This window comes from Rhodococcus sp. P4_F3_2 (assembly GCF_056401335.1).
Genome location: NZ_JBFUJN010000005.1, coordinates 115,344 through 172,343, shown reverse-complemented (window position 1 = coordinate 172,343; position 57,000 = coordinate 115,344). Strand labels below are relative to the sequence as shown.

At 62.8% G+C, this 57,000-nt stretch carries 54 protein-coding genes (2 of these 54 running past the window's edge); 27 read left to right on the top strand and 27 right to left on the bottom strand.

Annotation, left to right across the window (positions count from 1 at the left end; translation table 11 throughout):
* On the bottom strand, window positions 1–134 hold the 5' portion of the coding sequence (locus AC1DWA_RS07150) for a hypothetical protein (RefSeq protein WP_060938715.1). It extends 46 nt beyond the left edge of the window; only the first 134 of its 180 coding nucleotides appear in the window; it begins with the start codon at window positions 132–134; the stop codon falls past the left edge of the window.
* Window position 135: 1 nt separating this feature from the next.
* Between AC1DWA_RS07150 and AC1DWA_RS07145 the strand changes: the two genes are divergently transcribed.
* Genes AC1DWA_RS07145 through AC1DWA_RS07130 form a run of 4 tightly spaced genes read left to right on the top strand, consistent with a single transcriptional unit; the run spans window position 136 to window position 7,115 of the window.
* Entirely contained in the window at window positions 136–771 is a 636-nt protein-coding gene (locus tag AC1DWA_RS07145) for a TetR/AcrR family transcriptional regulator (protein ID WP_019746323.1), read from the top strand.
* Window positions 772–796: 25 nt separating this feature from the next.
* The gene (locus AC1DWA_RS07140) at window positions 797–2,494 is read left to right on the top strand and encodes an AMP-binding protein (RefSeq protein ID WP_477846193.1); all 1,698 of its coding nucleotides are present in this window, start codon (window positions 797–799) and stop codon (window positions 2,492–2,494) included.
* The gene (locus AC1DWA_RS07135) at window positions 2,491–5,688 is read left to right on the top strand and encodes an acetyl-CoA carboxylase family protein (protein ID WP_477846192.1); all 3,198 of its coding nucleotides are present in this window, start codon (window positions 2,491–2,493) and stop codon (window positions 5,686–5,688) included. Before AC1DWA_RS07140 ends, AC1DWA_RS07135 begins: the two co-directional genes overlap by 4 nt.
* A 56-nt stretch (window positions 5,689–5,744) precedes the next feature.
* A complete protein-coding gene (locus AC1DWA_RS07130; RefSeq protein WP_477846191.1) occupies window positions 5,745–7,115 on the top strand; it encodes a sulfatase family protein in 1,371 nt (456 codons plus the stop codon).
* On the opposite strand, the gene cysC is transcribed toward AC1DWA_RS07130, so the two are convergent.
* From cysC to AC1DWA_RS07090, 8 genes are all read right to left on the bottom strand, one after another.
* Window positions 7,112–8,992 (bottom strand): adenylyl-sulfate kinase, encoded by a 1,881-nt coding sequence (gene cysC, locus AC1DWA_RS07125; protein ID WP_021342384.1) that lies wholly within the window; start codon window positions 8,990–8,992, stop codon window positions 7,112–7,114. The two genes, AC1DWA_RS07130 and cysC, sit on opposite strands and share 4 nt — an antisense overlap.
* Complete coding sequence (gene cysD / locus AC1DWA_RS07120) at window positions 8,992–9,906, bottom strand: sulfate adenylyltransferase subunit CysD (RefSeq protein WP_029254158.1); 915 nt, start codon at window positions 9,904–9,906, stop codon at window positions 8,992–8,994. Before cysD ends, cysC begins: the two co-directional genes overlap by 1 nt.
* The gene (gene stf0 / locus AC1DWA_RS07115; protein ID WP_477846190.1) at window positions 9,903–10,712 is read right to left on the bottom strand and encodes a trehalose 2-sulfotransferase; all 810 of its coding nucleotides are present in this window, start codon (window positions 10,710–10,712) and stop codon (window positions 9,903–9,905) included. Before stf0 ends, cysD begins: the two co-directional genes overlap by 4 nt.
* A 122-nt stretch (window positions 10,713–10,834) precedes the next feature.
* The gene (locus AC1DWA_RS07110) at window positions 10,835–11,776 is read right to left on the bottom strand and encodes a copper resistance D family protein (protein WP_069146704.1); all 942 of its coding nucleotides are present in this window, start codon (window positions 11,774–11,776) and stop codon (window positions 10,835–10,837) included.
* 4 nt (window positions 11,777–11,780) lie between these two features.
* A complete protein-coding gene (locus AC1DWA_RS07105) occupies window positions 11,781–12,299 on the bottom strand; it encodes a copper resistance CopC family protein (RefSeq protein WP_029254160.1) in 519 nt (172 codons plus the stop codon).
* On the bottom strand, window positions 12,299–12,967 hold the full coding sequence (locus AC1DWA_RS07100) for a YcnI family copper-binding membrane protein (protein ID WP_020905708.1): 669 nt from the start codon (window positions 12,965–12,967) through the stop codon (window positions 12,299–12,301). The genes AC1DWA_RS07105 and AC1DWA_RS07100 overlap by 1 nt, the downstream gene beginning before the upstream one ends.
* Before the next feature lie 52 nt (window positions 12,968–13,019).
* Window positions 13,020–13,535 carry a hypothetical protein gene (locus AC1DWA_RS07095; RefSeq protein WP_019746333.1) on the bottom strand — a complete coding sequence of 172 codons (516 nt, stop codon included), beginning with the start codon at window positions 13,533–13,535 and terminating at the stop codon, window positions 13,020–13,022.
* A gap of 14 nt (window positions 13,536–13,549) precedes the next feature.
* Entirely contained in the window at window positions 13,550–14,203 is a 654-nt protein-coding gene (locus AC1DWA_RS07090; RefSeq protein ID WP_003944178.1) for a DUF6474 family protein, read from the bottom strand.
* A gap of 124 nt (window positions 14,204–14,327) precedes the next feature.
* On the opposite strand from AC1DWA_RS07090, the gene AC1DWA_RS07085 reads away from it, so the two are divergent.
* Both AC1DWA_RS07085 and AC1DWA_RS07080 read left to right on the top strand, forming a co-directional pair.
* Complete coding sequence (locus AC1DWA_RS07085) at window positions 14,328–15,884, top strand: TM0106 family RecB-like putative nuclease (RefSeq protein ID WP_029537352.1); 1,557 nt, start codon at window positions 14,328–14,330, stop codon at window positions 15,882–15,884.
* 138 nt (window positions 15,885–16,022) lie between these two features.
* Complete coding sequence (locus tag AC1DWA_RS07080) at window positions 16,023–18,407, top strand: putative bifunctional diguanylate cyclase/phosphodiesterase (RefSeq protein WP_477916544.1); 2,385 nt, start codon at window positions 16,023–16,025, stop codon at window positions 18,405–18,407.
* Here AC1DWA_RS07080 and AC1DWA_RS07075 read toward each other — a convergent pair.
* The gene (locus AC1DWA_RS07075) at window positions 18,355–19,122 is read right to left on the bottom strand and encodes an SDR family NAD(P)-dependent oxidoreductase (RefSeq protein WP_020905712.1); all 768 of its coding nucleotides are present in this window, start codon (window positions 19,120–19,122) and stop codon (window positions 18,355–18,357) included. The genes AC1DWA_RS07080 and AC1DWA_RS07075 overlap by 53 nt on opposite strands.
* A 158-nt stretch (window positions 19,123–19,280) precedes the next feature.
* Between AC1DWA_RS07075 and AC1DWA_RS07070 the strand changes: the two genes are divergently transcribed.
* From AC1DWA_RS07070 to AC1DWA_RS07060, 3 genes are read left to right on the top strand one after another with little or no spacing between them, the layout of a single operon-like run.
* Complete coding sequence (locus AC1DWA_RS07070) at window positions 19,281–19,871, top strand: hypothetical protein (RefSeq protein ID WP_070796739.1); 591 nt, start codon at window positions 19,281–19,283, stop codon at window positions 19,869–19,871.
* Window positions 19,864–20,514: a DUF6308 family protein gene (locus AC1DWA_RS07065; protein ID WP_477846188.1), complete on the top strand. Its 651-nt coding sequence runs from the start codon at window positions 19,864–19,866 to the stop codon at window positions 20,512–20,514. The genes AC1DWA_RS07070 and AC1DWA_RS07065 overlap by 8 nt, the downstream gene beginning before the upstream one ends.
* 35 nt (window positions 20,515–20,549) lie before the next feature.
* Complete coding sequence (locus AC1DWA_RS07060) at window positions 20,550–22,007, top strand: HNH endonuclease signature motif containing protein (RefSeq protein WP_355330820.1); 1,458 nt, start codon at window positions 20,550–20,552, stop codon at window positions 22,005–22,007.
* On the opposite strand, the gene AC1DWA_RS07055 is transcribed toward AC1DWA_RS07060, so the two are convergent.
* A complete protein-coding gene (locus AC1DWA_RS07055; protein WP_355330817.1) occupies window positions 21,985–22,536 on the bottom strand; it encodes a GNAT family N-acetyltransferase in 552 nt (183 codons plus the stop codon). The two genes, AC1DWA_RS07060 and AC1DWA_RS07055, sit on opposite strands and share 23 nt — an antisense overlap.
* Window positions 22,533–23,216: a TetR/AcrR family transcriptional regulator gene (locus tag AC1DWA_RS07050; RefSeq protein ID WP_080909309.1), complete on the bottom strand. Its 684-nt coding sequence runs from the start codon at window positions 23,214–23,216 to the stop codon at window positions 22,533–22,535. Before AC1DWA_RS07050 ends, AC1DWA_RS07055 begins: the two co-directional genes overlap by 4 nt.
* Window positions 23,217–23,318: 102 nt before the next feature.
* Between AC1DWA_RS07050 and AC1DWA_RS07045 the strand changes: the two genes are divergently transcribed.
* Genes AC1DWA_RS07045 through AC1DWA_RS07025 form a run of 5 tightly spaced genes read left to right on the top strand, consistent with a single transcriptional unit; the run spans window position 23,319 to window position 28,977 of the window.
* Window positions 23,319–24,509 (top strand): lipid-transfer protein, encoded by a 1,191-nt coding sequence (locus AC1DWA_RS07045; RefSeq protein ID WP_007735955.1) that lies wholly within the window; start codon window positions 23,319–23,321, stop codon window positions 24,507–24,509.
* A gap of 42 nt (window positions 24,510–24,551) precedes the next feature.
* The gene (locus AC1DWA_RS07040; protein WP_355330814.1) at window positions 24,552–24,983 is read left to right on the top strand and encodes a type II toxin-antitoxin system Rv0910 family toxin; all 432 of its coding nucleotides are present in this window, start codon (window positions 24,552–24,554) and stop codon (window positions 24,981–24,983) included.
* A 7-nt stretch (window positions 24,984–24,990) separates the two neighbouring features.
* Entirely contained in the window at window positions 24,991–25,866 is an 876-nt protein-coding gene (locus tag AC1DWA_RS07035; RefSeq protein ID WP_021342394.1) for a MaoC/PaaZ C-terminal domain-containing protein, read from the top strand.
* Window positions 25,867–25,907: 41 nt separating this feature from the next.
* Window positions 25,908–26,774: an SDR family oxidoreductase gene (locus AC1DWA_RS07030; protein WP_007735961.1), complete on the top strand. Its 867-nt coding sequence runs from the start codon at window positions 25,908–25,910 to the stop codon at window positions 26,772–26,774.
* A gap of 4 nt (window positions 26,775–26,778) precedes the next feature.
* Window positions 26,779–28,977 (top strand): acyl-CoA dehydrogenase, encoded by a 2,199-nt coding sequence (locus AC1DWA_RS07025; protein WP_477846187.1) that lies wholly within the window; start codon window positions 26,779–26,781, stop codon window positions 28,975–28,977.
* 19 nt (window positions 28,978–28,996) lie between these two features.
* Here AC1DWA_RS07025 and AC1DWA_RS07020 read toward each other — a convergent pair whose 3' ends face one another.
* The 6 genes from AC1DWA_RS07020 to AC1DWA_RS06995 all read right to left on the bottom strand — a co-directional run bounded on the left by AC1DWA_RS07020 (window position 28,997) and on the right by AC1DWA_RS06995 (window position 34,223).
* Window positions 28,997–30,409, bottom strand: coding sequence for an amidase (locus AC1DWA_RS07020; RefSeq protein WP_477846186.1), 1,413 nt, complete (start codon window positions 30,407–30,409; stop codon window positions 28,997–28,999).
* Window positions 30,410–30,499: 90 nt separating this feature from the next.
* A complete protein-coding gene (locus AC1DWA_RS07015; protein ID WP_181447567.1) occupies window positions 30,500–30,658 on the bottom strand; it encodes a hypothetical protein in 159 nt (52 codons plus the stop codon).
* 144 nt (window positions 30,659–30,802) lie between these two features.
* A complete protein-coding gene (locus AC1DWA_RS07010; protein ID WP_477846185.1) occupies window positions 30,803–31,453 on the bottom strand; it encodes a sterol desaturase family protein in 651 nt (216 codons plus the stop codon).
* Window positions 31,450–32,172 carry a FadR/GntR family transcriptional regulator gene (locus AC1DWA_RS07005; RefSeq protein ID WP_477846184.1) on the bottom strand — a complete coding sequence of 241 codons (723 nt, stop codon included), beginning with the start codon at window positions 32,170–32,172 and terminating at the stop codon, window positions 31,450–31,452. The genes AC1DWA_RS07010 and AC1DWA_RS07005 overlap by 4 nt, the downstream gene beginning before the upstream one ends.
* A 54-nt stretch (window positions 32,173–32,226) precedes the next feature.
* Window positions 32,227–33,198: a TroA family protein gene (locus tag AC1DWA_RS07000; RefSeq protein ID WP_029254172.1), complete on the bottom strand. Its 972-nt coding sequence runs from the start codon at window positions 33,196–33,198 to the stop codon at window positions 32,227–32,229.
* Window positions 33,199–33,251: 53 nt separating this feature from the next.
* On the bottom strand, window positions 33,252–34,223 hold the full coding sequence (locus AC1DWA_RS06995; RefSeq protein ID WP_477916542.1) for a helix-turn-helix domain-containing protein: 972 nt from the start codon (window positions 34,221–34,223) through the stop codon (window positions 33,252–33,254).
* Between the two features lie 71 nt (window positions 34,224–34,294).
* On the opposite strand from AC1DWA_RS06995, the gene AC1DWA_RS06990 reads away from it, so the two are divergent.
* Complete coding sequence (locus tag AC1DWA_RS06990; RefSeq protein ID WP_477846182.1) at window positions 34,295–35,308, top strand: ABC transporter substrate-binding protein; 1,014 nt, start codon at window positions 34,295–34,297, stop codon at window positions 35,306–35,308.
* 12 nt (window positions 35,309–35,320) lie between these two features.
* Here the strand turns inward: AC1DWA_RS06990 and AC1DWA_RS06985 are convergent, their stop codons facing one another.
* From AC1DWA_RS06985 to AC1DWA_RS06975, 3 genes are read right to left on the bottom strand one after another with little or no spacing between them, the layout of a single operon-like run.
* Window positions 35,321–36,772: an amidase gene (locus AC1DWA_RS06985; protein ID WP_477846181.1), complete on the bottom strand. Its 1,452-nt coding sequence runs from the start codon at window positions 36,770–36,772 to the stop codon at window positions 35,321–35,323.
* A gap of 33 nt (window positions 36,773–36,805) precedes the next feature.
* Window positions 36,806–38,068, bottom strand: coding sequence for an amidohydrolase (locus tag AC1DWA_RS06980; RefSeq protein WP_477846180.1), 1,263 nt, complete (start codon window positions 38,066–38,068; stop codon window positions 36,806–36,808).
* A 27-nt stretch (window positions 38,069–38,095) separates the two neighbouring features.
* Complete coding sequence (locus AC1DWA_RS06975; RefSeq protein ID WP_020968083.1) at window positions 38,096–39,304, bottom strand: MFS transporter; 1,209 nt, start codon at window positions 39,302–39,304, stop codon at window positions 38,096–38,098.
* A 99-nt stretch (window positions 39,305–39,403) separates the two neighbouring features.
* On the opposite strand from AC1DWA_RS06975, the gene AC1DWA_RS06970 reads away from it, so the two are divergent.
* Window positions 39,404–40,423: an Lrp/AsnC family transcriptional regulator gene (locus AC1DWA_RS06970; protein ID WP_477916540.1), complete on the top strand. Its 1,020-nt coding sequence runs from the start codon at window positions 39,404–39,406 to the stop codon at window positions 40,421–40,423.
* A 3-nt stretch (window positions 40,424–40,426) separates the two neighbouring features.
* On the opposite strand, the gene AC1DWA_RS06965 is transcribed toward AC1DWA_RS06970, so the two are convergent.
* Both AC1DWA_RS06965 and AC1DWA_RS06960 read right to left on the bottom strand, forming a co-directional pair.
* Window positions 40,427–41,140 (bottom strand): TMEM165/GDT1 family protein, encoded by a 714-nt coding sequence (locus AC1DWA_RS06965; protein WP_019746358.1) that lies wholly within the window; start codon window positions 41,138–41,140, stop codon window positions 40,427–40,429.
* Between the two features lie 292 nt (window positions 41,141–41,432).
* Complete coding sequence (locus tag AC1DWA_RS06960; RefSeq protein ID WP_019746359.1) at window positions 41,433–41,960, bottom strand: hypothetical protein; 528 nt, start codon at window positions 41,958–41,960, stop codon at window positions 41,433–41,435.
* 165 nt (window positions 41,961–42,125) lie between these two features.
* Here AC1DWA_RS06960 and AC1DWA_RS06955 point away from each other — a divergent pair, with 165 nt between their 5' ends.
* The 4 genes from AC1DWA_RS06955 to AC1DWA_RS06940 all read left to right on the top strand — a co-directional run bounded on the left by AC1DWA_RS06955 (window position 42,126) and on the right by AC1DWA_RS06940 (window position 46,796).
* The gene (locus AC1DWA_RS06955; RefSeq protein ID WP_019746360.1) at window positions 42,126–43,475 is read left to right on the top strand and encodes a DUF1254 domain-containing protein; all 1,350 of its coding nucleotides are present in this window, start codon (window positions 42,126–42,128) and stop codon (window positions 43,473–43,475) included.
* A 156-nt stretch (window positions 43,476–43,631) separates the two neighbouring features.
* Window positions 43,632–44,204 (top strand): HdeD family acid-resistance protein, encoded by a 573-nt coding sequence (locus AC1DWA_RS06950; protein ID WP_019746361.1) that lies wholly within the window; start codon window positions 43,632–43,634, stop codon window positions 44,202–44,204.
* Window positions 44,194–45,342: an AI-2E family transporter gene (locus AC1DWA_RS06945; RefSeq protein WP_019746362.1), complete on the top strand. Its 1,149-nt coding sequence runs from the start codon at window positions 44,194–44,196 to the stop codon at window positions 45,340–45,342. Before AC1DWA_RS06950 ends, AC1DWA_RS06945 begins: the two co-directional genes overlap by 11 nt.
* A 44-nt stretch (window positions 45,343–45,386) precedes the next feature.
* Window positions 45,387–46,796, top strand: a complete 1,410-nt coding sequence (locus AC1DWA_RS06940) for a YhgE/Pip domain-containing protein (RefSeq protein WP_477916538.1) — start codon at window positions 45,387–45,389, stop codon at window positions 46,794–46,796.
* On the opposite strand, the gene AC1DWA_RS06935 is transcribed toward AC1DWA_RS06940, so the two are convergent.
* Window positions 46,729–47,352: a superoxide dismutase gene (locus AC1DWA_RS06935; protein WP_003944189.1), complete on the bottom strand. Its 624-nt coding sequence runs from the start codon at window positions 47,350–47,352 to the stop codon at window positions 46,729–46,731. The two genes, AC1DWA_RS06940 and AC1DWA_RS06935, sit on opposite strands and share 68 nt — an antisense overlap.
* 260 nt (window positions 47,353–47,612) lie before the next feature.
* Between AC1DWA_RS06935 and AC1DWA_RS06930 the strand changes: the two genes are divergently transcribed.
* From AC1DWA_RS06930 to AC1DWA_RS06920, 3 genes are all read left to right on the top strand, one after another.
* Window positions 47,613–48,791: an acyltransferase family protein gene (locus AC1DWA_RS06930; protein ID WP_020968085.1), complete on the top strand. Its 1,179-nt coding sequence runs from the start codon at window positions 47,613–47,615 to the stop codon at window positions 48,789–48,791.
* Window positions 48,730–49,443 (top strand): peptide-methionine (S)-S-oxide reductase MsrA, encoded by a 714-nt coding sequence (gene msrA / locus AC1DWA_RS06925; RefSeq protein WP_020905733.1) that lies wholly within the window; start codon window positions 48,730–48,732, stop codon window positions 49,441–49,443. Before AC1DWA_RS06930 ends, msrA begins: the two co-directional genes overlap by 62 nt.
* Window positions 49,444–49,554: 111 nt before the next feature.
* Complete coding sequence (locus tag AC1DWA_RS06920) at window positions 49,555–50,151, top strand: Rv1733c family protein (protein WP_223257952.1); 597 nt, start codon at window positions 49,555–49,557, stop codon at window positions 50,149–50,151.
* 15 nt (window positions 50,152–50,166) lie between these two features.
* Here the strand turns inward: AC1DWA_RS06920 and AC1DWA_RS06915 are convergent, their stop codons facing one another.
* Both AC1DWA_RS06915 and AC1DWA_RS06910 read right to left on the bottom strand, forming a co-directional pair.
* The gene (locus tag AC1DWA_RS06915; protein WP_070384785.1) at window positions 50,167–51,096 is read right to left on the bottom strand and encodes an LLM class F420-dependent oxidoreductase; all 930 of its coding nucleotides are present in this window, start codon (window positions 51,094–51,096) and stop codon (window positions 50,167–50,169) included.
* A 16-nt stretch (window positions 51,097–51,112) separates the two neighbouring features.
* Entirely contained in the window at window positions 51,113–52,894 is a 1,782-nt protein-coding gene (locus tag AC1DWA_RS06910) for a hypothetical protein (protein WP_020905736.1), read from the bottom strand.
* Window positions 52,895–53,309: 415 nt separating this feature from the next.
* Here AC1DWA_RS06910 and AC1DWA_RS06905 point away from each other — a divergent pair, with 415 nt between their 5' ends.
* From AC1DWA_RS06905 to AC1DWA_RS06890, 4 genes are read left to right on the top strand one after another with little or no spacing between them, the layout of a single operon-like run.
* Entirely contained in the window at window positions 53,310–54,269 is a 960-nt protein-coding gene (locus AC1DWA_RS06905; RefSeq protein ID WP_477846178.1) for a DUF4328 domain-containing protein, read from the top strand.
* Window positions 54,266–55,030, top strand: coding sequence for a glycerophosphodiester phosphodiesterase (locus tag AC1DWA_RS06900; RefSeq protein WP_019746370.1), 765 nt, complete (start codon window positions 54,266–54,268; stop codon window positions 55,028–55,030). The genes AC1DWA_RS06905 and AC1DWA_RS06900 overlap by 4 nt, the downstream gene beginning before the upstream one ends.
* Window positions 55,031–55,041: 11 nt before the next feature.
* Window positions 55,042–55,956, top strand: coding sequence for a DUF5926 family protein (locus AC1DWA_RS06895; RefSeq protein ID WP_024487903.1), 915 nt, complete (start codon window positions 55,042–55,044; stop codon window positions 55,954–55,956).
* Window positions 55,957–56,009: 53 nt separating this feature from the next.
* Window positions 56,010–56,828 carry an alpha/beta fold hydrolase gene (locus AC1DWA_RS06890; RefSeq protein ID WP_020905739.1) on the top strand — a complete coding sequence of 273 codons (819 nt, stop codon included), beginning with the start codon at window positions 56,010–56,012 and terminating at the stop codon, window positions 56,826–56,828.
* Here AC1DWA_RS06890 and AC1DWA_RS06885 read toward each other — a convergent pair.
* A protein-coding gene (locus AC1DWA_RS06885; RefSeq protein WP_024487904.1) for a ferritin crosses the window boundary here: on the bottom strand, window positions 56,825–57,000 show its 3' portion. Its footprint extends 370 nt past the window's final position; 176 of the gene's 546 nt are visible here — the last part of the coding sequence; the start codon falls outside the window, past its right edge; the stop codon is at window positions 56,825–56,827. The two genes, AC1DWA_RS06890 and AC1DWA_RS06885, sit on opposite strands and share 4 nt — an antisense overlap.

Sequence of the window (57,000 nt, the reverse complement as noted above, 5' to 3'; positions counted from 1 at the left end):
GGGCCGACCATGTCGCCGGCCCCACGGGTGATCCGGGAGACGATTTTCTTCTCGCCCATCTTCGCGACTGAGCCGACGAGAACGGCGGCGAGGATGCCGCAATTCTTGACATTGACGTCAACGTCAACACACACTGTGACGGTGACCACCAGCGAAACGCAGGAGCGAGCGCGGACAGCCCGCAAGCTCGGGGACGGTCCACGTCGGGCCGGCCTGCTCGACACCGCTGCTCTCTGTTTCGGCGAACTCGGATACGACGCCGTGACCGTCGAGACAATCACCACCAGGGCTGATGTGTCCCGAGCGACCTTCTACGCGTACTTCTCGTCGAAGGACGAGGTCTTCCGCGCCGTCGCCGAAATGATGTGCCGACGGTTTCTCGACGCCCAGCACATGGAGGGGCCAGCGGCCGAGGATCTACGCGAAGTTCTCAGAACGACCACGTCGGCGTTCATCACGGCCGTGTACACCTACGGGGACCTGCTCGCGGTGATCGAGCACCGGGCGCGGGTGGATTCCGAGGTCGAGCGCAGTTGGTCAGCAGTTCGCGAAAAGCTCGTGAGCCGCTACGTACGCTTCGTCGAACGTATTCGACAGGTTCACGATGTAGATCCCTGCGTTTCGCCCCCGGTGCTCGTTCAGATGATCTCGGACGCACAGATGGCCGGTGGAGCACGACTGAGTAAGGCGAGTGTCGAAGAGCAGAACCAGTTCATTGCAGATATGACGACGATGTCCGAACGGTTGATCGGGTTCGAAGAGTCGAAATAGATTTCTTTTACGAATGGAGTGATCGGTGGCAGAACAAGACTTGCTCGAAGCGGCTCTGGCGGAAATCTCTGCGCTGCAGCAGGCGCATTGGCCCGCCGGGATTCCCCGCTCCGTCGAGTATCCGCTCGAAGGCGGGGGACTTGTCGACTACTTGCGGCATTGGGCGCTCGAGCGGCCGGATACTCCCGCAATCGTCTTTTACGGCCGCGTCATCACGTACGCCGAGTACGACGAGCTTTCGGATCGTTTTGCCGGATGGCTGCTTTCACTCGGAGTCGAACGAGGTGATCGTGTCGGCGTTCACCTGGTCAACTGCCCGCAGTTCCACATCGCGATGCTCGGCATTCTCAAGGTCGGTGCGGTTCACGTGCCCATCAATCCGCTCTTCCGTGAACACGAATTGATTCACGAACTCAACGATGCCGGCGTCAAGGTCCTACTGACGCAGAACACTTTCTCGAAGCTGGTGAAGAAGGTTCGCTCACAGACTTCACTCGAACACGTCGCGAAGACCGCAGTATCGGACATGCTGACTGCGATCCCCACCGTCGAACTGCCCTTCGAGGTCGACGATCCGCGCCTGAGCGACTGGCAGTCGATCATCACCAGTGAGCGGGCGACTCCCGTTGCCACCGAACTCGATTCCCTCGCCGCCCTGAACTACACGGGCGGAACGACGGGAATGCCCAAGGGCTGTGAGCACACTCAGCGCCACATGGTTTACACCGCGGCCACCGCGACGCTTGCCGGTGGTGACCAGGTGGGCGCCAATCCGCCGGTATCCCTGGTGTTTCTGCCGATCTTCTGGATCGCGGGTGAGGACTTCGGCATTCTGGTTCCGCTCGTCAACGGCGGAACCGTTGTCCTGCTGAATCGTTGGGATGCGGAGACCACGCTCGACGCGGTCGAGACCTACGGTGTGACCTCGCTGGTCGGAACCGTCGACAATTACGTCGAACTGATGGACACATCAGGGTTCTCGGAGCGAAATCTCTCGACACTCCAGAACGCCATGGCAGTCTCGTTTGTTCTCAAACTCGATCCGGCCACGCGCCAGCGGTGGCGCGAGGCTACCGGCGGTGTTCTGCGCGAAGCGAGCTACGGCATGACCGAAACCCACACCGCGGACACGATCACTCTCGGTTTCCAGGACGGCGACTACGACCTGAAAAGCGAGCCGGTGTTCTGCGGAATTCCGGTGCCCGGTACCGACGTTCTGATCGTCGATCACGACGGAAGGCCGGTTCCCGTCGGTGAGCACGGACAGATCATCGTGCGCAGTCCGTCGATCCTTTCCGCGTACTACCGCAACGAGGCTGCCACCGCCGACGCCATCCGTGACGGCTGGTTGCAGACCGGCGATGTCGGAAAGTTCAGTGAGCGTGGTGGTTTGCACTACCTGGCGCGAAACAAGGAAATGATCAAGACCAACGGCATGAGTGTTTTCCCCTCCGAGGTGGAAGCGCTGCTGATGCTGCATCCCGCGATCGAAAAGGCTGCGGTGGTACCGAAACCGGACCAGGACAAGGGGCAGGTGGCTTTTGCGTTTGTCCAGCTGGTCGAGGGTTCCGACACCGCGGCCGATGAGATCGTCTCGTGGGCCAAGGAGAACATGGCTACGTACAAGGTGCCCGAAGTGGAAGTGCTCGAGGCGCTTCCGATGACTGCAACAGGAAAGGTGCGCAAGGGCGATCTGTTCGAGCGCACTCAGGGGGAAAAGTGAGACTGCTGATTGCGAACCGCGGCGAAATCGCGCTGCGGATCATTCGAACTGCCCGTGAACTCGGGATCGAAACGGTGTCGGTTTACGCCGAGGACGACGCGTCCAGTCCGCACGTCGCGGCGGCCACGGAGTCGGTGCCGCTCGGAGCTTCGGGCGCATCCGCGTATCTCGATCAGAGCGCACTGCTGAAGATCGCGGCCGAAACGGGCGCCACGCACGTGCACCCGGGCTACGGATTCCTCAGTGAGAATGCCGAATTCGCGCAGGCGTGTACCGAGGCGGGCATCGTCTTCGTCGGCCCGGACGCCCAGGTTCTCCGGACTTTCGGCGACAAGGCCAGCGCCCGCACTGCGGCGGTCGACTCCGGTGTACCGGTCCTGCCGTCGACATCGGCGAACGCCGACCTCGACGAGGTACGTGAATTCTTCGAGCGCAACTCCCGCGGCATCATGATCAAGGCGCTCAGCGGCGGCGGTGGCCGCGGCATGCGCGTGGTGCGCGACCCGAAAGCGCTCGACGACGCGTACCGTGTGTGTGCGGCCGAAGCCCAGTCGGGATTCGGCAGTTCGGCACTGTTCGCCGAGGTACTCAGTGAGCACGCTCGGCACATCGAAGTGCAGATCGTGGCGGCGCCGGGGCAAGGCGGAACCCACGCGCTCGCTCTGGGTGACCGTGATTGCAGCGTCCAACGTCGGCATCAGAAGTTGATCGAGGTTGCGCCCGCGCAGGGGCTGTCGGGGGCCCTGCGCGAGCGTCTTCACGCTGCGGCCGCAAGGCTGTGCGCCGAGGTCGGCTATCGAGGCATCGCGACGGTCGAGTTCCTGGTCGAGGAACGCGGATTCGTCTTCCTCGAAGTCAATCCACGAATTCAGGTGGAGCACACGGTGACCGAAGAGGTCACCGGAATCGACCTCGTCGCCGTGCAACTCGCTATCGCGGACGGGGTTCAGTTCGAGGACCTGGACCTGCCAACCGGAATTACCGCCGTCGAGAAGGTATCGGAGACAGTCGGATCCGTGGCGTCGGCGTCGGGGATCGCGATACAGGCCCGCGTCAACATGGAAACCATGACGCCGGACGGCAATGCGCTACCGTCCTCCGGCACGCTCGACAACTTCACTCCTCCGGGCGGACCCGGCGTGCGAGTGGACACCTTCGGTACGGTCGGACTCTCGCCGAGTGCGCGTTACGATTCGCTGTTGGCGAAGGTCGTCACCCACACGCGTCGATCGGATTTTCCTGCCGCTGTGCGCAAGTCGACTGCTGCTTTGAGTGAGTTCACCATCGACGGCGTGGCGACCAACCTCGAATTCCTGCAGGCAATACTGTCGGACAAGGACTTCCGCAACGGCCTGGTCGACGTCGACTGGTTGGGTTCTCGATTGGCGGACCTCGTTCCCGAAGCGGGCCCACAAGCTCCCTCCGCGAGTGTGGACGTGGCGCCGGACGAGGACGTGGTCCGTGCACAGATGGCGGGAATCGTCGTCGAACTTGCCGCAGTCGGTGACGGCGTCCATGCGGGTGGCCAGGTCGCCGTCCTCGAAGCGATGAAAATGCAGCATGTTCTCTCGGCGCCCGGTGACCTCGAAGTGGTCCGGGTCCTGTCGTCACCGGGGAGATCGGTGAGTGCGGGCGAACCGTTGCTCGTCGTCCGTAGCGCAAGCGCGGGATCGAAGCTCGCCGAGGTCGACGAGGTGGACCTCGACGACGTACGTCCCGATCTGGCGGAGATCATCGCTCGCCACGAGGTGACCCTGGACGCGGCGCGGCCCGCGGCAGTGGCCAAGCGCCACAAGCTGGGGCGGCGGACTGCTCGCGAGAACGTCTACGACCTGGTCGACGACGACAGCCTGGTCGAGTACGGCGCTCTCGCACTGGCTGCGCAGCGCAGTCGGCGAAGCGAGGAAGACTTGATCGCCAACACTCCTGCTGACGGTCTGATCGGCGGAGTAGCGACCATCAGCGGCGGCGAGAGCGTCGTGATCTCGTACGACTACTCGGTGCTCGCCGGTACCCAGGGCATGCGCAATCACGCCAAGACCGACCGCCTGCTCGAGATCGCCGATCGCAAGCGAGTTCCGGTAGTGCTGTTCGCGGAAGGCGGCGGTGGTCGCCCCGGTGACACCGATGCAGGGGCAGGAGCGGGCCTGGAACTGGGAACCTTCCGTGCCATGGCGGCGCTGAGCGGCCGCGTACCCATGGTCGCTGTCGTGTCCGGCCGCTGCTTCGCGGGCAACGCGGCCCTGGCCGGCGCCTGCGACGTACTGATCGCGACGCCCGACGCCAACATCGGCATGGGCGGCCCTGCCATGGTCGAGGGCGGCGGGCTCGGAAACTTCCGCCCCGAGGACATCGGCCCCATCGACGTGCAGCGCCGTAACGGCGTCGTACACCTGGTGGCTGACGACGACGCTCATGCGGTGGCGCTGGCCAAGCAGTACCTCGGTTATTTCCAGGGTGCGAGCGGAGAGTGGACGGCTCCGGATCCGCGGCTCTCCCGGCACGTGGTCCCGGAGAATCGCCTGCGCTCGTACGACGTTCGTGGAGCGATCGAGGCGATCGCGGACGTCGACAGCGTCCTGGAACTGCGTCGAGATTACGGTCGCGGTGTAGTGACGGCACTCGTTCGTGTCGAAGGAGTTCCGTACGGTGTGCTGGCGAACAGCAGCGAGCATCTCGGCGGAGCGATAGACGCGGAAGCCTCCGACAAGGCTTCGGATTTCCTGGAACTGCTCGAAGCGCACCGCATCCCTCTGGTGACCCTCTGCGACACACCGGGATTCATGGTGGGCCCGGACTCGGAGGAGGAGGCGACGGTCCGAAGGTTCGGCAGATTCTTCGTTGCCGGTGCTCGCCTCACGGTGCCGTTCGGAACGATCATCCTGCGCAAGGGCTACGGGTTGGGCGCCATGGCGATGGCCGGTGGTTCCTTCCACGCACCCGAGTTCACGGTGGCGTGGCCGACCGGCGAGATCGGGCCGATGGGTCTGGAAGGTGCCGTGCGCCTCGGTTTCCGTAAGGAACTCGAATCCGTCGAAGACCCGGAGGCTCGGGAAACTCTGTTCGGTCAGTTCGTGGAACTGGCCTACGCACAGGGCAAGGCGCTGATGGCGGCGACCACGTTCGAACTGGACGATGTCATCGATCCCGCCGACACCCGCGCCTGGATCAGGCAGCTCGGCAGAAACAGTTGAGATCCTGCTGATTCGAGCTGTTGCCGCACGTGGGCAGGGCAACTAGCCTTGCCCACGTGTCGGCTGCGCGAGATAACGTCCTGATCATTCATTGGCACGACCTGGGCCGACACCTCGCGAGTTACGGTGTCGCCGGGGTCAACAGCCCCAACCTGGACCGGCTGGCGGCAGAGGGCATCCGGTTCACCGACGCACACGCGACGGCGCCGCTGTGCTCACCTTCGCGCGGTTCTCTCTTCTCGGGCAGGTATCCGCACAACAACGGTCTGATCGGGTTGGCGCACCACGGCTGGGAGTACCACGCTGAGGTGCAGACGCTTCCGCAGATCCTCTCCGACAAYGGTTGGTACACCTCGCTCTTCGGCATGCAGCACGAGACTGCGTACCCGAAGCGACTTGGCTATCACGAGTACGACGTCACGAACTCGTTCTGCGACTACGTGGTTCCGCGTGCCCAGAACTGGCTACGACGTTTCCCGCCCGAGCCTTTCCTTCTCACCACGGGGTTCTTCGAAACGCATCGGCCGTACCCGGCCGATCGCTATACCCCGGCGGACACCGCAGCGCTGGAGGTGCCCGGATATCTTCCCGACGTGCCGCAGGTACGCGAGGACCTGGCCGAATTCCACGGCAGCGTAGAGGTAGCCGACGCCGCGGTGGGTGATCTGCTCGGGACGCTCGAGGAAGAGGGGCTCGACGAGAACACGTGGGTCTTCTTCCTCACCGATCACGGCGCCGCGTTCCCACGTGCCAAGTCGACGCTCTACGCACCGGGCACCGGGATTGCGTTGATCGCTCGGCCTCCGGCTCGGTATCGCAGTGGCGGAAAGGAATACGAGACACTGTTCAGCGGTGTGGATCTTGTTCCGACCATTCTCGATCTCCTCGGTATCGATGTCCCCACCGAGGTGGAAGGGCGCTCGCACGCCGATGTCCTCGTCGATCGTGGAACCGAGCCGTCCGAACCTGTCCGAACCTCCTTGTTCACGGAGAAGACCTTTCACGACAGTTTCGATCCCATTCGCGCGGTGCGCACCAAGGACTACAGCTACATCGAGAACTACGCCGTCCGCCCCGCTCTGGATCTACCGCTCGACATCGAGGACAGTCTTTCCGGAAAGGCGCTCGGCACCGAGCATCTGGCGGTACGCGCACCCCGGGAGCTGTACGACCTCCGTGCCGACCCCGACGAGAAGATCAATCTGATCGATCGACCGGAAGTCTCGGCAATACAGGCGGAATTGTCCTCGCAGCTTCACACGTGGCGCGCCGAAACGGATGATCGTCTCCCGGACGAGGCATTGGGAAGCGCGATGGCGGTGCATCGCATGGCGGCGTACCTCGAGAAGATCGGTGTCCGACCCAACGTGCGGTCCGCCTACAGTGCGGACCGCGGTTACCTCGAGTCGGACACCGAAAACCCCTAGGGCCTACCGGTTTCGCGCTCCTCCAACAATGCGATGACCCGCCCGACCAGTTCGTTGATGTCAGCGCCTGTCGTGTCGAAAGCCAGGTCCGGGTCCTCCGGAGTCTCGTACGGTGCGTCGATTCCGGTGAGCCCCTTCAGTTCACCGGCCCGCGCACGCGCGTACAGGCCCTTGGGATCTCGGCGTTCGCATTCTTCGACGGGAGTGGTGACGGCAACTTCGAGGAAGGTGAGCCCGGCAGCTTCGTTGAGAGCACGCGCAATTGCTCGATCCGAACGCAGCGGTGAGACCATCGACGCGATGGCCACGACGCCGGCATCGGCGAACAGCCGAGTGAGATGCCCGACGCGCCGGATGTTCTCGGCCCGGTCTCCCGGCGAGAACCCGAGATCGTCGGAGATACCGTGGCGGACGTTGTCACCGTCCAGGAGATACGCGGTGCGTCCCGCGTCGACCAGCGCACGTTCGACAGCCACGGCGACGGTGGATTTTCCGGAGGCAGGCAGGCCGGTCAACCAGATCGTCGCGCCCTTCTGGGTCGTCGACGCCCACCGCCGCTGACGTTCGAGTGAAGACGGATGCCACTTGATGTCGTTGCGGGTCTGCTCACCGGGAACGACAACGCGTGGCTCGAGAATGGTGCCGGCGCCGACGGTGTCGTTGCTCTGCTCGTCGATCAGAATGAAAGCGCCGGAGTCCCGATTGTGGTCGTAGGTGTCGGCGACCACCACGGAACTGGTTCGGAGCGTGACCGTTCCGATGTCGTTGAGCCCCAGTTCGACTGGGCTGTCCTGCTCGTCGAGCGTCTCGGGGTCGAGTCGGGTGTGCAGTTCTTGAACCGTCGCGCGCACGGTCCGGGACGTGTGTTTGAGTGCTATCCGATCGCCGGCTCGCAATGGAGTGTTCGACAACCAGCAGATCGTGGCTTCGAGTTCTCGGGCCAGAACCGGCAAATGGGCCTGCGCACCGCCGCTGACCAGAACGTCGCCACGTCCGACGTCGATGTCGTCGGCCAGTTCCACCGAAACCGACAGTGGTGCAACGGCAGTACTGCGGTTGTCGTCGAGGGTGTCCAGGCTGATCACGGTGCTCTTCGATCCGGACGGCAGTACCACTACCTCGTCTCCGACGCTCAGTGTGCCCGCCGAAATTCGGCCGGTGTACCGGCGTCGATTCTGCGGATCGGGGCGCGAAACCCACTGCACGGGAAGCCGAAGTTCCTCGATGTGGGTCGCGGGCGCATGGAGTTCGACGCCTTCGAGATATTCGAGAAGTGTCGGCCCGTTGTACCACTCGGTGTTCTCCGAGCGGGTCACGACATTGTCGCCGGCTTTCGCGGAGACGGGGATGGCAAGTACGTCGCCTCGCCCGAGCTGGCGTGCCAATACCCGCAATTCTTCCTGTACCTGCGCGAATCTCGCTTCGTCGAAGCCCACCAGATCGATCTTGTTCACCACGGCCACAAGGTTCGGAACACCAAGTAGCGCTGCGATTCTGGCATGCCGACGAGTCTGACGCAGCACGCCGGTTCTCGCGTCGACCAGCAGGACCGCTACGTGGGCGTTGGATGCTCCGGTGAACATGTTGCGCGTGTAGCGCTCGTGTCCCGGGGTGTCGGCAAGTACGTAACTTCTGGTCGGAGTGGAGAAGAATCGGTACGCGACGTCGATTGTGATGCCCTGCTCACGCTCGGCGCGCAATCCGTCGGAGAGTGCAGCCAGGTCGGCGACACCGTGCTCGTCGGTCACGGAATCGAGGTGATCGGTAGGCAGACTGTCGGTGTCGTGCAACAGTCGGCCGATCAGCGTGCTCTTGCCGTCGTCGACGCTACCCGCCGTGGCCAGCCGAAGGAGTTGGCGAGTGATGGTGGTGGTCATCAGAAGTAGCCCTCACGCTTTCGGTCTTCCATCGCGGCGACCGAGGTTCGGTCGTCTGCGCGAGTCTCGCCTCGTTCGGAAACCGTCGCGGCCGAGATCTCGGTGACGACGTCGTCGATGGTGGTGGCGTGCGATCGAACGGCGCCGGTGATGGTCAGATCGCCGACGGTTCGATATCGCACCCACTCGGTCGTTGCCGCGGCGTTCTCGGTGTCGGTGCTGAATTCCGAAGCAGCGAGGAGCATTCCGTCGCGCTCGAATACCCGCCGTTCGTGCGCGAAATAGATGGGCGGCAGTTCCAGTTCCTCCTGGGCTATGTAGCGCCAGATGTCGAGTTCTGTCCAGTTGCTCAGCGGGAAGACACGAACGGACTCTCCGCGTCTGATCCGACCGTTGTAGAGCGACCACGGTTCGGCCCGTTGCGCCCGAGGGTCCCACTGGCCGAACTCGTCACGGAAGCTCAGGACTCGCTCCTTGGCTCGCGCACGTTCCTCGTCCCGGCGGGCGCCGCCGAATGCGGCGTCGAATCGCCCGCCTTCGAGAGCGTCGAGCAGAGTTCTGGTCTGCAGGCGGTTTCGCGATCCGCTGGTCTCGGTCGACTCCTGCACTCGACCCTGGTCGATCGAATCCTGAACGGAAGCAACCAGAAGTGTGTGCCCGCCCTCCTTGATTCGGCGATCGCGAAATTCGATGACTTCCTCGAAATTGTGACCGGTGTCGACGTGTAGGACCGGGAAAGGGAGTGGGGAGGGTCGAAACGCCTTCTCGGCGAGTCGAAGCAGGACTATCGAGTCCTTGCCGGCCGAGAAGAGCAGTACCGGTCTTTCGAGTTCTGCCACCACCTCTCGAATGATGTGAACCGCTTCGGATTCGAGAACTCGGAGTTCGTCGACAACATCGGTGACGGTGCTCATGTGACGGGGTATCCGTTCTGTTCGGCGTCGATGCGGTAGCGCTGCACCCATTCGCGGGAGCGTCCGTCGCTCTGACGACGCAGCGGCGGTGGTGGGGCCAGTTGTCCGTCGAGACCGAGGGAAATGAGGGTTTTTGCGACCACGGACTGCGGGTCTTCGGTGAGATCGCGGAACCCGATCTCGATGGGGGAGATGTCCTCTTCCTCGAACCAGCGCTTCCACTGTCGTTCCTGCTCACCGAGAATCGTCACCAGGTGTGCGATTCCGAGCGCGTTGTACTGCGCACCGTCCGAGAGATTCGGTGGAGTCGCGTCGTCGCGCCAGACCTGCGTCTGCACGGCTCGCCACATCGATACAGCCTGAGCGACAACATCTTCTCGATAGACGTGGATGAACTGTAGGTCGTGATCGAGGGTGTCGTGGAGTGCGGAACGTAGATCCGTCCCACTGCGCCAAGGCAATCCGGCTGCGCGATCGAGCATGAGCGGCGTTTGATTCCACATCAGCTTGCCGCCCCAGACTCCGTTGGGTGTTCGGCCGAGTTCGAGAAGTTGTGTGCGCCACTGCTCGGAGGTGCGAGTGTCCGGCGTTCCCGGGTGGAACGGGGCGAGCAGACCCAAGACGGACTCGTCCGTGACGTCTTCGAACCACTGCCTCGGTTGCGGCGAACGCGAGGTCTCGGGGAGGTACTGGAAGAACTCTTCCGGCTCACCCGCGACCCCTGTTGCTCGCAGGGATTCGACCAGCAGAGTACTGCCACTGCGCTGCGAAGCGCAGACGAGAAACGAGCGTTGGGCCTCCGTCATGCGAGCAACGCTAAGGGTGGCCGGAAACCGCCGCAAGCTGGGAAAATAAACTCACGTAGAGGTTAAATCTCGACGTGAAACGTTAAATGTGCGGGTCACGAAATCTTGTGCTGAGGCACGTCTTACGCAGTTGTCGCAAGGGCCGCGGCGAGCCCGAATGCGATGGCCATGAAGACAACTTCACCGATGGCGCGGCGCAGGGATCCGTCCGAACTCATGCGGTGTGCAGCACTTGCGACCACCCATGTCCGGCGCCACCACCATCCCAGTGCGACGAGCATTGCGATCGCCACGATCTTGGCGAGGATCACCCGGCCGTAAGCGGTGTCGTAGAAGGCGGAGAGCGAGTCGAGTCGCACGACGGCGTTGACGATACCGGTGACGACCAACGCGAGGACACATCGCCAGGCGAGGGCGGAGTACCTGGGCAACCAGATCGCCCAGGCACCGCGCGACGGTACGGCAAGCGCGAGTGCGGCGAGCACGCCGAACCACAAGGCCGCAGCGAGGACGTGAACGGCGTCGAGGATCGATCCGAAGCTCTGCTGCGCCATGTGCCCGGTGATCGGGCGGGCAGCGAGCGCCAACGCGGAGACGACCAATGCCGGTGCGACCGGCACCGTCTCGGGATTGGTGAACCCGTAGATGCCGTAACAGACCACGGCAAACGCGCACGCGATGATCGCGACACCGACGCGGCCGACGTTCACCTCGGAGACGAATGCGCCGAAGTGCCCGATGGTCAGTGAGGTGACCGGGGCGCCGTCTGCCGCTGCGGCATTGAGCACGAGGAGCGTGATCTCGGCGACGAGCCAAACCGCTGCCGCCGCGGTGAGCTGAGTCCACATGACGGCGGGGGTTGTTGCCGGGCGGCGTTCACTGCGGCCCATCCAGGCAAGCGTCGCGATGCCGAGCGTCAACGAGCCGCATCCGATCGCGAGAACGCGGACAGTGCTCGACGATTCGGGTCCCGACGGGCTCGCGAGGCCCCAGGCGATGAGGACTCCCAGCAGAGCTGTGGGTACGGCAAACAGCAACCACCACCTGTTTGCCGTACCCGTCACGCGATCAGCTCGACTTCGGCTTACGCAGCACGAAGAACAGCGCACCGCCGAACACGACGACGCCGGCGACGATGAAGATCCACACCGGCATGCTGCCGGACTCCGACTCACCCGTACTCGACGCAGCGGCAGCGCCGGGAGTGCCCGACCCCGCCTCGGTGAGGGTGAAGGTCAGAGTTCCGTTGACGGGGTGACCGTCGGCGGAAGTGACTCGGTACGCGATGGTGTAGACGCCGGTCGGCCCGAGATCGCCGAGGTCTGCACTGACAGTGGGTCCTTCGACGGACGGATCGCTCTTGGTCCAGAGGTTGCCGTCCGGGCCGGTGACCGTCAGTGCCGCGAACTGCGCCTGCAGAGCCTCGTTGAACGTGACCGAAACCTTGTCAGGCGCAACCTGAATGGAAGCGCCGTTTTCCGGGTTGGAGCCGACAACCGCGGAGTGCGCACTGGCCGTGCCCATTCCGAGCATCGTGGCCAGCATCGCGAGCATGCCGACGGTGATGACCTTGATCCGGGTACTCATCAGCGCTTGCTCCTGACCAGTGCGCCGAGGCCGAGTGCAGCGCCCAAGGCGCCGAGCACCAGGCCGACGCCGCCGAGCCAGCGCGCGGTGTTGTCTGACGAAGAAGATTCGGAAGCAGCGGACGTCTCGGCAGTGTTATCGGCAGCAGGCGCTCCGTGAGCATCGCCGGTGGATGCGGCGAGAGTCAGCGTCGGCGCGGGCTTGTCCGGCTCGCTGCCGTCGGCAAGTTCTTCCTGATCCCAGTTGACGACGTTGCCGTCGCTGTACGTCTGCACGGCCTTGAACTCGACCTCTTCCTGCTCCGGCAGCGGGCCGGCGGAAAGGACGAACTGCTGGAACTGGCCGGGGGCGATTCCGACGCCGGGGTCGGCCGTCCAGGTCACGGACTTCGCGACCAGCGAGGTGGGGTCCTTCTCGACGACGGCGGTCCAACCGGGCATCGGTTCGGTGCGTGCCGACTTGAGGTCGGGGAGGGCCACCGTCAGCTTGGTGGTCGAAGCGGTGTCGGATTCGGTGGGCACGCGGAACGTGAGAACGGAGTATCCGCCCTGCGTAGCTCCTGGTGCGACGACGCTGACGTGTGCTGAAGCAATTCCGGCGGCCAGCAGCACAGCGCTGCCGGTAGCGACGGTCGTGACAACCGCACGCGAAATCAGGGTGTTCTTCATGTCGGGGAGTGTCCTCTTGGTCTGGTGAAGGGGTGGGGAGTTCTACGAATCTTCAGACCAGGGCAGGAGGGCCGCGCCGCGAGATGCTGGCGCGAAGAAGGGCGTCGACGGGTCCGTGATGGATTCCGGTCGAGACGGTGTGGCCGCGGGAAGTGACGGCGGCGGGAGCCAGGGACGCCAGGACGACGTGGAGAGCGTGGGTGACAACGCGGTAGAGGCGCTCGGCGGCTAGGACCGCCACCGCACAGGCGACGGTGGCACCGGCGTGAGCACCGAGCATCACCAATCCCGGAGCGGGCGAATGAGCGTGCTCGGAGAGCGTCATGGTGGTGTGGGCGGCAAGCTGACCCAGGCCAAGAGCCACGATCAGGGCAGCGGGCCCCCGGGAGAGGGCGGGAAGGGTGGCCGTCACGGCGCCGACGGTTGCGCAGACTGCGAGCAGCAGGGTCAGCGACGACGACTGTGGCAGCTCGCCTCCACCGATTCCGTGCGCAGCGACAGCGAGAGCAGCCGAAGCGGAACCGACAGATATCCCCCGGAGGGTCGCGGTCTGCTCGGCTGCTCTCACTGGCGTTCTCAGGTCTAGCGCACGCCGAGACGTGCGAGCAGATCTGCTTCGACGCCGTCGAGTTCGGAAGAAATTGCCTGGTGAGCTGCCTTACGGCGAGCCTGCGGCATCTGCTCGGCAGCGCGAACTGCCGTGCTGAGATCGCCGAGGCGCTCACGGATGGCGGCGGCAAAACGCTGCGTCTCCGCATCGTCGGGCTTGCGGCTGAGGATCTCGGTGACCGAGCTCTCGGCACCGGCGATACGAGCGCTCAACTTCGCGCCGTGACCGGTGTAGTCACCGAGCTGGTCGACGGCGATGCCCATCTTCTGTGCACGCGTGGTGTCGAGCTGGGCGCGCACAGCCGTTGCAGCGCGGTAGGCGATCGGCAGGAGAACGGGGGCAAGCAGACGTGCCACACCCAGGTACTTACGCACCTTGGCGACAGTCAGGCCCTGATTCGCAGCGGCTTTCTCCTGCGCCTTCAGGGTCGCGATCTGCGCCTTTTCGATCTTGTGCTGTGACTCGATCTCGGCTTTCTCCAGCTTCTTGAGCGACTTGGTCTCGACCTTGTCGCGCTTACGCTGGCTCTTGGCGTTGAGCTTCGCCTCGACCTCAGCCTTGTGCTTGAGAGCCTTTGCCTCCGCCTTGCGGGTGGCACGAGACTTTCGCTTCTTGAACAACCCCATCGAAAAGGACCCCGTTTCCAGGTGTTTGTGTGTTGCCAGGTACCTGCGCTTCGGCTTCAGCCTAGKGGAGCACATAATCTTCGTCATCGTGTGTTCCGTTAACAACCCCGCGCCCCAGCTCCCGATCATCGATTCGGGGGCGTTGACCCGATGCCGTCATCGGGTGCGTCTGGACGGGTTGTTTCCCGGGAAATCGGCTTCGGAACCCGTCGACACCGGCGTCAAGCAGCGCCAGGATGCCGCGATCGCGAAGCGCGCGGAGATCGCCGAACTCGTGATCGGCGCTGCTCCCGAGCGTTGGGTGAAGATCAACCCCGATCAATCGGCGTCGGCTCAGGCTCGTGACACTCTTGCTGCCTGTGAGGCCGGCGCGGACCGGATCTGGGGCGCGGTCTTGCCCGTCGAGCGCGACACCGGACGCAAGGGCCGCTGCGAAATGCTCATCCGTGACGACGAGGGCGGCGGGTACATCCCCGTCATTGTCGTCAATCACAAGGTGACCGATCCCGGCCAGGGCGCGATCACCTCGGGGCTCTTCGAATGGGAGCCCGCGGTCGATCCCAAGCGCAAGGTCCGCAGTCAGGTCCGCGATCAGATGCGCGTCGCGCAGGTCTATCGGATGCTCGAGCGTCGTGGGCTGGCGAGCCCGTCGCTCACGGCAGGCGCGATCGGATACAACGGAGACTGCGTCCTCGTCCACGACCTCAGTGCGATTCTCGACGATTACGACGAGCGTTTCGCCGACCGTATCGCTGTTGCCCGCGGTGAGGTGCTGACGTCCCCTTCACAGGTGAGCGAGTGCAAGTCGTGCCCGTGGTGGACCGAATGCAAGCAGGAGTTGGTTCGCAACCGCGATGTCAGCCTGGTGGCTGTCGGATCGCGAGCGGAGCTTCTGCGCGACGTCGGCTGCAACACGATCGATCAGCTGGCCGCATGGGACGGTGAGCCGCTCGAGGATTGGCCGCACGGAAATTTCGACGACGCAGTAGTGATCGCCAAGGCGTGGTTGGCAGATGCTCCGTTGGTGCGGCGGTTCGAGAAGATCTCGGTGACTCGGGCGGACATCGAGATCGACGTCGACATGGAGAGCTATCAGGAGCACGGGGCCTACCTGTGGGGAACGCTGCTCAATGTCGGTGGCTTCTCGATGTATCGAGGATTTGCGACGTGGGATCCGCTGCCGACGCGTGACGAGGCGCGGTCGTTCGCGGAGTTCTGGGGCTGGCTGATGGCGGAGCGTGCCGCAGCCGCTGCTTCGGGTAAAACCTTTGCCGCATACTGCTATTCGCGTTCGGCCGAGGACAAGTGGTTGTTGGACTCGGCGCGCAGGTTTGCCGGCGAGCCCGGGATTCCGAGCAAGGACGAGATTCGTGAGTTCATCGACAGTCCGCAGTGGGTCGACATCTATCAAGCGGTGAGTGATCAGTTCATCTGCCCGAACGGCAAGGGACTCAAGAAGATTGCCCCCGTCGCCGGGTTCAACTGGCGTGACGCCGAAGCCGGTGGTGAAGCGTCGATGGCGTGGTACCGCGAGGCGGTCGGCTACGACGGTGAGCCCGACGAGACGCAGCGGACACGCATCCTGCAATACAACGAGGATGATGTCATCGCCACCAAGGTCCTACGTGAGTGGATGACGGACCGCGCGGAGAAGGAAATTCCGCTGGCTTCCGAGTTGTAGCGCTGATCCGTTCTGTCGCTATTGTCTGAAACATCCTATTTAACAGTGTGTTTCAATTCGTAGTTTCTCGTCATCGTGTGCCCCGAACCCGCATCCGCGCTACCTTCATCTGGTCGGCTCCACGATGGAGGGTGTTGCATGCTGAGCAGGCTGACTTCGAGTGCGAGCGACGCCGAACTGTCTGACGTCGAGCGGCGCGACCTCTTCGCACGCCAGATACTGCAGGTGACGACGGTCGCGCCACTGGCCAACATGGTCAATGTATTCAGCGTGTGCGCTCTGCTTGCGTATGTCATACCTCCCGGTCACAACGAGTTTCGGGTGATCTGGGGTGCCGCGGCCTTCTTGGTTGTCCTCAATTCGGTGCGCGTCTGGATACCGCGAGTCGTCCTGAAGGGCCGGTACACGCCCAAACATACGACGAGGTACGACTACTGGGCGCTCATGCTCGAGGTGATCCTGCTTGGGCTTCTGCTTGTCGTTCTCGCCGCCGTGATGCTTCCCGTGGCGGACAACTCGCGAAAGCTTGTGCTTATAGCGACATTCGCCGGAGTCATGGGCGCCGGCGCCGTGGCATTGTCGACGGTTCGGTCGATAGCGGTAGCGTGGATTCTGGTGCACAGCATCGGATTGCTCGTCGTTATCCTGCCTAAGAGAACCACGGAATACACTGTCCTCTCGTTCCAGTTGGTCGTTTACTCGGTGACACTGATTATCGGCGTCGTGTACCTCTGGGCGTCGTTCCGAAGTCGTTGTCTTGCCGAGTTCGAGGCTGCTGCCGAGCGCCAGACGGTCAGTTTGCTTCTCGACGATTTCGAGGGCGGGTCACGCGACTGGCTGTGGGAAGTCGACACCACCGGGACGTTGTCGCACACCTCCGCTCGGCTGTCGCAGATCTCGGGAGTCTCCGTCTCCGACCTGCGAACCCTGTCGCTGCGCGGATTGTTGGATCGGCTCGACGTCGGTTCGACGAAGAGTGGTCGAGCCGCGGTCCACGTCATCGGAGATCACCTCGACCGCCTCATGCCGTTTCGAGAGGTCGTCATTCCCGTTCGTGTCGGCGGCGTCGACCGATGGTGGTCTCTGTCGGGTCATCCCAGGCTTTCCGAGGCCATGGAGTTCGTGGGTTGGCGAGGCGTGGGCTCGGACATCACCGAGAAGTACAACTACGAGCGGCGAATTCTTTGGCTTGCTGCAACCGACGGACTGACCGGGCTCCCGAATCGCCGGACGTTCGGCACGGAGCTGTCCGACGCGCTCGGCGCTGTCCGGACCGGCGAGCAGGTTCTTGTCGGCATCCTCGACCTGGACAATTTCAAGTCGGTGAACGACACGTTAGGGCACCCCGTCGGCGACAAACTGTTGATTTCCGTTGCTGCACGGCTCAATCGGGTGGTCGACGGTGCCATGTGCGCCCGAATCGGTGGCGACGAATTCGGCGTCGTCTTGCGGGGAACAGGGGACGGCGGCGAGGTGTTTGCTCGCTATCTGGGTGCATTGCGTGAGCCGTTTTTCGTGCGGGGGAATCGCATCGAGGTTCGTGCATCGATCGGTTATGCCAGCTCACCGGCAGATTCCGAAGACGCGGACACGCTTGTCATGTCCGCCGACCTGGCGCTGTATGCCGCAAAATCCGCCGGCAAGAACCGGGTCGGAAGATACTCGCCGGTGCTGCGCGCGCGGGCCAGGGAACGAGCATCGGCCCTGCAAGAGCTTGGGCTCGCGATCGAGTCTCGGCAGTTCGAGCTGTACTACCAACCGCAGGTTCGTGCGGACACCGGCCGCGTCGAGGGTTTCGAGGCACTGCTGCGCTGGAACCATCCGGTGCGGGGAGTGCTTGCGCCGCGCATTTTCATCGATGTCGCGGAAGAGACGGGTTTGATTGTCCCGCTGGGGCTTCAGGTTTTACACATGGCCTGCGCCGAAGCGACGACCTGGCCCGATGACACCTATGTGACGGTGAACGTCTCTCCGGTGCAACTGATGTCGTCCGGCTTCGGATCAGCAGTCAACGATGCGCTGGAGGCATCCGGTCTGTCCAGCAAACGGCTTCAGCTGGAAATCACAGAGACGGGAGCGGTAGAGGAGCTTGCCGTCGCCGAGCTGGATCGCCTGCGTGCCACCGGAATTGCGATTGCCCTGGACGACTTCGGAACTGGCTATTCGTCTTTCGAGAGTTTGAAGAAACTGCCGTTGGACATTCTCAAGATCGACCGGTCGTTCATCACCGAACTGAGCGAGGGTGATTCGGCAGTTGTCACTTCGGTGGTCGAGGTGGCGAAGGCGCTCGGTATGCAGTCATTGGCGGAAGGCGTGGAGACGGCCGACCAATTGAGTCTCTTGCGTACCGCCGGTTGCGAATTGGTTCAGGGTTACTACGTCAGCCGACCGATGCCGGCGACGGAAGTGGCCGAGTACCTCAGCGCAACTGCCCAATCCAGCGGTGGGTACCCCCCCCACAGCAGGGAGGTTAGCGCGGCGCCATGCGGAGAGCGCCGTCCATGCGGATGGTCTCGCCGTTGAGGTAGTCGTGCTCGACGATCATCTGCGCGAGCTGCGCGTACTCGGACGGCTGGCCCAGGCGGGACGGGAACGGAACGCCGGCCTCGAGGCCCTTGCGGTACTCGTCGGTGACGCCTGCGAGCATCGGGGTGTCGATGATGCCGGGGGCGATGGTGTTGACGCGGATGCCGAACTGCGCGAGGTCACGGGCAGCCGGAACAGTCATGCCGTGCACGCCGCCCTTGGAAGCGGAGTACGCGATCTGGCCGATCTGTCCTTCGAAGGCAGCAACGGAAGCGGTGTTGATGACGACGCCACGCTGGCCGGACTCGTCGACGGCCTCGGTCTTGGAGATGGCGTCGGCCGCGAGGCGCATGACGTTGAAGGTGCCGAGCAGGTTGACGGTGATGACCGTGCGGAACAGCTCGAGGTCGTGCGGACCCTTCTTGGACAGGATGCGTCCGGCCCAGCCGACACCGGCACAGTTGACGACGATACGCAGCGGCGAGCCCGACTCGACGATCTGGTTGATCGCTGCTTCGACGTCTTCGCCGCTGGTCACGTCGGTGGGGATGAGGGTGACGCCGGCGGGGACGTTGTCGCCTGCGCGCTCGATCGACGCGGGCAGATCCAGGCCGAAGACGGTAGCGCCGGCGTCGGCGAGGCGCTTGGCTGTTGCGGCGCCGAGGCCTGATGCCGCTCCGGTGACCAGTGCTGCGGTTCCCTTGATTTCCACTTCGTGTGCTCCTCGAGTTAGCGATCGGTAAGGCGGTGGTGCGTGTCGAGAACCATAACGCGAGGGTGTATGTGAGGGCGAACGCGCGAGACCCGCGTAGGGCTGGGTACCTTGGACGCGAGGTCTGAGAGCAAAGCACCGGACGAGAGGGGACCTGCGTGAGCAAGGCGCCTGTGCGTCCCGCCGCTTCTGTCGAGAATTTCGAGCGGTTGCAGCGCGACCCGCTCTTCGAAGATCTTGCCGAGCTGATTGCCGAGGTTCTCTCCTACGCGTTCGATGCGCCGGCCGCCGTCGAGATCGAACAGTGGACGATCAGTTGCCTGCCGTCGACAAATCGATCGGCGGAGCGCCATCGCTTGTTCACACTCAACATCGGTCCGATGGAGATTCTGAGCGTCGAGTGCCATCTGGTCGGCGGTAAGCCGATCGAGCACGTCATGTCCGTATACGTATCCAGTTCGGCACTGGAATCGCGAACCGGCTGCAGCATCGAAGAACTCGATGACAAGCACGATCTGGTCGCCATCAGACGCACCGAGTTGGCGTCCGCCGACGGCGACGGGACCGTGATCGACTGCAGTCTCGAGGACTCGGATGCGTTGGAACAGTTTGCTCAACTGCCCGTCGACATGACGACGGTTCGTCCGCTCGCGGAGCATCTTGTTGCCAAGGGCAAGGGCCCATTTCGGCAGTATCACAACTCCGGATTCGCCAAATATGTACTGGAAAGGTCGCTCGACCATGGTTGATCAGTTGCCCATCCGCCTCCCGCGTGTGCTGCGAGACGGGGACGATGCCGGCGCGGTCGACGTGCTGCAGGAATACTTCACGAGGCCGCTCCGAAAGACGGGCTATCTCCGTACCGGTGCGCTGTGGGATTCCTGGGATCCCAGTGGCGACCGCGATCGTGATGCGAACATCTTCACCGCGGAAGATCTTGTTGCGGTGACGCTTCTGTCGGTTCAGGTTCCGGCGCAGGGAGCCTTCTTCCTACTCGGGGAGAACAATGCCGAACTGAATCGACTCCTGGCCGCCGTGGGCCCCGATCGCGATCTGTCGAACGAACCCGATCCCTTCACTCCGGAATCTCCGGTGTGGCGGTTGGAGACGGCGCTTCGAGAGATTCACGGCGTCGGGCGAACCATGGCGTCCAAACTGATCGCACGTAAGCGTCCGCGGCTCTACCCGATTTACGACGACGTCATCGGGCGGGAGTTGGGAACGAAGGCTGCCCATCTGGAACCGGTACGAGAGGCCTTGCACGACGGAGAATTACACGGGCGATTGCTCGACTTGCGAGTTCGTGCCGGACTGGACGATGCCATTCCGGCGATCCGGGTGCTGGATGTGCTCGCCTGGATGCAGGGTAAGGGATACAAACCGGCACTCTAGCTTTCTTGTCGGTGGGCAGGTCTAGTGTCGAATGTATGTTCGATAATGGATCGACGGGCGGTGTGGGGGCAGTCGTAGATGACGGCCGTCCTGTCGTCGATCCACTCGTGCTGCCGGACATGCTCTTTGCCACGGCGCAGAGCGAGAACATGTTGGCCGCACAGAAGGTGCTCGGTGCATCGATGTTGTCGGAGTCGAGATTCAATGCGGAACTCGACGTGTCCGGTGATGTCGACAAGGCGTGGCGGATCGCGTGCAACGAGATCGCGGTCATGCTCACGTGTTCGCGGCGCACAGCCGAAGTTCACATCGAGATCGGTGACGCCTTGCGCGAGTTCCTTCCGCTCACCAAGGCTGCATTTGCTGCCGGCGAGCTGGACTATGCGCGTGTGCGCAAGATTGTCGACGGACTCACCGGGGCCGCCCCCGAGGCGATCGCAGCACTCGAGCGCCGGGTACTTGCCTCCGCGCACCGTCTTCCGCCCGGGCAACTGGAGCGCGACATTGAACGTCAGCTCTTTGCCTACGATCCGGACGCTGCCGCCGAACGTCGCCGGAAAATGCTGGAACACCGCGATGTTCGCACGCGTGCAGACCGTCACGGACTCGCCCAGTTGCAGGCAACACTCAGCGCGAACGAGGCTGTCGAAGCGCTTGGCCTGATCAACGAGGCCGCCGGAAGCGTCTGCAACCACGATCCACGAAATGCCTCGACGCGCCGGGCCGACGCGCTGGTTGCTCTCCTGCACGGTGAGAACGGGCTGACTTGCCAGTGTGGCAGCGAAACGTGCGAGGCAGCATCCCCATCAGGTCGATCAACTGCGCCCTCACGTCGGAAGCCGTTGCTGCACATCGTGTGCGATCTGGCGACGCTCCTCGGGTTGACGTCAGATCCCGCGAGTATCGACGGGTACGGGCCAATCGATCCCGACTTTGCTCGCGAGCTTGCCGCCGATTCCACTTGGCAGGCACTGTTTGTCGACTTTCGCTCTCAGGCCGCCGGGAATCGACCGCGTCGGCAACATGCACCGACTGTCCTGCCGCTTGTCACCCGACGTGATCGCCTGAGTCGCGAACCGAAAGGCTGCGGAGATCGGATTCGGGCGATGCAACGGTTGGTCGCGCGAGCCCCGGACATAGTTCGAAGATCGGATGGGCATGGCGCCCAGCCCGATCCACCTCCCGGCGCGCTGACCTATGCTCCGGGAGCGGCTCTGGCCGCATTGGTGCGGGCCGTCGACGGTCACTGCCGATTTCCTGGCTGTTCGGTGCCCGCGAGCAGGTGCCAACTCGACCACATCACCGAGTTCGATCCTTCCGATCCGAGACGCGGTGGGTGGACCATTGCGAGCAACCTCCAATGCCTGTGTCGTCATCACCATCAGGTGAAGACCTACAGGTTGTGGACGCCGGTAATGCTCGTGGATCGTGCCATTCACTGGACCGATAAAACCAGCGGGTTGACGACTGTCACGGTTCCGGAGAGGCGCTGACTTCGAAGATGGTCTCCAGACCGTCTTCTTCGTCCCACTGCTCACCGACTTCGTTGAAACCGTACTGGCTGATCAGATTTCGCGATGCGATGTTGTCCGGGCTGATGGTCGCTCGAACGATGTGCACTTCGGATTGGCGACTCGCGACGTCGAGAAGTATCTCGAGGGCAGTTCGAGCGTAGCCCAGTCGCCGGAATGCCGGGTCGATGCGATATCCGATCTCCACCATCCCGCGCGCGTCGGGGCGACCGTGGAATCCGGCCAGCCCCACCGGCGTCGAGGTGCGGGCATCGACGGCGATGCGGGTGATCCACGCGCTGTCGAGTGGGTTCCCGGTTATCTGCGTGCTCCGGTAGCGCCACAAGCCCTGGCATTCTTCGCCGAGGAGATACGTGGTCAGGAGGTTGGGTTCGAGTTCCATTGCGAGAGTGGCGTTGTCTTCACCCAGTGCGTGTAGGGCGAGTGGTGGAACCCGGATCAGTTGAAGTCCACGTCCGTCGAGTGCCCAGGGTAGTTCGGTAACTGTCACAGGTCGGCGATCGGAGTCGACAGAGTTATGTCGACGCCGATGCTCCGAAGATTGCCGTCCAGAACCTGCCAGATGGAGCGCCCGAGGAACTCGGCCAATTCCGCACTGGTCACATCGGAACCCGGCTGGCTGAGCCAACGGTTGACGCTGACGTCGACCAATCCGATGACGCCGAAAGCCAAGGGCTCCGCCATCTTCGACGGTTTGCCGCGGCTGGCGAGGATCGCACCCAACAGGTTCCCCAATTGGACGGCGATGGCCGTCTTGGTTCCGGTCACCACTTTCGAACCGGTGGCCCGCGTGCTCGGCGAGCCCTTGCCTAAAAAGTGGTGCAGTCGTGGGTATTTCACAATCCACTGGAGGTAGGTCTCGACTGCCCGTGAGATAGCCTCGCCGACCGTGCCTTGCGGCGTGAGGGTGGGTGTCAGGTCGGTCATCATCATCTCGAGGATGCGAACTCGCAGCTGCTCGTCGAGGTCGGCTCGATCCTTGAAGATCCGGTAGACAACGGAACGTGGGACGTCGGCGCGCTCGGCGATCTGCTGGACGCCGACGTCGGCGCCACCTTCGTTGACTGCATCGAGTGCTGCGTCGAGGATCCGCGCTTTGCGCTGCTCCTTGTGATCGTTCCAGCGAGTGCTGCGCCCGTCGGGCTGCGCCGACTCGGCTGTTTTTGTCATAAATCGAACGATACTCACCCCGCCATTGACTGGACAAGATGTCTCACATACTTTGGTGGGACAGCGTGTCACACACAGATACCGTTCTCTTCAGGAGTGGCAATGAGTAACAGGGTTTTTGTCGTCGGCGTCGGCATGACGAAGTTCGAGAAGCCGGGAGCCCGCGAGTGGGACTACCCCGACATGGCACGCGAGTCGGGTACCAAGGCGCTCGAAGACGCGGGTATCGACTACACCGAGGTCGAGCAGGCATACGTCGGCTACGTCTACGGCGAGTCCACCGCAGGTCAGCGGGCTGTCTACGAGCTGGGTCTGACGGGCATCCCCATCGTCAACGTCAACAACAACTGTTCGACGGGATCGACCGCGCTCTACCTCGCCACGCAGGCAGTCAAGAGTGGTCAGGCCGACTGCGCACTGGCGCTGGGCTTCGAGAAGATGCAGTCCGGGTCCCTCGGATCCACCTACGACGACCGTGAACAGCCACTCATGCGGCACCTCCTCGCTCTCGCCGAGCTGCAGGAGTTCGCGATGCCGCCCGCTCCGTACATGTTCGGCGCGGCCGGCGTCGAGCACATGGAACGCTTCGGGACCACTGCAGAGCAGTTCGCGAAGATCGCCGTCAAGAACCACAAGCACTCACTGAACAACCCGTACGCGCAGTTCCAGGACGAGTACACCCTCGAGCAGATCCTCGAAGCACGCCAGATCCACGGGCCGCTCACCAAGCTCCAGTGCTCGCCTACCTCGGACGGATCCGGCGCGGCGATCATCGCCAGCGAAGCATTCGTCGAGAAGCACGGCCTCGCTGCTCAGGCGATCGAGATCGTCGGACAGGCCATGGTCACCGACATGAACAGCACCTTCGAGGACAAGAGCGCGATCAGTCTCGTCGGCGCGGACATGACCCGTAAGGCCGCTGAGAAGGTGTACGCGCAGGCCGGGATCACCGCCGACGACGTCGACGTCATCGAACTCCACGACTGCTTCTCCACCAACGAGTTGCTGACGTACGAGGCACTCGGACTGTGCGCCGAAGGTGACGGCGGCAAGCTCGTCGACGCCGACGACACCACCTACGGCGGACGCTGGGTGGTCAACCCGTCCGGCGGCCTCATCTCCAAGGGTCACCCCCTCGGCGCAACCGGTCTTGCCCAGTGCGCCGAACTCACCTGGCAGCTCCGCGGAACCGCCGACAAGCGCCAGGTCGACGGTGCGAAGGTCGCGCTCCAGCACAACATCGGACTCGGCGGCGCAGTTGTCGTGACCGCATACAAGCCCTACGCACGCTGAATCACACCCACAACCCGCCAGCTACCCACTAGGAGTTTCATCATGGCTTCCGTTTCCGTCTCCGCTGTACTGCCCGCATCCCCCGAGAAGACCTGGGATGCGCTCTCCGACCTGTCTCGCTGGGAAGAGTGGCTCACCATTCACCAGGGCTGGAAGAGTGAACTCCCCACCCAGGTTGCGTTGGGCGCCAAGTTCACCGAGGTCGTCTCCGTGATGGGTATGGCAAACAAGATCGAGTGGACCGTCGAAGAGGTCGAGGTTCCGAAGATGGTCAAGATTGCCGGTACCGGAATGGCCGGCGTCACCGTCGAATTCGTTCTCTCGGTCGAGGCCGACGGTTCCGGTTCGAAGGCAACCGTCGACGCCAGCTTCAAGGGCACCATGATCGTCGGGCCGATCGGCAAGGCAGTAGCCAAGAACGCCAAGGCTGATCTCGAGGCCTCGCTGGCCAAGTTCGCCGAGCTGGTCGGGTAACGGCTCAATGACGACACCGAAGACCAACGCGGTCGAATTCGATACGTCCGGGCTGGACGTATGGACCGACCCGGAGCACTTCGAGGTGACAGCCGAGCGCATCGCTGAATACGCCGCTGCCACCAACGATCCCATCGAGCGACACCTGAAGGGCGAGATCGCTCCACCGGTCTTCGCGGTGGTACCCGTCTTCATGTCGATGGCACCCGCTGCGCTGTCGGTGGCGCCGGTCGAACTGCTGATGAAGCTCGTTCACGGTGAGCAGGACTTCCTGTTCCACCGTCCGATCTACCCCGGTGACCACCTTGTCGCTCGTGCCAAGCCCATCGGATTCGAGGGCCGAGACAACGGATCCACCGTCGTCATCTACGTCGAAACCAAAACCGACAAGGGTGAATTGGTCAACGAGCAGTGGATGACGGCCTTCTTCCGCAAGGTCGACGCGGGCCCCGGACTTGGCGAGAAGGCTCCCGAACACCGATTCGACGACGCTCTTCGCGCTGGTAGTCCCGCAGCGGTGGTGAACCAGCACATCGACGAGGACCAGACATTCCGGTACTCACCGGCTTCCGGCGATCCGATGCCGATTCACCTCGACGAGGAGATCGCTCGGATGTCCGGTCTCCCCGGAATCATCAACCACGGACTGTGCACGATGGCGTTCACGTCGTGGGGAGCCCTGACCGAACTGGCAGGCGGCGAGACCGAGCGGTTGCGCCGTCTCGCAGTGCGATTCGCGAAACCCGTACTCCCGACACAGGACATCGAGACGGTGTTCCACAAGTCGGGTTCGGCAGACGGAGCCACGTCGTACTCGTACGAAACCAGCGCGGTCGGTGACCTCGTCATCAAGGACGGCCTCGCGGTCATCGCCGACAAATGAGTCTTCATGTCCGACAACTGAACTGATGGGAATCTGAACTGATGGGAAGTCTCGACGGTCGCGTAGCGATCATCACCGGAGCAGGACGCGGCATCGGCCGTGAGCATGCGCTGCTCTTCGCTCGTGAGGGTGCGAGCGTCGTGGTCAACGATCTCGGCGGCGCAAACGACGGATCGGGCGCAGATGCCGGCCCGGCGCAGCAGGTAGTCGACGAGATCGTCGCTGCAGGCGGTAAGGCCGTTGCCAACACCGACAACATCGCCACCTGGGACGGCGCCGAGGGCCTCGTCAAGCAGGCCGTCAGCGAGTTCGGCCGACTCGACGTACTGGTCAACAACGCGGGCATTCTCCGTGACGCCTTCATCGCCGGTATGGACGAGAGCCAGTGGGACGCAGTCATTGCCGTGCACCTCAAGGGTCACGCGGCGACGCTGCACCACGCTGCCGCGTACTGGAAGGACCAGAGCAAGGCAGGCGAGACCGTCAACGCTTCGGTCATCAACACCGCTTCGGCTTCGGGTACCTTCATGCCCAACGCGGGCCAGGGCAACTACGGCGCCGCCAAGGCGGGCATCGCAGCCCTGACTCTGGTGGCCGCTGACGAGCTCGATCGATACGGCGTACGTGTCAACGCTATTGCGCCGATCGCGCGTACTCGGCTGACGCTGGCGACACCCGGTATGGGCGCGTTGTTCGCCGCCGAGGTCCCCGAGGGTGAGTTCGACGCGTTTGCGCCGTCCAACATCTCCCCGCTGGTGGCCTATCTTGCGGCAGCGGATTGCAAGCTGACCGGCAAGGTGTATGCCGTTCAGGGTGGGGCCATCACGGAACTCGCCGGCTGGCACGGTGTGAACACCATCGAGAGCGAGGGTCCCTGGACCACCGCCGACCTCGCAGAACGTCTGTAAGCGCATGGCACGCAACGCATACGAACTCGGCCTCGGGCTGAGTGAGGAGCACACCGCACTCGCAGATTCGGTGCGGTCATTCGCCGAGCGCACCATCACTACCGAGCAGGTGCGCGCGGCGGTGGAGTCGAGGACCGAGGACAAGTTCCCCGAGTTCTGGACGGCACTGGTCGGGCAAGACCTTCTCGGGCTCGCGGTTCCGGAAGAACAGGGTGGTCACGGCGCCGGTCTGCAGACCTTGGCGGTGGCACTGGAAGCATTGGGCCGCACTGTCTCTCCCGGCCCGTTTGTTCCGACGGTATTGGCAAGCGCCGTTCTCGGCGCCGCTGATTCCAAGGCGGGACCCGAGTTCCTGCCGGGCCTGATCGACGGAAGTCGTACGGCAGCAGTCGCCTTGGGTGCACCGTTGACGGCCGAGTCGTCGGACGGCGGATACAAGATCACGGGCGCACTCGACGGTGTGCTCGGCGGTGAACATGCCGACGTGCTGCTGGTCCCGATCCAGTTGCCCGAGGGTGTCCGCTACGCGGTGCTCGAGAGCAGCGCAGTCGCGATCACCGTGCAGGACAGCATCGACGTGCTGCGCGGCAGTGCGCGGATCGAAGCTGACAATGTTCAGATCAGCGCCGAACGGATACTCGACGGTCTCACCGAGGCGCGGGTACGGTCCATTGCCGCAGTCGTTCTCGGTGCCGAAGACGTCGGCGTCATGTCCTGGTGTGTTTCCACTGCGTCGGAGTACGCCAAGACACGCGTGCAGTTCGGGCGACCCATCGGCCAGTTCCAGGGCGTCAAGCACAAGTGTGCGCAGATGGGCATTGCGCTCGAGCAGGCACGCGCCGTTGTGTGGGATGCGGCAAGCGCATTGGACAAGGGCGACGACACGGCAGATTTTGCCGCCGATATCGCCGCAGTCATCGTGCCGGACGCCGCAGTGCAGGTAGCGCAGGATTGTGTGCAGGTCCACGGCGGCATCGGATTCACGTGGGAGCACGACGCCCACCTGTACTACCGCCGCGCGCTCTCGATCCGCGGCATTCTCGGCACCCGCGAGGATCGTGCCAACCGTGTTGCGCAGCAGGCACTTGACGGTGTCAGCCGGGCTTCGGTTCTCGAACTGCCGCCCGAGGCAGAGGAGATCCGCGGCGACATTGCGGCCGAGCTTGCCAAGTTGGTCGAGCTCGACGAGGACGACCAGCTGATCGCGCTCGGCGACGGCGGCTGGGTTCAGCCTCACCTGCCGAAGCCGTACGGGCGCAGCGCCGCTCCGCTAGAGCAGATCGTCATCTCCCAGGAGATCAAGGCTGCAGGTATCTCGATGCCGCAGCTCCTGATGGGCACCTGGGCCGTGCAGGCCGTCGTAGCGCATGGTTCGGACAAGCAGAAGCAGGAATTGGCAATACCGACCCTGCAGGGTGAGCTGGTGTGGTGCCAGCTCTTCAGTGAACCCGGTGCTGGTTCCGACCTCGCGTCATTGTCCACGAAGGCCGAAAAGGTCGACGGCGGTTGGAAGATCACCGGTCAGAAGATCTGGACCACGGTTGCTCAGTTCTCCGACTGGGCAATGCTGATCGCCCGTACGGACGCCACCAAGCCGAAGCATCAGGGCATCACCTACTTCGTGCTCGATATGTCGACACCGGGCATCACCGTCCGCCCGCTGCGTGAGATGACGGGTTCGGCGTTGTTCAACGAGGTGTTCCTCGACGACGTGTTCATCCCCGACGAGAACGTGGTCGGCGAGGTCAACGACGGCTGGAACGTCGCACGTACGACGCTGGCCGGCGAGCGCGTCGCCCTGAGCCAGAAGATGGAGGCGTACGCCTCGGACTCCGATCTGCTGAAGTTCGCGAAGTCGGCAGACCTGAGCCCGATCGGGCGCTACCGCGTCGGCGAGCTGGTGGCCGAGAGTCAGGCGATCGACCTCATCGGCTCCCGCGTTGTGCTCAAGCAACTTTCGGGAATCGACGTGAGTACGACGTCGAGCGTCGGCAAGCTGTTGGCGATGAAGATCAGCCAGTCGATCGCCGAGTTCGTCGTCGCCGAACTGGGTGCTGCCGGAGCGGTCAGCATCCCAGGTCAGCCAAGCGACAAGGCGATGGAGCAGCTCATTTCGGGCCGTGCCACCACCATTTACGGCGGCACAACCGAGGTGCAACTCAACGTGATCGGTGAGCGCATGCTCGGATTGCCGCGAGATTGAGGGTATTGACCGGTGAGGCTCAGTCCTGGATTCTTCTCCAGGGCTGAGCCTCTTCCAGTTCGAAGGCCAATTCGAGGAGCGTGCGCTCGTCGCCGAGATCGGCGGAGAAATGCGAAGCCAACGGCAAACCGTTGCTGGTCTGGTGCATCGGTAGCGAAATCGCGGGACCACCGGAGATGTTGTTGAGCGGTGTGAACGACGTGTACGCGATCAACTTGTCGAAGAGTTCCTCGAAAGGCTGAGCGGGAGAGAGGTATCCGAGTTCAGGGGTGGTGTGCCCCAGGGCCGGCGAGAGCACGACGTCGTACTTCAAGAACATGGCGCTGTACTGCTGCTGGAGGCGTCGCAGGCGGTAGAGCACGCGCGGCGTCTTCACCAGGTTCTTCCGGTACAGCGTGTACAGGCCCTTGGTGAGATTGTCGGTGCCGGACTTGTCGAAGTCGGGCCCGAGCATCTGTTTGCCACCGGTGGAGATGGCAAACGACAAAAAGCCCCAGTAGATGCTGAAGTCGTCGATGAATTCCGGTCCGACTGGCAATGCCGCGTCCTCGACGTGATGGCCAAGGCCGGCAAGGAGTTCAGCCGTAGCTTCGACGGACTTGCGTGTCTCGTCGTCGGTCTTGGTGACCGTCACGGAATCGGTGATCACGCCGACGCGCAGGCGGGTTGAGCTGGGTCCTTCGATCAGGCGAACCGGTGCGAGTCGTGGATTGCGGTAGTAACTTTCGGCCGCTGACATCCATCGTGCGGTGTCACGCACCGTGCGGGTGACGGCGCCCTGAGAGATCAGCCGGATCGGCATCGACTTGTCGGCCGGATCGGCGATGGTACGGCCGCGAGTGGGTTTGAGTCCGACCAGTCCGCAGGCAGCGGCGGGAATGCGAATCGATCCACCACCGTCGTTGGCGTGCGCGATCGGGAGGACTCCGGCAGCAACCAGTGCGGCAGCGCCACCCGAGGAAGCGCCCGACGAGTAGGCCGGGTTCCACGGGTTGTGCACGGGTTCTTCCGTCATGTACTCGGTGGACGCACTGAATCCGAACTCGGGCAGTCGGGTCTTGCCGATCGAAATGGCCCCGGTGGAGAGGAACTGCTTCGCGAAATCGCTGTCAGCCTTGGCGGGGACTGCTGTGAAGGCGGTGCTGCCCTGCTGGGTGGGAAGGCCGGCGCTGTCGGTGTTGTCCTTGATCGCGGTGGGGACGCCGGCGAAGATGCCCGCGGCCGGCCGGTTGCTCCTGGCAAGGGCGCGATCGAAGTCTGTGCAGGCCAAACCATTCAATTGCCCCTGCACTACCTCGGCGCGCGCGATCGACGCCTCCATGACCTCCCGTCCGGTCACCTCGCCTGATTCGATCCGGGCGGCGACGCCGGTGGCGTCGAGATCGCCCAGGGCGTCATCGGTGAATGCGTGGACGGGGGTGTTGGGGCTCATGGGGATCCTTGTCAGGCGGAGGCACTCAGGTCGTCCGTCCAGCATATTGGACGGACGACCCCTGAGTGGCGCTATCTGTGGATTGCGGTATCAGCTACCGAAGATCGTCACAGCCTGCTCTGCTGCCGTCGGTGCCTGCTGGAACAGGCCCTGAGGGATGAACTGCTGAGGAATGAACTGCTGGGGACCCAACTGCTGGAAGTTCGTGACCATCGGGTGGATGACGTTGTTGAATACATCGTTGAACATGTGTTGTGTCCTTCGGTTACAGCGTTTTTCGAACTTCTGACTCCATCGACACTAAGCACGGTTCGGGTGGGTTTCAACGAAAATCACTGATACACAGTCAAGTTCAAGTTCATTGCCAGCTAGGGGCCAGGAATCGGCGTTTCTTCACAGCTTCGACGCGGTGCCGTGCAGATTCTTGGCTGTCGGGGACGTCTCGACGGATTTTGGATCGGGGTACGTGCCCAGTACGCGATCGGCCGTTCCCGCGGTGGTGACGGTGAACCAGTAGTGCTCGTTCTTGAAGTGATGGTTGCGATGGTTGCGCCAAACCGACCGGTAGAGAGCAGTTTTCGGCTTGTAGTCACTGTGGATGAGGAAATGAGTCCACTCGTAGCCGAGACCGAGTACGGAAATGCAGGTCAGGAAGGTCAGCCCGAGTTCGACGCGGGGAAATGCCAGGAGTGCGACGGCAGTCAGGACGGGAATAACGATCAGGAGCGTCTGCCACGGAATGAAGATGAGTGAGACGGTTCGCGGGGCGAAATGGTGCTCCCGATGGCTGCGCGCCAGGCGTGAATCGAGGGTGACGCCGGCAATGGTCCGCGGCTTCCAATGGAGAACGAAGACGTGAATGATCCACTCCACGAAGGGGAATGCGGCAAGCATCACGAGCGGAACAAGGGCGTCGGTGATCTGCCAGTTGCCCAGCGTGAAGCGCGCTACCGCGGCGACCACCAACATCGTGCCGATCATCCAGGGCGTCGGTGACTTACGGAACGTTCGTGCTGCATCGGTCAGAGTGAGAGGCTTGCTCATGGTTTCAGTCCTTCCAGGAAGGTGAGAGCATCGCCGATTGCCGTCGTGCCGGTGTGAAGGAGCTGTGCGGCTGACGCCTCGGCAGTTGACTCGTCGTGTGAAGTGATGGCGGAGGCCAGTTTTCGATACAGGTCGGTCTGGCCGACTTCGGCGACCATGACGGAGGCAAGTGCAGTCATCGCCGGTTCGTATGCAGCGCGCAGGCTGTTGAAGATCAAACGGAAGGCAATGGAATCCGCGCTGTCGACGACGACGTCCCAGAACACCAGAGCGCGGTCTTGCAGCTCCGCCGGATCTTCGGTGGCGCCTAGTTGATCCACGGCCGTGTCGAGTTCTCGGGCAGATTCCGCGGAGATGCGACGGGCGGCCAGCACCGCGATCTGCGGTCCCATCAACTCGCGAGTTTCCAGGACGCTGCGCACCACGGTCAGGTCGGGGACGCCGTCTCGAACCAACAACTGGGGGAGAAGTTCGGGTCCGGCCTGGCGTCGAAAATCTCGCACGGACGTGGACTCGCCCTGGCGGACCTCGACGAGCCCGGCCTGGGCGAGCTTCTGAATTGCCTCGCGGACTGCGGGCCGCGAGACACCGAATGCCTCGGCGAGCTTGCGCTCGCTGGGTAGCGCCTCACCCGCGGCCAACTCTCCGGCCAGCACTTTCACCGAAATCTGGTCGAACACTGCGCCGGAAGCGGAGGTACGTGCAACGGGTTGGAACATGTACTGACCGTAAGCGCTAACTGGTGAGAGGTCAAGTGGTATGACCAGTTACCGTCACTGCAGGTTGCGAGTGGTGTCCGCCAACTTGTTCAGGAAGTCCGTGTAGGTGAGTGCGAATCCGACTTTGTCGTCGTAGTCGAGCGGTGCAACATTGCCGGCGACCACGGCTGGAACACGATCCCACGCCGGGTTGCCCGGCCAGGAGTCGAGATTCTGGGCGACGACGACATCGGCGTCGGCGAGCACATCCGCATTCTCCCAACCGAATTCGGCGCTGTAGCCGCCAATCGCGGCCGACTGGGCGGCGGTGATCGCGTCGTTGGACAAGATCGTGTAACCGAGTGACGACGCTACGTCGACGGTCAGGTTGTTCGGGGTGTTGAACACGAAGAACTTGTCCTCGATCAGCGATACGAAGGCGATCGTCTTGGTCTGCGCGACGGAACCGACGTCGTCGCGGGCAGTGGCGAGAGCGGCTTCGTACCGCGCCTGTGCTGCCGAGGCGGCGGCGGTCTTGCCCAGTAGTGCCAGTTGCTCGCCCATGAATCCCAGAGGCCCGCCGAGTGATTCGGTCTCCTTGTCGGGCGAGCTGCCGTCCTGGATCACCAGAACCGGTGCGATGTCCTCGAAAGTGAGGTTCTGTGACTTGTAGCTCTCGTACCAGCCGACGGAGATGAGGATCAGGTCCGGGTTGTAGCTCAGCACGTCCTCCTTACTGAGATTGCCGCCCAGATGCCCCGCATCGGCAGGGACCTTGGATGCGAGATGGCTCGACTCGTCGTAATCGAGGGCGACGATCGGGTAATCGGCGAGAAGTGCGAACTCGAGGGACGTCCGGGAGTCGATGACAACCACTCGCTGCGGGTCGGCAGGTATCTGGGCGGAGTACCCCGCGAAGCTGTAGTCGATGGTCTCGGCCGAAGGCGAGGGCTGGTCGTCGGACGAGCTGCACGAGGCGAGCGTGCCGATCAGGATCGCGCCGACCGCGAGCGCGATAGACCTGGCAAAACGGCGGCGGTGGTGCATCTGTGGTGTTCTCCAACGTGTTCGAGCAACATGGTTTGCCTTGCCTAACAACGCTAACGTGTCACCCGTGCGGGTTTGGTGCCATTCTGATGCGGTTTCATGACAGGTGAGAACGAGCGGAAGTACGCGGCGGGGGTGTGGCCGATGACCTGCCTGAACAGGTCGATGAACGTTCCAGGGTTGGCATACCCGAGGCCGCGGGCCACGGCGACGACAGGTTTGCCTGCGGCAATCTCGATCAATGCAACGCGGACGCGCACCAGAATTCGCCATTGAGTGAGCGTCGTGCCGGTGTCGGCCTGGAAGCGGCGCATCAAGGTCCGGCCACTCACGCCGATGGTGCGAGCCCAGTCGGAAGTGGTGCGGTCGTCCGCCGGATCGGCGATGATCTGCTGGGCAATCGAAAGAAGGTCAGGCGTTCTCGGCAACGGAATGTCGAGACTCGCGGCCTGAACGGGATGGATGAGGTCGATTGCCACCTGCTGTAGCCGTAGTCGCTTCAGGTCGGGCATGGCGTTGTTCTCGTTGTGTAACAACACCTCCCGAAGTGCACCGGTCATGGGTATGCCGACTATCGAGTCCCAATCGGTGTCGATTCGATCCGGCGTCAGGTACGTCGCGAAGATGACGGCGCCGTCGTCGGAGCGGACGCGGTGCGCAGTGCCGGCAGGAATCCAGATGCCGAGCATCGGCGGAACCATCCGGAGGTGTTCGGACGCTTCGAGTGTGACGGTCCCACCTGCCGACCACAGCAGTTCATGTTCGCGGTGGGTATGGAAATCCCAGACGCCAGTTGCCGTGCTCTTGAACCGGATGGTGCTGACGGACCACGGCTCCGCGACGATCCGGTTCGGGGTGGACACCGGCTCGTTCCACGTCGACGGTTCCAGGGTCGGCGCTCCCCACAACATGATGCCGGGGAAGTCCTGTCGCGAAGGCGTCACGAACCAAGAACGTACCGGCTTCCGGCCGTCGACCGAGGGGGTGCGCGTATCGATGGCTCGATCGAAACAGTGGTTGGCCATGACGCTTCACCGTAACAGCGCAGGTGAGAGTAATTTTAGGTAGCCCTAATTCGGATACCGTCAGGAAACCCATGACACCACTTCTCTTGCCTACCGCTGATACCGATGCCGAGTTCGCTCGCATCACCGCAGCACTTACCCGACGCGGTTTCCTCGGGGCCGGTGCCTTGGCGGGGATCGGATTGCTCACGGCCTGTGGAACCAGCTCCAGTGAATCGGCCGAGGGCTCGATGCGCACCATCAACACGGCCCTGGGGCAGGTGGAGGTTCCCACCAACCCGCAGCGAGTGGTCAGCGCCGATTACTACACGGGCCCCGCGATGTTCGACGCCGGATTCACGCCCGTCGGATTGCCGGTGGACTACGAGAACGCCGACGGTGTCCCGGAACCGTATGCGTCTGCCCTGCGGTCTCTTCCGAAGGTGGGACGCTGGTACGAGCCCAACGCCGAGGCGATAGCGGCTTTGTCTCCCGACTTGATCGTGATGACCAACCTCCTTTCGGAGAACAACCCGGATCTTTACGAGCAGATCCGGTCGATTGCACCGACCGCAGTTTTTGCCGAAGACGGCCAGTACGCGTGGAAGGAGCGCGCCCTCGGGGTCGCGGACGCACTCAACCAGAGTGCGAAGGTTCAAGAGTTGGCAGACCGGTACGAGGCGCGGATCGCGAAGTTCCGCAGCGACAATGCTGACGTGTTGAGCAAGGTGAAGGTCGTCTACACCACGTACTTCGAGGAGAGTGGTTTCTCGCTGTACTCGCCGACCAAGTATCAGACGACGGTCATCAGCGAGGCCGGGTTCCAGTTCAACGACCGCTCACTCGCAATTCCTGCCGGCAGCAACGAGTGGTTCCCGAAGGAGCAGTTGGAGCTACTCGACGAAGCCGACGTCATCATCACCAACAGTGGCAAGGGCCCCATCAACGAGAAGTTGGCGAACGACACCATCTTCCAGCGTCTGCGCGCCGTCAAGAACGATCAGGTGTACTCGTTCGACTACGAGGGCGTCGCGTCGTTCGGTTGGGCCCTGACGTTCCTCGAGCAGTTCCAGCCGATTGCTGAGGAGATCAGAGCCAAGCTCTGATCTCCTCAGCAATCAAGAGGAAGCCGGCGCCACCACGTCCAGCCTCGGTTGATGCTGGTCGGTGTATGCCCACGGGCGGATCTTCTCCAGTGCTTTGCCGATCCGGAACACGGTCGGTTCGTCGTACGTATGGCCGACGATCTGGACGCCCGTGGGAACGCCGTTGTGTGCGTGTCCACTGGGCACCGCCAGTACGGGGCACCGATTGGCGACGTTGAACGGCAACGTGAGAAGTGCTTCGGCGGTGGTGTTCACGTGCTGGCCCGCAACCGTGAGGCCGTCGAGCAAAGACTCGCCTGCCGGGAAGGCGATGGTGCCCGAAGTCGGGCAGATCAGCGCATCGAATGGAGCCATCGCCTCGGCGAGCTCTCGTTGCATCTGGGTTTCTTTGCGAAGGCCGTCCAGAAATGACATTTCTGCAGCGCCCTTCGACGTGATCGCGACGTTGTCGAGCGTGTAGTCGGCAAGAAGATCACCGTGGACGCGAGCAACTTCCGCGACGGATGCACCCATGATCGTTCCGAAATGGACTTTCACCGCTGCTGCCATCGAATCACGAGTCCACGGCAACTCGATCTCCTCGACGATCGCGCCGGCATCGACCAACGACTGTGCGAGAGCCCGGGTGTTCGCCTCGATGTCAGGCTCGATCGGGAAGTCGCCGAGCCGCACGCACAGGGCAATGCGCATTCCCTCGACCGTCGGGTACTCGTGTGGCAGCGTGATCGCCGGCCTCAGGGAAGAATGGTCACGCGGATCCGGCCCGATCAGAACGTTGGCCAAAAGAATTGCGTCGTCGACAGTTCGGGCCATCGGACCGTCGCCACGGTAGGAATCCATGGACAGCGGGGCGACCCCGGGAATGCGGCCGTACGACGCTTTGAGTCCGACGGTGCCGGTGAAGCCTGCCGGGCCCCGCGTCGACCCACCGATATCGGATGCTGTTGCCAGAGTGGTAGTTCCGGCAGCGAGTGCAGCGCCCGCACCTCCGGATGACCCGCCGGGGCTGTAATCGAGATTCCAGGGATTGCGAGTCACGCCCCATAGTGGAGAGTGCGTGAACGCCGCAACACAGAACTCCGGCGTCGTGGTGCGTGCGTGAATCAAGCCGCCTGCTGCCAGAACTCGATCGATCACCGGCGCGTTCTCGCGGGCGATGTTTCCGCGCGCCGCCAGCGAACCTTCGGTCAGAGACTTTCCGGCAATAGCGTGTTTTTCCTTGGCAGCTACCGGAATTCCCTCGAGCGGCCGCGGATCGGGTCCGTGGCCGAGATATCGGCTCTCAGCTTCCCGAGCGCCGGTCAGTGCCTCCTCGAACATCTCTTCGGTGAAGGCATTGATGTGAGGTTCGAACTTCTGGGTTCGGTCGACGACTGCTTGTAGCAGCTCGACCGGAGACAATTCTCGCGTGCGAAAGTGTGCAATAGCTTCGGTGGCGCTGAGGTAATGCAGGTCGTCTGACATGGCGTTATCTCCCTGGAGAAGTATGTGTAGGAATCACGCGCTTCGCGCAAGGGCGCCCAGTGCGGCCGCAGTCATAGCCGTGACACCTTCGGGTAGTGCCGCGGCCGGATCCGGCGCGAAGCGCGGTGAGTGATTCGAGGGTGTGCCGGGAGGAATCCGTCCCTCGGCGAGTGCGGCGAGAGCTCTTTCGTCGAAACTCCGAAGCGCCGTCCCGCCGAAATGCCAGAATACGGAGGGGCATTGGGCAGCAGTGCCGAAGACTCCGAAGTCCTCGCTGCCTGAAAGTGGTTGCGGCAGGGTGTGCATTCCCAATCCGGCCCGGCGTAGGTCGGTCATCACCGTGGACGTTGTGTCCGGAGTGTTGACCGTGGCCGGAAAGCCGTTGTACGCATGAACGTCCGGCGCTTCGGTGGCGCCTGCTCCGTCCGCTTCTGCGCGAGCGATCCGGCCTACAGATTCGAGCATGTGTTCTCGCGACGATGCGCTGAAAGTTCGCAGACTGAGTAGTAGTTCGGCGTCGTCGGCAATGATGTTCGCAGCTGTGCCGGCGTGCAATGCTCCCACCGTGAGCACCGGTGCTGTCGGGGTTGCCGCTTCATGAGCGACCAGACTTTGAATGCGCAGCGCGAAAGATGCTGCCATCAACAAGGGGTCGATGCACGCGTACGGCGAGGACGCATGTCCACCACGGCCGTGAAAAACCACTCGAATCGTGTCGGATGCTGCCATCAAGATGTCGGGTTTGCTGACCAGCATCCCAGCCGGAGTCGGACCCACGTGTTGTCCCAGGCAGAGGTCCGGTCGCGGGAAACGGTCGAAGATTCCGTCGTCGACCATCGCACGAGCGCCGGACCCGGTCTCCTCGGCAGGCTGGAAGACCGCGACAACAGTGCCGGTGATCGACGTCGGATCCGCGGAAAGTGCTGCGCACGTGGCAAGTAGCGCGGTGACGTGGACGTCGTGGCCACACGCATGCATGACGCCATCCGTCTTGGAGGCGTATGACAACCCGGTGTCTTCTGCGACCGGCAACGCGTCCATGTCGGCGCGTAGCAGGATCACCGGCCCGCTGCTCCCTTGGAGAACACCGACGACACCCGTGCCGCCGACTCCGATCGTGACGTCCCAGCCGCCGATCCGCCGAAGCTCTTCGGCAACAATTGCGGCAGTGCGAGTTTCGTTGCCGGACAACTCGGGGTGTGCGTGCAGGTCCCGGTACAGATCGAACCAGTGCGGCTCGACGGTTCGCAACCGCGACGGGTCTCCGAATTCAAGATTCGAAAGCAGTTGATTCATGGTCGATCTTCTTTCGGTTGGTGATGATCAGTTGGCGGTTTTCAGTTGCACCAGGTTCAGCATCTTTTCTCGGGTCTGCGGCGCTGCCATTACCGCGATGATCGCCACGACGGGCCCGAGCGCGAGCGATACGAACGCCGCTGACCAGGAGAGATGGTCCACGATGAATCCGAACACCAGCGGCGCGACAATCCCGGCGACCATGCCGCCGAAAATGATCATCGACGAGGCGGCTCCGACCACCGAAGAAGGCAGGCTACGAAGTGGGAGTGCAAAACACGGCATGAAAGCGAAAGAGGCAGCGGCAGATCCGAGGGTGACGAGAACGACGAACAAGGCCGTGTTGGAGGCGAAAGGAACTGAAACGAGCATCACGATGCACGCGAGCATGGACGGCACTACGACGATTCGGCTGTTGCCTGCCAGTCGATCCGAGATTCGGCCGCCGATGACGGTGGTCACGGCGGCCACCACGGTTGCCGGGATGAGAAGGAGGCTCGCACTCGAGAGGGCGATTCCACGTTCGTCATGGAGGTAGGACGGAACCCAGGACGACATCCCCCAGATCACGAAGTCGTAGCCGAAGAACATCAAGGCGAAGAGCCACATCGCGCGGGAGCGAAGTACGGTGCGCATGTTGTCCCAGGAGGAATCCGGACCGTGGTCGATCTCCGCCGGAAGTGCGGGCGGGAGCCACAACTTGATGCTGACGAGCGAGAGTACGCCGAGCGCCGCGACGGCCAGAAACATCCCGCGCCAGCCGATCAACGGGAGAAGAGCGGCCGCAACGACAATGGCGAGAAGCGTACCGACGGCGTTGGAACTGTTCATCCATCCGGTTGCGGTGGCACGTTGCTCCGGGATGCTGCGTTCGGCAACCAGCTTTACTGCGGCTGCCGGAAACACGCCCTGTGCGAGACCGAAGAGAAAGCGAACAACCAGAAGCGTCCCGAACGACCACGCAAGGGCAGTGAGGCCGGTGAAGACACTCCACGCCACCAACCCGATCAGAGCCATCCGGACTGCGCCGTATCGATCGGCGAGCAGTCCACCAGGCAGTTGGGCCAGTGTGTATGCAATGAAGAACGTGGAGATGATCAATCCACGCTGGGAGTAGTCGAGATCGAACTCCTCACCGAGCAAAGGGAGGGCGAGGTTGATCGCCAGCCGATCTATGTAGTCGATCGCGTAGGCGACGAACAGCAGCGCGACCGTGACTTTGGTGGAGCGAAGCACTGGGCCTCCAAGTGGTGAATCTGTGAAGTGATTCACATATCTTTGGCAAACAGGCAGGAATCACCGGCCAGAATGCAGTAATCCAGCAATACTTGGCAGATGAAGCCGGAATCCGACGCATTTGTGATCGCGGAATCTGATCTGGAGATCATCAATGCACTCCAACTCAACCCCCGCGCGTCGTGGACACAGTTGTCGTCGGTACTCGACATGGATTCGACGACGATCGCCCGCCGGTGGCGTCGCCTCGTCTCGAACGGTCATTCGTGGGTCAACGCGGTCGCAATCGGTCGAACCCACATATTCGGCTATCTCCTGATCAGGACCACTCAGGATGCGGTTGCCGACGTGGGGGAGCGGTTAAGTGAGCTGGCCTGCGCTTATCTGTTGGCCAGGACGGAAGGTGAGTACGAGTACTTCGTCGGAGTTGTGGCCGCCGACCAGAAGAGTTTGGACGCCTTGGTGTGTGAGCACCTTGCTGCCGATCCTGGAATCTTGTCGATCAGAAGCCGGGTCGGGGTGAAGGTGTACCGGGACGGCTTCAGTTGGGAGCCGGGCGCTCTGGGGCAAGCAGGTCGCGCTCAGCTGGCAACCGCTGCGGCGCCGGCAGATCCGACAGTGTTCCGTGAGTCCGACGGTGCCCTGTTGGAGGCGCTCGGCCGTGACGGACGTGCCAGCTATGCGCGTCTCGCCGCGATTTGTGGAACGAACGAGACTGCGATTCGACGGCGCTTGGCCCAGCTGACTGCATCGCGACAGTTGATTTTCCGCTGCGATGTCTCGCAACAGGCTGTCGGTTCACCGTTCGMAGTGATCTTCGATGTCGCTGTGGACGGTTCCACCGACGAACTCGGCAATCTTGTGTCGAGTTGGCCGGAGATCAGATTGTTGGTGGCGACTACCGGAACAGCGAACATGTTGATCAGCGTGTGGCTGAGCAGCCTCGCGCAGAGTCTTGTCGTCGAGGATCGACTCCGCCGAATCGGTAGTGTGCGGATCCTCGATCGACGTGTCTCGCTGTACCCGATGAAGCGGTTCGGGCAGCTACTCGGACCGAGCGGAGTGGCGGAAGGTCATGTCCCGGTCGCGATTTGGGGCGCCGGCGACGTTATTCGTTGAGCGTCAGTCGATCGGCGTCCGATTGTCGTCGACGAGGTGTGTATCGGAGTCGGTCGCACGGGAGCGCTTCCAGATCATCCGTGCCAGCGCACCCAGTACGGACACTGCCAGGACAACGCCACCGCCGATGATGCCGGCCGACGAGTCGGGGAAGATGCCCTCGAGCAGCAGCCAGACACCGAAGACGAAGAACAGCACCGCGGCGCCGATCTTGATGAATCCGTCCGGGAGGTGCTTGCCCAGTACCGAGCCGACGATGATGGCGAGAGCGTCGGCCGCCACCATGCCTACCGTCGACCCGATCCAGACGCCGATCCAGTCGTTGTCTGTCGCAAGGGTGATGGTGGCGAGCATGGTCTTGTCGCCGAGTTCTGCCAGGAAGAAGGCCGACGCGACGGCGATGAAGGCGGATCGCGTGACGCGACCGGCCTTGTTCTGCTCGTCGTCGGTGAGATCGTCACCGCGCAGGGTCCAGAGGCCGAAGATCAGGAACGCGATCCCGCCGACGATGGAAATTGCCGCGGTGGGGAGTGCGACGCCCAGGTAGTGGCCGACGGCGACCGAGACAAGGTGAACAAGGGTGGTGGCGACGGTGATTCCGCCGAGGACGACCCACCAGCGATATCGCAAGGCAAACGTCATTGCCATCAGTTGCGACTTGTCGCCGAGTTCCGCGACGAAGATGACGCCGAAACTCAAAAGTATTGCGGCAAGCAAGGTTTACTCCTCCGGTCGGTGTAGGTCGGAGGAAAAATGCGAGCCTCCGGCCTGGGCAGGCGCATAGTGCGCTTGTCCGGCCGAAGGTCTCGCCCACCGAGGCCACAGGACCTTCGGTTCGCCAGGCCGGGTGCTTCGCGATCCGCACCAGGCGGAACGCGTCGAACCAGTATGTCGACACAGGCGATTGGGGGCTACTCCCCTTCGTTGCTACCCACGTTAGCGCGGTCGGCTCGAATTGGCAAAGCGCACAGCAAGTTTGGGAGTCCGAACTTATCGCTTACCGCGGCCGTCACGAAGCGAGGAGCATGGCCAAAACAGCGGTGTCGGGATCGCTGATCAAATCGATGCCGACGCGGCTGATCATGGAGACGACCGTGCCGTCCGGCTCTGCCTCCACCCAGGCCGCACGATGCTCCAAGCCCAGGTAGGGAAGTCCTGGCAGTAGTACGCACCCCGACGCGCTTCCCTCGCATTCCGGCAGGCTGGGGGTAGTTTCCGACGGCGGGTGCAGCATGATCAGTGCCGGCGGCTGATGGTCGGAGAAACGGCCGGGTGTCAGTGCGAAATCGCCGAGCACCGGACCTTCGGCAACCACCAGACCGACAGTGCCGGGTTGCGGATCCTCGGGAACGTCCTCACGCACTCCGAAGACCGTCGTCGTCGGCAACAATCCCGGCATCGAGGCCACTCGGACAGCCAGGGCGAGAAGCTGCGCCCACTCCTGGGTGGTGTCCGGCCAGCGGCCGGAAATGACGAAACCCTGCAAAGACCCAGCGGCTTGGAACGGAGAAATGCCTATTGCTTCGTTTCTGTTCATTTCTGTTCCTCCCTCGGTGCTGGGGCAAATCTCGGTCTGACGCGCATGCGTCGGTCCGGCACACCTCGTTGGGTAATCGAAATATGCACCTATTCGGTACTGGCACACAAGACAGGGAGAGTGCCAGCCAGGTTTGCGCTGGTGAGAGCGGTGGTATGCGCAGGCATGACTCTGTCGAAGAACCGTTCTCGGCTCGAAGACCTGGCAACGCAGGCGTGGATCTTCGGGTATCCCCTGTTGATTGCGGCGGTATCGCGTGACGTCATGACGGCGACGCCGACCCCGGTGGCGATGAAAGCCCCGCTCAACCAGTTCGCTTATGCGCGTACGACGCCCGACGCGAGCTTCACCGATGTCGTCTCGCCGAACGCGGACACTCTCTACTCGTCGGGGTGGCTGGACGTCTCGACGGAACCGCAGGTGCTCTCGCTGCCGGACTTCGGCACCCGGTACTGGTTGGTCCCCATCCTCGACGCGTGGAGCGACGTCTTCACGGTGCCGGGATCTCGGACGGTAGGACGCACCGGGGGGCCGTACCTGGTGGCCGGACCGAATTGGAAAGGCAACGTGCCCAAGGGTTTGACGCTGCTGCGGTCTCCGACGGCGATGAATTGGATAGTCGCCCGCTACGCGACGTCAGGGGGAACGGACCTGGCCGAAGTGCACAGCCTGCAGGACCGGACGCGGCTCACACCACTGTCGGAATGGACGGGTGACCCGAAGGCCTACACGCCCGGAGAAGTTCCGGTGAACTCCGCTGTCGACACGCGCACACCGCCGGTGGACCAGGTGGCAGCAATGGACGGCGAGGCCTTTTTCACCACGCTCGACGCACTTCTCGACGACAATCCTCCGCGTCCGGAGGATACCGAGATGATGAAACAGCTGTCCGACATCGGAATCGGCTCCTCGCTGCCCTGGAAGTCGCGCCCGCAAGAGGTGCGTGATGCCCTCGACCGGGCTGCGCGGACCGGAATGGACGTGCTGAGCGAGATCGCCAAGGAGGCGGAAGGCAATCCGAAGAACGGCTGGACGATGCACCGCGGCTTGGGGCATTACGGGACTCATTACGCTCAGCGGGCTCTGATCGTCTGGCTCGGTTTCGGGGCCAACCTCGACGCAGATGCCGTGTACCCGCATGCCACCACCGACGTCGACGGTAAGCCTCTGACCGGTGAGAAGAAGTACGTACTTCATTTCGAGAAGGACGAGCTCCCGCCGGTCGAGGGATTTTGGTCGCTCACGATGATGAACGAGCGACAGTACTTCGTGGACAACCCGATCGATCGATATGCCATCGGCGATCGAAGTGATCTGGTGTTCGCCGACGACGGCTCGCTGGACATCTATCTCCAGCACGAGTCGCCTGGTGGCGAGAAGGAGCGGAACTGGCTGCCGGCTCCGTCCGGTGAATTCAACGTCTTTCTGCGCCTGTACTGGCCGAAGGCTGCAGTGCTTTCGGGATCGTGGACTGCGCCCGGTATTCGGGAAGCAAGTATTCGGGAAGCGGGCTGAAAGTCCCCTCGCTTCGCACCCGAAGAGCACAACTCGGTATCAGCCGCGCGTTTCGATGGGCGGAAAGGTCACGATAGCCATACGATCTGTCGGTATTGCCCTGTTTGAAAAGCTGTTGAATCGGTCAGAGACACCCGCTTGCTTCGGAGGCTACTGATGGTCACGCAGAATCCGTTCGTGCAGTACGGCAAAGAGATCTGGTGGATGATCCTGATCCGCGGAATCTTCGGCGTGATCTTCGGAATCATCGCGCTCGTGTGGCCGGGAATTACCGTGGTGGCCTTGGTTTTCCTGTTCGGTATCTACTCCATTGTCGACGGCTTGATCACGCTCGTTCGAGCCATCCGGGACCGCGAACACCTGAGTTCGTGGGGATGGTGGGTGTTCACCGGCGTCGTTTCGGTGGGAGCCGGTATCGTCGCGCTGGTCTGGCCAGGCATCACGGCGCTGGTACTTCTGTACATAATTGCCTTCTACGCCATCATGTTCGGAATCTTCGGAATTGTCGGCGCCTTCAAGATGAAAGCGCTGCCAGGATCCAGTTGGGGATGGCTGCTCGCCGCATCGGTGCTCGCGGTCATCTTCGGCATCATCCTTCTGATCGCACCAGGCGAAGGCATCATCAGCCTCATCTGGCTGTTGGGTTGGTACGCAATCTTGTTCGGCCTCTTCATGATCGTGGGCGCATTCCAGATCAGAAGCCGGGCAAAGGAAGCCGGTGTTCTCTAGGAAGGGCAAGCCGGCCGCCGCGGCTCCCGCTCCGATCCCCACGCTTTCCGGTAGCGAGAACTGGTCGATCCCGCGCGGTCTGATCGTCCTGCTCGGTCTCGCGGCCACCGTGGTTGCCGTCGGCGGAATGAAGGTGTTCGGCGGCATCCTCGGACCGGTATTCCTGGCACTCGTGCTGACGATTGCCGTTCAGCCCATTCAGGATTGGTCACAGCGACGAGGGTGGCCCAAGTGGGTCGGGATGCTCGGCTCACTGGTCACCGTGTACCTGATTCTGCTCGGGTTGGCGGCGTCGTTGATCGTGTCGACGGCCCAGTTGGCGACAATCCTGCCTCAATACTCCGAGGAGATGACCAACCTCCTCAACGAGGGCCGCGACAAGTTGGCCGACTTCGGAGTCAGCACCGAACAGATCCAAAGCACACTCAGCAGTATCGATCTCACGAAGGTCGTGGGCGTACTCGAAAGTGGGCTGGAGGGTCTGCTCGGCATTCTGTCGGATCTGGTGTTCATCCTCGCGCTGTTGCTGTTCATGGCTTTCGACGGCATGAGTATCCGCTCACGGTTGAATGTGCTGTCGGAGCAACGTCCCGAAATCTCCTACGCGCTCTCCACCTTTGCCGCCGGCACTCGCAAATACCTGGTCGTCTCGACGGTCTTCGGCCTCATCGTGGCGGTACTCGACGGTGGCGCGCTGTGGCTGATGGGCATTCAGCTGCCCGTCCTGTGGGCGTTGCTGTCCTTCATCACCAACTACATCCCCAACATCGGGTTTGTCATCGGCGTCATCCCACCGGCGCTCCTGGGACTCCTTCAGGGCGGGCCGTGGCTGATGCTGTGGGTGATCGTCGTCTACTCCGTCATCAACTTCGTGATCCAGTCCATCATCCAACCCAAGTTCGTCGGCGACGCCGTGGGGCTGTCGGTGACGATGACCTTCCTCTCGCTTGTCTTCTGGGCGTGGGTTCTCGGAGCACTCGGAGCATTGCTGGCGATTCCGCTCTCGTTGCTGGTGAAGGCCGTCCTGCTCGACATCGACCCGGCCACACGCTGGGCGGACATCCTGATCAGTGGTCCTCGAACCGAACCGGATGAAGACCCGAAAGAAGAAGCGAAACCGACCCCGGCGCCCACCTAGAACTTCTCAGTGTTTCTACAAGTTGTTGCTTTATCGTCTCGCCCATGAGCGCCGAGAACACCACCGAGAACTCCCACCGCCAGCCGTCACGCCTCGGTCGACGGCTGGCAGTGGGTGGTGTGGCCGCGATTGTCGCGGCTGCGGTGGCGGGGATCGGGTTCGTGATCTTCGCGGGCGGTGCCGATTCCTCGAACACCGTCGCGATCGTGAACGCCGACGCGGGAACCACGCTTGACGGCAAGGAACTTCGGGCCGGCGACACCCTGGTGGACACGTTGGGCAAGAACGAAGACTTCGACTTCCAGGTGGTCGACAACCCCGGCGGGAACTACTTCGCGACGTTGACGGTGCCGGAAGACTTCAGCGAAACCGTCGCGTCGATGTTCGGCACTGATCCCCGCCAAGCCAGTGTCGAACTGGCGGTGAATGGCTCGGACTCGGAGAAGTCCGCCGAGTTGACTCGGGCCGTATCGGCGCAGGTCGGCGCGGACGGAATCAAGGGTTTGCTGGCTCAGACTTCGGCCGCGCGGCGCTCGATCGATCAAAACCTCACCACCGCACAGATTCTGGTCGCCGGCACCAATGAGGCCGGAAAGTCCATCGATCAGGTGAAGGCAGGCGCAGGCACTCTGCTGCCGTATCTCGAGACCGCACGCTCGGGAGCGTTGGAGTTGATGAGCGTGGCGGACCAGGTATCCGGCGTGGTCGATCAGGCGTCGGGGTCGGCGGAAGAGCTGGCCACGCGCGCTGACTCACTGGGCCTGACGCTGGGGGAGGCGTCGTCGTCGACCGCGGAATTGAAGACACGGATCGACACGTTGCAAACTGCGTTGAACGGCCTTCCGATCCCGCCCGACGTGACAGCGCAACTGGCCGGTGTGAGTTCGGATCTCGGTGCGCTGAATGCGCAATTGGGCACCGTTCCGGCGTTGTTGGGTGGCTCGGTCGGACCCGATACGGAGCTCGGTGATCTAGTCCGCACCGCTGTCGGGCAGCTGCAAGGCGCGAGCGATCAACTGAGCAGTGCTGCCGGACAATTGAACGACGGACTCATCCCCATCGCCGATCAGGCACCGCAGATGCTCGGCGACGTGACCGATCAGATCACCCAGGGATTCACGACGCTGCAAGGGATCGCCAAGTCATTGGTCACGGGCCTCGACGGCGCAAAATCCGGCATTCCGGCGATGACCACTCCGCAGCAGGTTCAGTTGACCTCGGTGCTGTCGGATCCGGTGGCCGTGAATCAGACCAGCGCGAGCAGCGGTGACTCCGGAACTCGCACACTGGCATTGGTCTTCGGAGCCACGACGGTCCTGCTCGGTGGCGCTCTGGCTAACGGCGGCGCCTCTGGTGAGGCGCCGCCGTTCGCAAGAAGAGCTGTGACTAGACGATCAGACCTGCGGTCTGGGTACGTGCACGGTCGAAGCGGGCCGAAACGTCGTTCCAGTTGACGATGTTCCAGAATGCCTTGACGTAGTCGCCCTTGACGTTCTGGTAGTCGAGGTAGAAAGCGTGCTCCCACATGTCGAGGAGCAGCAGCGGCGTGAGGCCGATGGAGATGTTGCCCTGCTGATCGTAGAGCTGGACGATGATCAGACGCTGTCCGATCGAGTCCCACGCGAGGATGGACCAGCCGGAGCCCTGGATGGCGTTGGCGTTCGCGGAGAAGTGAGCGCGGAAGAGATCGAACGAACCGAAGTTGTCGTCGATCGCTGCGGCGAGCTCGCCTTCGGGCTTGTCGCCACCGTCAGCGCTGAGGTTGTTCCAGAAAACGGTGTGGTTGGTGTGGCCACCGAGGTGGAACGCCAGGTTCTTCTCGAGCAGGTTGGCCTGCGCTGCGATGGTGTCGTTCTCACGAGCCTCGGCCAGCTTCTCGAGTGCAGCGTTGGCGCCGGCAACGTAAGCCGCGTGGTGCTTGTCGTGATGCAGCTCCATGATCTTGCCCGAGATGTGCGGCTCGAGGGCTGCGTAGTCGTAGGGGAGTTCCGGCAGCGTGTAAACAGACACGAGGGTCCCTTCTTTGCGGGCTGGTGAGCCCTGGTGCTTTAGAGTGCGTCGATCACCGGTCACGGCGTGACGTCACTCGCGTATGTGCAAATCATTCTTCGGGTTTCCACCCAATAACATTCGTACACCGTCCGCAACAGTCCGGCTCAGGTAGTAATCACCAAAGAATAAAGTTTGGTTAACCGAACTTAGTTGGATCTAAGGGTAAGCTAATATGCGCAAATTCGTCGTAAAAGTGAACGGAACCTTAAACTTGCGCGATGCCCGCACCAGTTTTCCTCCCGGAATCACCAGAGGCGGCCGCGCCTCGGGTGAATCTTCCGGGCGCTGACCTGCTGCGAGCACTGGCGGTTGCCGCCGTGATCTACTCCCACATTTCTTTTTACGTCATCGACGATCTCGGCTCGGGTTGGTGGGTGATCGACGTCGTTTACGGCGTTCTGATCGAGCCCGCCGAACTCAACCAGCACCTCTCTTTTGTCGGCGTCGCGGTATTCATGATGCTGACCGGCGCTCTGGTGACGCGGTCCGCGATTCGTGACGGCCCCGGAAAGTTCTTGACCAACCGATTCAGCCGCCTGCTGCCTGCATTCTGGGTGGCAACCGCGATTGCCATTCTTCTGGTCCGCCTCGGAATCAACGGAATGTTCAGCGGTCAGGAAGGTATTTCCGATACCGAAGCGTTGATGAGCTTTTTTCTCGGCGGATTCTTTCTCAAGCCCGAGGTAGCGGTTCTCGGAGTGACCTGGACGCTCACCGTCCAGTTCCTCTTCTATCTCGCCTGCGTCGCGGCTCGACCGATATTGCGTCTGCGTCCAATCGTCATGCCGCTCGCCGGCGGAGCACTGTGCTCATTGGTGCTGCTCTACAACGTCTACGCGCCGTTGCCGTACACCGTGCCGATGCTGTCCAAGATCGCCGCGACGCTGCCGGCTGTCTTCCTCGGTCAGATCATGTACCTCGCGTGGGCCAAGCTCGCTCCCGGCCGCTGGCTGATCGTTGCCGTCCTCGTTCAGATGCACGTCATCATCGTGGCGACCCAGTTCCGCGTCTACTGGGCCGGCGAGCACTACCTGTGGACCATTTCGGTAGTCGCCGCAGCGGTAGTTCTCATCGGCCGCTACGACGGTGTCCCGACGCGCTGGTCGGTCGTGAAATGGCTTTCGACGCGCAGTTACATCATCTATCTCGTGCACACCCTGATCCTGTACCGCGTTGTCGAGAACACCGTTTTGTACGTCGGACCGACGCTGGCGTTCGCGCTGTTCCTTCTGGCAACGGCCGCGGTAGCAGAAATCGGCTACCGGTGGGTGGAGCTGCCCGGCGCCCGCGCGGTCACGGCGTGGCGAAACAGCCGCTCACGCGTAGCATCGAAGCATGAGCTGGTACGACGACATTCTGGGACGAGCGTCCGCAAAATCCACGCTGATCGCGCCTGAGGACGCCCTGCCCGGGCGAGAGCAGAAAATGCCGGTACCTACCGCGCACTACGTCAACGGGCATCCGTTGACGCCGCCGTTTCCGGCCGAACTGCAGACCGTCGTCGTCGGGATGGGTTGTTTCTGGGGCGCCGAGAAGGAGTTCTGGCAGCTTCCCGGTGTGTACACAACCGCTGCGGGTTATGCGGGAGGCTTCACCCCCAACCCGACGTACGAAGAAACGTGCTCCGGACGTACGGGTCACACCGAAGTGGTGCTGGTGGTCTTCGATCCCGCAGTGATCTCCTACGAGCAGATCCTGGCGCACTTCTGGGAGAACCACGATCCGACGCAGGGGATGCGTCAGGGTAACGACCAGGGCTCGCAGTACCGTTCGGCGATCTTCACGACGTCCGCCGAGCAGGAAGAAATCGCTCATGCGTCGGCCGTCGCTTTCGGTGAACGACTTGCCGAAGCCGGATACGGCGCGATCACCACCGAAATCGGTCCGCTGCGCGACTTCTTCTACGCGGAGGATTACCACCAGCAGTATTTGGCGAAGAACCCCGGCGGCTACTGCCCGGTGCATGCCACCGGCGTCAGTTGCCCGGTCGGATTGCTCCGTCAGGATCAGGTTCCGGCGCAGACGGACATCCTTCCGCCGAGTGAATAACTGGACAGGTGTTGGAGGACACATGTGATTCAGCTCGTTAACACTTGCAACTAGATCGAAACAAAGGGAATCTCGATGTAAGAGTGTGTCGTCGAGAGAACTGAGCTAATAATGTCAGGTAGTACGCGAGGAACTGCGTCGCTGCTCCGACGCACCATTCATGTAGGCCACGATCCGATGGTTCGCCGCAGTGATCGGATCGAAGGATTCATGTCCTTCGGTCTGATCATTTTCGCGATTCTTCTGCTGCCTCTCGCGGTATGGGCAGGGGCTGCGACGGCTTCGAGCCAGAACGCACTGATCGCCAAACAATCCGCCGAACTACACAGCATTTCGGCGACGACGACTGCAGACTCGACGCAGACCACCCCCTCGACAGCCGATTACATTGCACCGACCACCGAAATGGCCAGCGCGCAATGGAACTGGAACGGCGAGGTTCACACGGGTGATGTCACTGTCGACTCGGCGACGCCCGTCGGCACCGAGGTCCCCATCTACGTCAACGATCACGGCGACAAGACCGTAGCTCCGATCACGCAGAGTGCTGCCGACGTCGCAGCCGTGGTCACCGGGGTTTTCACCTGGTTCAGCGTGATGTCCCTGTTGGTCATCGCGTTCATGCTGGTGCGGGTCTTTCTCGATCGTTCCCGCTCGGCCCAGTGGGACCGAGACCTACGCGCGTTCCTCGACGCGAACGCGCTGTAGATCCCGGACCTTTCCTCACTGCAGTTGGGGCATGACCTCGCTTGCGACGAGTTCGAGATGATCCAGATCGGCCAGATCGAGAGTCTGCAGATACACGCGCTGTGAACCGGCCTCGGCGAAAGTGCCGATCTTGTCGACCAGCTCCGAAGGTGTTCCGGCCAGACCGTTCTCACGTAGCTCGTCCACGTCGCGTCCGATCGCTTCGGCGCGCTTCTTGATCTCCGCCTCGTCGCGGCCGCAGCACAGGACGAGAGCGTTGGAGTACACCAATTCGTTCGGATCGCGCTCGTGCTCGACGCAAGCCTGACGAACCCGCGCAAAGATGTCCTTTGTTTCCGCGAGGGACTTGAACGGGATGTTGAACTCGTTCGCGAACCGAGCGGCGAGTGCCGGAGTCTTCTTCTTGCCCGTGCCACCGATCAGGATCGGCGGACCGTCGACCTGGTGCGGTTTGGGAAGCGCGGGAGAGTTCTTGATCTGCACGTGCTTACCGTCGTAGTCGAACGTGTCGCCGACCGGCGTACGCCACAGGCCGGTCACTACGTCGAGAGTTTCCTCGAGCAGTTCGAAGCGATCCTTGAGCGCCGGGAACGGGATGCCGTACGCCTGGTGCTCTTCCTCGTACCAGCCGGCACCGATGCCGAGGTCTACGCGGCCACCACTCATCTGATCGACCTGTGCGACCGAGATGGCCAGCGGTCCGGCGTGACGGAACGTAGCCGACGTCACCAGAGTGCCGAGGCGGATGGTGGATGTTTCGCGGGCGATTCCGGCGAGCGTGATCCACGCGTCGGTGGGCCCGGGAAGGCCGTCGGAATTCATGGCGAGATAGTGGTCCGAGCGGAAAAATGCGCCGTAGCCGAGTTTTTCGGCGGTCTGGGCAACAGTCAGTAGTTGTTCGTAGGTAGCGCCCTGCTGGGGTTCGGTGAATATACGCAGCTCCATGACTTCTACTCTGCCACTATTTTGCGGAGGTCGGGACGACGGCACCGACTTGTCCGGCGCCGAAACACAGCGTCAGTCCCGGCGTCGTCGGCGTGATCTTCACACTGTTTCCGTGGCCTACCAGGCGCACGAATGCCGAGTGCAAACCCTGCGTCACGGGTACCGATACTGCGTCGCCGGACTCCAACGCAACATCGATCGTTCCGTCGGTGCTCGCGAGGTAATTGAGCTGCACCGTCCATTCCCAGCCGGCCAGGGGGCCGTCGAGGGGGAATTCGGTCGGGCCTTCGGCGCGGGTGCCGCAGTTCGGTGCCGCTCCTTCGGGAATCCTTCTCGTCCAGGTCACTTCGGCATCGACAATCCGTCCGCTGTCGTCGATGGTGCGCAGAATCGGAGTGCTGGAAGAGAATTCGGGGCGATCAGGCAGTGGCGCGAGAACATTGCTTGCCAAATTGTTCGGAAAGGCGACGGGAAGGAGCACTTCGATCGCGACGGGTTGCTCGAGCAGTGGAGCATCCTGATTCTGTGACAACGACATTCGCGCGTTGGCGAGGTAGTCGCGAGTCGGGTTCTCGCGCCAGATGTCGACGAACGTGACGGTCGAGACGAGCGAACTGACCACGAAGAGCGCCGACAGGCCGGCGGCGACTGCGACGGGTATTCGGGCCGGACGTCGCCGGGGCGCGGCGAGAATCAGAGCGGCGGCGAGGGCGAACACCGTCGCCGAATCCGTGAAGTAACGCAAGGTCTGCGCCAACTCGTACGTGGTGTCGGCGTCGGATCGAGTGGCGGTCATCGCCACGACGGAGGCCAGGAAGTACAGCGCCGCGGCGGCCCAGATCCAGGCAGCGCCGCGTCGGGCACGCACGGTCATCACGACCGTCGTCAGCAGCGCGGCCCAGGCTGCGGCCACCAAGACCGTCGGCGGATCGGCCCAGGCGGGGCTGGGGATCCACCGCTCCCAGCGCCAGGGGCCGCCGAGAAGGGTGGGAAGCATCCCCAAAGACGTGCCGTGATGCAGCAGTTCGGTGGACATGGAACGGCCGTTGCCGGTGATCGGAGATTCGACAGTTGTCAGATACACCGGAATCCAGATCGCGAGCACGGCGGCGCAGGCCGTCCACAGGCGTCGGCACTTCGTGACCGCACTTCGTATCGGCGTTCCTTCACCTTGTGTGCGCAAGTACAGCACCAGAAAAGCGAGTGCTACGAACGGAACGAGCACTGCCTTCTCGAAGAACAGCAGAGAGACGACAAAAACCGCGGTGCCCGAGAACACGTAGCGCACATGTCCGGTGCGGTACAGCTTGATCGCGTCGCCGCATGCCCAGGCAAGCGCGATCTGAAGCGGCAAGGCGTTGAGTGCGGCCGCCCACCACGAGAACGACGGAAGGGTCAGCGGGACGAAGAGATACAGGATCAGCGGAATCAACAGCGCCGGTCGCCAACCAAGGACCAACCGAAGAGTGCGCAGAAGCGCCAACGACGCCGCGGCCTGGCCGATGACGAGCAGCGTTGCCGACAGCGCCCAGTTGTACGGCGCGATGCGGGTGATCAACCCGGTGAAGAAGAAGGCCGCGGGCATGAAGTGACCGTCGTGGTCGTAGAGCAGGAGTTCGCTCGAGAAGAGAGGGAAGCGTCCTCCGCGGCCCATCAGGATGAGGTCGTCCCAGTAGAAGTAATTGCTCGCGGCAACCCAGGCGCGAATGACGAGCTGACATCCGATCAACACGAACGCGAGCTGCGCGACCCGTTTCGGGGTGAACGTCAGAGTTGGCTCGGGCTGTGGAGAAGTCATCGACGGACATGCTTCCAGGTGTGTCAAAAACCGACTTCCCGCAAAAAAGGGATAACGGTCTTTTCTGTCTTTTCGGGAGCAATTTCTGAATGGATTGTGAACTTTGCCGGGATAAATGACGCCGACGCCCAAAAGTTCACTGACCTGCGGTGTCAAATTCATCCTCGAGCCTGTGCATCGTTCGCTAACACCTGTCAGCAAATTCTCAGGGTCTTGCCCGTGACCTGTGGATAAAGCCCGATTCATTCATCCAGAACTGTGGATGAACCTGTGGAAACTGTGGATAACTCGAGTTTTTAAGTGGCGGAGGTCACATTATTCGAACAATGCAGGTGAACGCGGTGGAGGTTCGATCACAAATCGGGAGTGAATCCATTTGCTGCCGTTACCGATACGGCGTGACAGAATCGAAGTTGTGAGTGTCGTTCAGGTCTGCGCCCGGTGCGCCGCACGCTGGCCCGTAGTCGGCGGCCCCACGCAGTGGTGCCCGCGCTGCAGCGGCGTCCTGCTGATCCCCACCCGCACCGAGATCTACCAACCACCCAACCGTCGAGGCTTCCGCTGGATCGCGCGCTCACCGTCCGACCCACGCGGCGTGGGGGACGCACCAGTGCGTCGTAGCCTCGCCACTCCGCGCTACGACGCCGTCCCGCAGTGGGGACTCCAGGACATCGTCGACACCTCACCGGTGCCGCCCTCGCGAGCGGACCGGATGGCCGACCGAGTCGGGCCGTTGCTGACACTCGCGACAATCCTCTACGGACTCGCTGTGTTCGCCGAACTGGGCAGGTACGCGATCCTGGTGCGTAACCGCACCACGCTGATCCCGCAGTGGCTTCTCACGGTCTCCGACGCCGCCGTGTACTTCACTCAGTTGGGTGGACTGCTGATCTCGGTCTTCGCGGCTGTCGCCGGTGTGTGCTGGCTGCTTCGTCGGCGTCGTGAACACTTCGCAGGTGGCTGTGAATCCGATCCGCGCACAGCGTCGGAAGTTGTCGTCGGCTGCGCTGTGCCGATCCTCAACCTCGTGATGCCGGCCGTTTATCTCTTCGAGTTGGTCCGCCGCGATCCGCGCGGAACTCTGCTGGTGAAGATCTGGTGGGGCTTCTGGGGATTCAGCGCTCTGCTGCTGGTGGTCAACGCGTACTGGCGATCACGCCCGGGGATTCAGGCAATGGCCGACGGGGTTCTGCTGAACGCGTTCATCGCATTGGTCGCAGCCGTCACCGCGGCGTTGACGCTCGTCGTGATCCGACGGATCGAGCGCAAGAGTTGGCGCGGCGAACCCGAATCGGAAACTCGATGGGTGCCAGTGCCGCGCTCGGTGTTGGAAGAGAAGACGGAGTTGGACGAGAAGGAGACCGCTGCCCTGTGAGCCCAGATCGTCGAGGTCCACTCGTCGTTGCGCACCGAGGTGCGTCGGCTGCGCGGCCGGAGCACACCCTCGCCGCCTACGAACTGGCCCTCGAGGAGGGTGCCGACGGGCTCGAATGCGACGTCCGCCTCACCCGCGACGGGCACCTGGTCTGCGTTCACGACCGCAAGGTCGATCGCACCTCCAGTGGCACGGGGATCGTCAGCGAGATGACGCTCGATTCGCTGAACGCTCTGGACTACGGGTCGACGAGCGAACCGGCCGAACTGCTGACTCTCTCCGACCTCATCACCCTCGCCCTGGATTTCGCGCGCCCGGTGAAGCTGTTCATCGAAACCAAGCACCCAGTGCGATTCGGCGGCCTGGTCGAAGCAAAACTTCTCGCGGAACTGCACCGCTTCGGGATCGCGTCGCCGCCGTCGGCCGATCACTCTCGCGCTGTGGTCATGTCTTTCTCGGCTACTGCGGTTTGGCGAGTGCGTCGTTCGGCACCGCTGCTGCCGACGGTCCTGCTCGGTGACGCGTCGCGATACCTCGGCGGTGGTGCGTCGACGGCTGTCGGCGCCACGGCGATCGGGCCGTCGATCAAGGCGCTGCGCGAACATCCCGATCTGGTCGATCGGGCTGCCGCTGCGGGTCGCGCGACGTACTGCTGGACCGTCGACGACAAGGCGGATGTGGACCTGTGTCGTGAGCTCGGGGTCAGTTGGGTGGCCACCAACCATCCCGGGCGCACGAAGCAATGGCTGGGCAGCGTGTAGATTTTGCCCTCGTGGCCAAGAAGAGCAAAAGAAACAGTGGACCGAAGCAGGGCAGCGCACGCGCAGAGAAGCTGGCGGCACGCCAAGCAGAGCGTGAAGCCGCTGCCGGCGCAGTGAACCGCCCGTTCGAGGGCCTTGCCGCCGAGTGCGATCTGGTCGCGCTGCGCGAATTCGTTCCGTCCGCCACGGCTCCGTTGCCGGTCATCGGCTCCGACCGTCCCGTCACGTTGGCGACGGTCCTCCCCGGCGCTGTTGCCGCCCTCGTCCGCGACGAGGGCGAGACGGCCACCGGATTTGTCGGTGTCCAGGTTCAGGCGCACTCTGCCGACCTCGGCGCAGACCTCGCCGCTTCGGTGAACTGGATCAAGGACGCGGCCCCCGGCGACGCGCTTTCTGCCGCGAACCCCGATTCCGAGACACCCGCCGTCACCGAGGTTGTCGATCCCTCGGCTCTGCTCGACATCACGGTGCACCAGAACTTCAACTGGTGGATTCCGGAAGGCGTCGAAACCGATCCTGAGGTTGCCGCCACCGTGCAGCACGCCAACTCGGCGATCATGCCCTCTGCACGCCTCGAAGGCGACGGCCTCGTTGCCGCGTGGTGGGTCGACGCCGGCGAGAAGGCGCACCTGCGTTGGGTTCGCCCCGAGAGCGAAGACGACCTGATGCTCGCGTTGGCGCGCGTGCACGCGACCGGTGGACTGCACCTGGGTGAGGGCTCGCGCTACGCAGGCTCGTTCCGCACCCACGGCCTGTTGGTCCCCGTCTTCGACCTCGACCGCGAAAAGCATGCAAACGAGTGGGTAGCGGCAACCGTCGAGCTCGGTGAGCGTCTTGCCGAGGCTCTGGCTGTCGATGCTCCGCTGAACTCGGCCGAGCTGCGCTCGCGCGACGGCCTGCGCGGACGCCAGGTCACGCTGCGCTGATTTTTTCGCCAGAACTATAGGCGTTACGCAAAGTTACGGTTAATGTTGGCGGCATGACTTTGTCGCACGACATCTCCGGTAGCGGTCCCACGCTTGTGCTCGTCCATGGCATCGTCCATCGACGGCAGGCGTGGGATTCGCTTTTGGACCAGCTGACGCCGTATCGCCGTGTGGTCACGGTCGACCTGCCAGGTCACGGAGAGTCCGTGCTGCCCGAACTCGGTCCGGACGTCATGGGACAGCTGATCGACGACGTCAGTGAGTTCGTCAAGGAAGTGACTCCGGCGGGGGAGCGCGCCCACGTCGCCGGAAACTCACTCGGCGGATGGATTGCACTCTCGCTGGCCGCGCGCGGAGACGTCGCGTCGGCGACAGCTCTTTCGCCGGCCGGGTTCTTTGTCAATCACCTCGATCAGGTGCGGGCGATCAACACGTTCCGTGCACTGCGCGGCACGGCCAAGCTCATGGGCGATGGTCTGCCACGTGCATTGCGGTACAAGCTGATTCGCTATCCGGCGCTCGCCGCGTTCTTCGCTCATCCGAGTCATGTCGGTTATGCGGCGGCGTTGGCCGACTGCCGTTCGCTCGTGTCCAACGAACTCGTCGATCTCGGTCTCGAGATGGACTTCGTGTTGCCGCCCATCGTGGATCCCACTGTGCCGGTGACGGTTGCGTGGGGTCGACGCGATCTCATTCTGCCCGTGTACCAAGCGCAGCGCGTGAAAAAGCCGTTCCCGCAGGCGAAGTTGATGGTTTTGCCCGGACTGGGGCACGTACCGATGACAGATGCCCCCGAGCTGATCAGTTCGATCCTGCTGGCAGGAAGCGAACCGTTCGGCTCGAGGGCAAAATCCGTGAGTGCTGCAGGCTAGATGGTTCCGCCTGCTGCGTTCGGCGCACCGGTGGTGTCACCGACGGTGCTCATCTCGCGGGACACGAAGTCTTCGAGGTCGAACAGGTTGGCGCCTGCGCGGTCCGCGATGGTGAGAAGTGTTGTCATGCTGGCAACTTCCTCGACCTGCTCCTTGAGGAACCACTGCATGA

Excerpts from the sequence above, each read along its gene's own strand:
- cysC (WP_021342384.1), bottom strand. The coding sequence starts at position 8,992 with ATGACCACCACCATCACTCGCCAACTCCTTCGGCTGGCCACGGCGGGT.
- cysD (WP_029254158.1), bottom strand. The coding sequence starts at position 9,906 with ATGAGCACCGTCACCGATGTTGTCGACGAACTCCGAGTTCTCGAATCC.
- stf0 (WP_477846190.1), bottom strand. The coding sequence starts at position 10,712 with ATGACGGAGGCCCAACGCTCGTTTCTCGTCTGCGCTTCGCAGCGCAGT.
- AC1DWA_RS07105 (WP_029254160.1), bottom strand. The coding sequence starts at position 12,299 with ATGAGTACCCGGATCAAGGTCATCACCGTCGGCATGCTCGCGATGCTG.
- AC1DWA_RS07100 (WP_020905708.1), bottom strand. The coding sequence starts at position 12,967 with ATGAAGAACACCCTGATTTCGCGTGCGGTTGTCACGACCGTCGCTACC.
- AC1DWA_RS07090 (WP_003944178.1), bottom strand. The coding sequence starts at position 14,203 with ATGGGGTTGTTCAAGAAGCGAAAGTCTCGTGCCACCCGCAAGGCGGAG.
- AC1DWA_RS07080 (WP_477916544.1), top strand. The coding sequence starts at position 16,023 with ATGCTGAGCAGGCTGACTTCGAGTGCGAGCGACGCCGAACTGTCTGAC.
- AC1DWA_RS07065 (WP_477846188.1), top strand. The coding sequence starts at position 19,864 with ATGGTTGATCAGTTGCCCATCCGCCTCCCGCGTGTGCTGCGAGACGGG.
- AC1DWA_RS07060 (WP_355330820.1), top strand. The coding sequence starts at position 20,550 with ATGTTCGATAATGGATCGACGGGCGGTGTGGGGGCAGTCGTAGATGAC.
- AC1DWA_RS07050 (WP_080909309.1), bottom strand. The coding sequence starts at position 23,216 with ATGACAAAAACAGCCGAGTCGGCGCAGCCCGACGGGCGCAGCACTCGC.
- AC1DWA_RS07045 (WP_007735955.1), top strand. The coding sequence starts at position 23,319 with ATGAGTAACAGGGTTTTTGTCGTCGGCGTCGGCATGACGAAGTTCGAG.
- AC1DWA_RS07040 (WP_355330814.1), top strand. The coding sequence starts at position 24,552 with ATGGCTTCCGTTTCCGTCTCCGCTGTACTGCCCGCATCCCCCGAGAAG.
- AC1DWA_RS07035 (WP_021342394.1), top strand. The coding sequence starts at position 24,991 with ATGACGACACCGAAGACCAACGCGGTCGAATTCGATACGTCCGGGCTG.
- AC1DWA_RS07030 (WP_007735961.1), top strand. The coding sequence starts at position 25,908 with ATGGGAAGTCTCGACGGTCGCGTAGCGATCATCACCGGAGCAGGACGC.
- AC1DWA_RS07025 (WP_477846187.1), top strand. The coding sequence starts at position 26,779 with ATGGCACGCAACGCATACGAACTCGGCCTCGGGCTGAGTGAGGAGCAC.
- AC1DWA_RS07020 (WP_477846186.1), bottom strand. The coding sequence starts at position 30,409 with ATGAGCCCCAACACCCCCGTCCACGCATTCACCGATGACGCCCTGGGC.
- AC1DWA_RS07015 (WP_181447567.1), bottom strand. The coding sequence starts at position 30,658 with ATGTTCAACGATGTATTCAACAACGTCATCCACCCGATGGTCACGAAC.
- AC1DWA_RS07010 (WP_477846185.1), bottom strand. The coding sequence starts at position 31,453 with ATGAGCAAGCCTCTCACTCTGACCGATGCAGCACGAACGTTCCGTAAG.
- AC1DWA_RS07005 (WP_477846184.1), bottom strand. The coding sequence starts at position 32,172 with ATGTTCCAACCCGTTGCACGTACCTCCGCTTCCGGCGCAGTGTTCGAC.
- AC1DWA_RS07000 (WP_029254172.1), bottom strand. The coding sequence starts at position 33,198 with ATGCACCACCGCCGCCGTTTTGCCAGGTCTATCGCGCTCGCGGTCGGC.
- AC1DWA_RS06995 (WP_477916542.1), bottom strand. The coding sequence starts at position 34,223 with ATGGCCAACCACTGTTTCGATCGAGCCATCGATACGCGCACCCCCTCG.
- AC1DWA_RS06990 (WP_477846182.1), top strand. The coding sequence starts at position 34,295 with ATGACACCACTTCTCTTGCCTACCGCTGATACCGATGCCGAGTTCGCT.
- AC1DWA_RS06985 (WP_477846181.1), bottom strand. The coding sequence starts at position 36,772 with ATGTCAGACGACCTGCATTACCTCAGCGCCACCGAAGCTATTGCACAC.
- AC1DWA_RS06980 (WP_477846180.1), bottom strand. The coding sequence starts at position 38,068 with ATGAATCAACTGCTTTCGAATCTTGAATTCGGAGACCCGTCGCGGTTG.
- AC1DWA_RS06960 (WP_019746359.1), bottom strand. The coding sequence starts at position 41,960 with ATGAACAGAAACGAAGCAATAGGCATTTCTCCGTTCCAAGCCGCTGGG.
- AC1DWA_RS06955 (WP_019746360.1), top strand. The coding sequence starts at position 42,126 with ATGACTCTGTCGAAGAACCGTTCTCGGCTCGAAGACCTGGCAACGCAG.
- AC1DWA_RS06950 (WP_019746361.1), top strand. The coding sequence starts at position 43,632 with ATGGTCACGCAGAATCCGTTCGTGCAGTACGGCAAAGAGATCTGGTGG.
- AC1DWA_RS06940 (WP_477916538.1), top strand. The coding sequence starts at position 45,387 with ATGAGCGCCGAGAACACCACCGAGAACTCCCACCGCCAGCCGTCACGC.
- AC1DWA_RS06930 (WP_020968085.1), top strand. The coding sequence starts at position 47,613 with ATGCCCGCACCAGTTTTCCTCCCGGAATCACCAGAGGCGGCCGCGCCT.
- msrA (WP_020905733.1), top strand. The coding sequence starts at position 48,730 with ATGAGCTGGTACGACGACATTCTGGGACGAGCGTCCGCAAAATCCACG.
- AC1DWA_RS06920 (WP_223257952.1), top strand. The coding sequence starts at position 49,555 with ATGTCAGGTAGTACGCGAGGAACTGCGTCGCTGCTCCGACGCACCATT.
- AC1DWA_RS06915 (WP_070384785.1), bottom strand. The coding sequence starts at position 51,096 with ATGGAGCTGCGTATATTCACCGAACCCCAGCAGGGCGCTACCTACGAA.
- AC1DWA_RS06910 (WP_020905736.1), bottom strand. The coding sequence starts at position 52,894 with ATGACTTCTCCACAGCCCGAGCCAACTCTGACGTTCACCCCGAAACGG.
- AC1DWA_RS06890 (WP_020905739.1), top strand. The coding sequence starts at position 56,010 with ATGACTTTGTCGCACGACATCTCCGGTAGCGGTCCCACGCTTGTGCTC.